Raw genomic sequence first — 57,671 nt, forward strand, 5'->3', positions numbered from 1 at the left:
AACTCTTTACCTATACTGAGTCCAAGACCTGTGCCTTCTTTTTTAGAGCCAGGAATTCTAAAATACCGCTCGAAAATTTTATCATGGTATTGCTCTTCTATGCCTTTCCCGAAGTCTTCAACAGAGAATTTAACCCCTCCATCTTCATGATTTACCCTTAAAAGCACTGCACTATTCTCATAAGAATATCGAATAGCATTAGACAAAAGATTATTAAGCACCCAAATTGTTTTATTACTATCTGCCAATATAATAGAATCTCCTACCTCATCTATTACTTTAATTTGAATATGTTTTTGTTCAGCTGAAGATTTGTTAGCATCTACTGCGTTTTCTACAATATTTTTCACCGAAGAAGGCTTTATGCTAAGGTGCATATTTCCGCTTTCTAATTGTGTAATATTAAGCAGTTCTCCTGTAATATTGAGCAATCTATTAGCATCTTCCCTTATGCCAGTTACCAAATGTTTTTGTTCGTCGTTTAAAGCACCAATTTGAGTATTTTCTAACAATTGTAATCCCATTTGGATGGAAGCAATAGGCGTTTTGAATTCGTGAGAAACTGTACCCATAAAATTGGTTTTTGCCATATCGAGTTCTTTGAAAGGAGTAATATTTTTTAAAATAATAACCTTACCAATAAATTGTGGAGTTCTTTCGCCCGTAGGAACAATATTAATATCTACAATTTCTTTTTCAAAATAAGATTCTTTGCCGTCTGCATAAATTTTCATCGGTTCGGCATTGGTATTTTTGAATTCGGGCTGAATCATTTCTTTAATCATTTCTCTCACCAAATCGTTTACTACCGCTACATCTTGTATTAGCTTCCCAATCAAATAATCTTTTTTGAGACCGATAATTTTAATGGCTTCATCATTAACAAAAAGGATTTTATTTTCTTCATCAATTCCAATTACAGGATTGTTCATTTTATCAATTAAAGTTTCAATCCTTTTTTTTCCTTGTAAGATTTTATCAATTTTACTTTCAGAATATTCTTGCAGTTTCTCTGCCATAACATTAAAAGATTTCGCCAAGTCTCCAAATTCACTATGACTTTCGAAATGCACCCTTTCTTTGTAGTTTTGATTGGCAATTTGCCTTATACTTTCTGTTAAAATCTTAATAGGGTCTGCAATGTTAGAAGGCAAATTCACCAGTAAAATAAAAGCAATAAGAAAACACAACATTCCCGTTGCCGAAATCACTACAATAGCATTGTTTGCTGTGGCATCTGCAATTTCGCTTTTTCGTTCAATAGCGCTCATATTCAGTTCCATCAAACCAGTGATGTCTTTTCTAATTTTAGACTGAATTGTAAAATCTGAAGGATTTGTTTTCAACATTTCGAAATGAGCTGATATACTGTCTGTCATTTCTTTTTCGCCAGCCTCTGTAACGTTGTTTTGCTGTTTGGTAAGATGCTTCTGGAAAATTAAAAAAGATTGAGTATCTGTAGGAGCATTCTCTAATGCCAAAAGCATATTTCGAGAGTATTCTAATGTGTTATAATTGGCAACCAAAATGTTATTGGTATCTCTTTTTAGCTTGTTGATGTACCAACCGCCCAATACTGCCAAAAGCATAATCATTAAAAAGAGCAATCCTACTCCGGCGTTAAGTTTCGTTTTTATTTTCATTTCTATATATGGTTGATGGTTGATGATTGATGGTTTTGGTATTGCAAATATATTTCAAGGATTTGAAGTATTGATTCTAAATTGAACAAAAAACGCTTCGACTCCGCTCAGCGTTACTTCACACGACCTTTCCTAGTTCAATATACAATAAGTCGTTCAACTCAATATTACCAAATCTATATTTTCTATGGTTAATCTGTTGAGCAAAGAATTGAAAGTATCTGTAGCCAAGATAATTTTCCAAAGGTTGAGATGAGGTTTCCCAATGCAAACGGTGGTAATTTTCCGTTCTTCACATTGCTCTATAATAGCTTTGGTAACGTTGTCGCTTTCAATTTTAATGATTTCTGCACCTAATTCTGTTGCCAACTTAAAATTATTGATGAGATGTCTCTGTTTATCTAGCGGAATTTTATCCGCACTTTCTTTAGGAATCTGCACATACAACAAACTCCATTGGCTGTTGTAATAATTTGCCAAACGAGCTGTTTTTCTAATCACTTTTCTGGCTACTTTCTCATTAGAGCTTATACAAGCCAAAAAGCGTTCTTTTCGAATGTTTTTCAACTGAGAAACTTCGGTTTCCACCTTCCTCTTCACCTGCGAAGCCACCTCCTTAAGTGCCAACTCCCTCAACTGAAGAATATTTTCGTTTTTAAAAAAATTATTGAGGGCTGCATTTATTTTGGTAGCATCATAGATTTTACCGTCTTTAAGTCTCTTAATCAATTCTTCCGCCGTAAGGTCTATATTTACCACCTCATCAGCTTGCGCCAACACACTATCAGGAATGCGTTCTTTTACTTCTACATTGGTAATGTCTTTTACTTCTTCGTTTAAACTTTCGATATGCTGAATGTTTACAGCACTTATCACGTTAATGCCTGCATCTAAAACATCTAAAACATCTTGCCAACGTTTTTGGTTTTTGCTGCCTTCAATATTGGTGTGTGCCAATTCGTCTATAATAACCACTTCCGGACGAAGGTTAATAACTGCCTGTACATCTAGCTCTTCTAATTCTTTGCCTTTGTAAAAAAGTTTTCTTCTGGGGATGAGAGGCAGCCCATCCATTAGAGCATGCGTTTCTTTTCTGTTGTGGGTTTCTACATAGCCAATTTTCACGTCTATTCCACTTTCTAAAAGCGAATGCGCTTCTTGCAACATTCTGTACGTTTTGCCTACACCAGCACTCATTCCGATGTATATTTTGAATTTTCCTCGTCTTGATTTTTTTATTAAATCTAAAAAGTCTTGGCTGGTTTGCATTGTTGAATTGTTGAATTTGTGAAATCGTTAAATTGTAAAATTGTGAAATTGTTAAATCGTTAAATTGTGAAAAGTGAATTTTTCTGTTTTTCACTTCTAACTTCTGACTTCTGACTTATAACTTTCGACTTCTAAAAACTTACGGCAATTGAAGTAAGCACTGAAACATCATTTTTTTGAAGTTCTAAATCTCTATTGATAAAAATATTGTCTTTGCTGCTCAAATTTTTAATTTCTGTTCGCCAAACCAAGTTCGGTAAAATCTGATAATCTGCATTGAAAGAATATCCAAAAGTTTGAAATCCATTAGGTGTTCCCGTAGCAATAATTACTCCTTTTTTATCTTGATAATACTCTCCTCTTGCTGCAAAACTCAATTTTTCTGTAGGACTGTATTTTACAACAACTACCGGAGAATACCAAACATTGTATTGTTCGCTGCTTTTTTCTTTTTGCTCTGCCCCTATATCAAAACCCGCTACCAAAGCCCATTTGTTATTCACCTGAAAAATTCCGTACAAATTATGAAAATATCTCATCTGTTTTTGCGCATCTGGCTTATCATTTCCTATAAAAGAACTGCTATTCAACGTTATTTTATCATTGGGTTTATACGTCAATTGATGCCCGAAAGCAATGGTAGAATTGCCATCTACTCTCTGAATTCTTTGCCAACCATTCAGAATCAAACCGCTCACCAACCATTTTCCATTGTCTGTGGTGTAAGAAACTTTGGCTCCTGCTTCATAATAGGGAGAATTTTCTGCGAGCATACTTCTGGTAAGTGTAAAACAATCTTTACTTATGGCACTTTCAAAACCTATGTGCGAAGGCAAAATCCCAGCATCTATCCAAAGATTTTTACTTTTTGAAATTTTAATTCCCACATTAGCTTCATAAATATTTTTTAGAACGCCCTGTTCTGCGGCATAATTGGCGTTCATATACGTACCTGCAGCCAAAGCCAAATTGGCTCTGAACTGTTCGGTTTCGTAATTGGCTTTTATCAATCCTAAGTTAAGATTCACCTCGTTGTTTCGGTTATGACTGTATATAAAAGATGGTCTGGTGTTGTTTATAGGATTTTGGAAGTCGTATTGATAGTACACTTCTGCATAACCAGAGATTTTCAAAGGTTTTCTATCTGTTTCTTGTGCAAAAAACAGCGGAGACGTTCCCAAGATTAATAAAGCTAATAAAGATTTGTTTTTATTGATTTTCATTGATTTTGAATATTTGTATTGATAATTGATTTGATTATTTTAATTGATTAAGTGCCAAATTGAGCTTCAGAACATTAATTTTTTCAGTTCCTAGAAAGCCAAAAAGAGGTTTTTCTGTATTTGAAGCAATTAAACTTTCAATTTTAGACATTTCTATTTTTCTGATTTTAGCAATTCTTCTCACCTGAACTTTTGCTGCTTGCACCGAAATATTAGGGTCTAAACCACTTCCACTCGCCGTAACCAAATCTGATGGAATTTCAGATTTTTTAACTTTAGGATTGTGTTTCAAAAAATAAGTTATTCTTTCTTGTACAGTTTTAAGGTAATCTGGGTTTGAAGGACCTTTGTTGCTACCCGCAGCGCCAGCAGCATTGTAATCTACGGCAGAAGGTCTAGACCAGAAATATTGATCTTGGTCGAATTTCTGACCAATGTTTTCATAATAGTAAGAAGTTTTTGATGTGAAGTCAGACTTCTGGTTTTTCACATTTTGCTTTTCATTTATAATAATTTCTCCTTTACCATTGTTGGGAGCAAATTGTGCAATCCCAAAAATAAGAAGGGTATAAAACCCTGAAAAAACGAGCAAACAAACCGCTGTGAGTCTTATTGCAGGTAAAATATTTTGTTTCATAATTTTAAATGTTGGGGGTTAGGTGTTAGGGATTAGGGATTAGATGTTAGATGTTAGATGTTAGATGTTGGGTGTTGGGTGTTAGATGTTGGATGATGGGTGATGGATGATGGGTGATGGGTGATGGATGATGGATGATGGGTGTTAGATGTTGGATGATTGATGTTGGGTGATGGAAGTTAGAAGTAAAAGACAGAAAAAAATTCACTTTTTCACAGTTTTACAATTTCACTTTTCACTTTTCACTTTTCAGGATTTAACGATTTTACAGTTTAACAATTTCACTTTTAACTTTTAACTACATAAAAGCTGCTACGATTAAATCTATAATTTTAATACCGATAAATGGAATTAATACTCCTCCTAATCCGTAAATTAAAAGATTTCTTCTAAGTAGCGCACTTGCACCAATTGGCTTGTATGCTACCCCTTTTAATGCTAAAGGAATCAACATCGGAATGATAATGGCATTGAAAATAACAGCCGAAAGAATGGCGGTTTCTGGCGAATGCAATTTCATAATATTCAAACCTTGTAAAGCAGGAATAGAAGTAATGAACAACGCTGGAACAATGGCAAAATATTTGGCTACATCATTGGCAATACTAAAAGTAGTAAGCGTTCCTCTGGTCATTAGCAATTGTTTGCCTATTTCTACTACTTCTATTAATTTGGTAGGGTCGTTATCCAAATCTACCATATTACCCGCTTCTTTTGCGGCTTGTGTTCCGCTGTTCATTGCCACGCCTACATCTGCTTGAGCTAGAGCTGGCGCATCATTGGTACCATCTCCCATCATCGCCACTAATCTGCCTTCGGATTGTTCTTTTTTGATGTAGTTCATTTTATCTTCTGGTTTCGCTTCTGCAATAAAATCATCCACACCCGCTTTTTCGGCAATATATTTAGCAGTAAGTGGATTGTCGCCAGTTACCATTACCGTTTTAATACCCATTTTTCTTAAACGTTCAAAACGCTCCTGAATACCGGGTTTTATGATGTCTTGTAATTCTACCACTCCTAAAACTTTTTCGTTTTCTGAAACCACCAAAGGTGTACCTCCGTTACTCGAAATGGCTTTTACAATTTCATAAGTTTCTTTTGGTAAATGATTACCTGCTTTTTCTACAATTTTTCTAATCGCATCCGAAGCGCCTTTTCTAATTCTAGTATTTTCTATATCAATTCCAGAGCATCTTGTTTCTGCTGTAAAAGTGATGTAAGTTGGTGAGAAGTGAGAAGTGAGAAGTGAAATTTCATTTTTAACTTCACTTTTTTCATCTATTTTTTCGCTAAGTTCAATAATAGATTTTCCTTCTGGAGTTTCATCTGCCATAGAACTCAATACTACAGATTTAATAAAATGCTTTTCTTCTACCCCATTTGCCAAGTGAAAATGAGTAGCTTTTCGGTTTCCGATGGTAATGGTTCCTGTTTTATCTAATAACAAAACATCTACATCGCCCGCAGTTTCTACCGCTTTACCGCTTTTGGTAATCACATTGGCACGCAAAGCTCTGTCCATACCCGCAATTCCTATTGCAGATAACAAACCACCAATAGTAGTAGGAATTAAGCATACAAAAAGAGAAATAAATGCCGCAATGGTAATAGGAGTATTGGCATAATCTCCAAAAGGTTTCAAAGTGATGGTTACAATAATGAAAACCAAAGTAAAACCCGCTAAAAGAATAGTAAGAGCAATCTCGTTAGGTGTTTTTTGTCTGGAAGCACCTTCTACCAAGGCAATCATCTTATCTAAGAAACTCTCACCAGGCTCTGTAGTCACTTTTACTTTTATGAAATCAGACAGTACTTTTGTACCTCCCGTCACACTGCTTTTGTCGCCACCCGCTTCTCTAATAACAGGAGCACTTTCTCCCGTAATGGCACTTTCGTCTATGGTAGCCAAACCTTCAATAATTTCTCCATCAGTAGGAATAATATCGCCAGGTTCACAAATAAATATATCTCCTTTTTTTAATTGACTAGAAGAAATAAGCGTTACTTCATCTATTTTTAATTCTCCCAAATGATTCACCCATTTAGCAGGAGTTTCTTCTCTGGTTTTTCTTAAAGAATCTGCTTGCGCTTTTCCTCGGGCTTCGGCAATAGCTTCGGCAAAATTGGCAAACAATAAGGTAAGAAAGAGAACAAACGTAACGATAAGGTTGTAAACCAAGCTTCCCTGATTGTTCTCGCCCAGTGCTATCCAAACACAAACTCCCGTCATTACCAAAGTACCTACCCAAACCATAAACATTACTGGATTGAGAATCATCTTGGCAGGATTTAATTTGATAAAAGATTGTTTCAATGCTTCATTCATTAATTCTGGCTGAAACAGATTATTATTTTTTTTCATGATAAAAATTCTTATTTTAAAGTAAAATATTCTGCAATAGGACCTAAAGCTAATGCCGGAAAGAAAGAAAGCGCTGCCACGATTGCGATTACAGCAAAAACCATCAATCCGAAAGTAGGAGTATCTGTTTTTAAAGTTCCTGCACTCTCAGGGATATATTTTTTAGCGGCAAGACTTCCTGCAATAGCAACCGGACCGATAATTGGAAGATACCTTGCCATCAACATTATTATTCCACAAGCGATATTCCAAAACGGAGTATTATCTCCTAAGCCTTCAAAGCCACTTCCGTTATTGGCACTAGATGAGGTAAATTCGTATAACATTTCACTAAAACCATGAAAACCTGGATTGTTGAGCCAAGAGGCGTAGGTTTCAGAATGGTGAGCATAGGTATAACTGGCGATTGCTGTTCCTGCCAAAATTAAAAGAGGATGCAACAATGCTATCATCATGGCGATTTTCATTTCTTTAGCTTCTATTTTTTTGCCTAAGAATTCTGGAGTTCTTCCTACCATCAAACCGCTGATGAAAACAGCAAGAATAATGAAAATATAAAAATTAAGAAATCCTACACCAACACCACCGTAGAAAGCATTTACCATCATTCCAAGCATTTGATTCATTCCACTTAAAGGCATAAAACTATCGTGCATTGAATTGACACTTCCTGTAGAAATAACTGTGGTAGCAATGCTCCAATACGCAGAAGCCGCAGAACCAAAACGAACTTCTTTTCCTTCCATATTTCCCATATTTTGAGAAATTCCCATGTGAGAAATAGCAGGATTACCGTGTACTTCTGAGATTACTGTAGGTATTGTTAACATTAGAAAGCCAATCGTCATTACTCCAAAAACCGTCCAAGCCAATTTTCTTCTTTTAATAATGTATCCCATTGCAAAAATCATTGCCAAAGGAATAAGCATTTGAGTTACTATTTCAATAAAATTGGTCATGAAATTTGGATTTTCAAAAGGATGAGCGGAATTGGGACCAAAGAAACCTCCACCATTAGTTCCAAGATGTTTTATAGCTACAAAAGCCGCTACAGGACCTCTGCTCACTTCTAAATGGTCGCCTTGTAAATTGGTGACTTTATCTTTGCCTTCAAAAGTCATAGGCATCCCATTAAAAGCCAATAAAGAAGCTACTACAATTGCAATTGGCAATAGAATTCTGGTACAACTTCTCACAAAATAAAAGTAAAAATTACCTAATTTATCCTTAGTTCTTTCTTTCATCGCCATAAAAACCACTGCCGCAATAGCAATACCACAACCCGCAGAGATAAACTGCCAAAGCATTAAAGTAAGTTGACCAAAATACGACATCCCTGTTTCGCCAGAATAATGCTGAAGATTGGTATTGGTAATAAAACTAACGGCTGTATTAAAGGCTAAATCTCCACTCATTGAAGGATTATTGTCTGGATTGAGTGGCAACCAACTCATATTGGTAAGTACAAACATTGCAATTAAAAACCATACCAAATTGATGGTTAACAATGCTACTAAATGTTGCTTCCAAGACATTTCTTTTTCAGGATTGATGCCTGAAAGTTTATAAAAAAACTGGTCTAACGGATTTAAAAATTTATCTAACAAAGTTTTCTCTTTGCTAAATATTTTACCGATGTATCTGCCTAAAGGTATCGCAAGAGATACGGTAACGACAAACATCAAGTTGATTCCTAAAATTTCTGTATTCATATTTTTTTTTAGTTAAAAGCGTTTTTCTTGGTTAAAAGAGCACTGTAAAAAGTATCAAGAATTGACTTCTTCTTTTAAGTTCTCTTCTTAAAATTTCTCTGGTTTTACCAACACATAGCCCATGTAAACAAATGCGGCAATGGCAACGACGAATAAAAAAATCATAGCTTTTCGAAGAATTTGATGGTTAGAAAAAAGATTACAAACACTACAATTCCTGATAGGGTGAGGATAGCTGTCATGAGATAGAATTAAAACTTTTAATAATTAAACTCGCAGTGATTAAAATGCCAAAGTAAGCAGCTAATAAATGCCAAGGCTTACCGAGTTTCCATAGATTTTTTTGAAGGTTTTTCATTGTTTTTATTTTTGATATGCCAAAACATTGTCAATTCTAATTCCAATAATCAAAAAATACATTTAAAGTACTGTAAATCAAATCAATAAAATAAATTATTCATTTTAAAGCAAAAGAAAACCCTTTCAAAATGAAAGGGTTTATACTATCGAAATGAAAGGGTTTTTATTTTATCTTATACTCTTCTAACTTTCTATAGAGCGTCGTAAGGGCAATATTGAGTAATTTTGCCGTTTCTGTTTTGTTGCCGTTGGTATAATTCATTACTTTTTGAATGTGAATTTTTTCGGCACTTGCCAATTCAAAGGCAGACAAAGGTTTTGCAGATTGTTGTGAGTTGGATGTAGGCTGTTGAAATTCATTTGGGAGACTATCCACCGTTAGTTCTTCGCCATCTACTAAAATAATACTTCTTTCAATCACATTTCTCAATTCACGAATGTTTCCTTTCCAAGAGTGAAGCTTTAAAGCTTCTAAATAATCGGCAGAGATTCTTTTTATCTTTTTGTTGGTTTTGGTAGCAAAAACCGTTAAAAAGTAGTTTGCCAACTCTTCTATATCTACCGTTCTTTCTCTAAGAGCAGGCAATGTAATGTTGAAAATATTAATTCTGTAATACAAATCTTCTCTAAAATTACCAGATTGTATTTCCTTTTGCAAATCTCTATTGGTGGCAGCAATAATCCTTACATCCGTTTTAATAGGCTTGTTGTCTCCAACTTTCAAAAATTCTCCAGATTCTAAAACCCTCAATAGTTTGGCTTGTAAATCTAGAGGCATCTCTCCTATTTCGTCTAAAAAAACTGTTCCGTTGTTGGCTTCTTCAAAAATACCTTTTGCATCTTTAGTAGCTCCAGTAAAAGCACCCGCTTTATGCCCAAACAATTCGTTTTCTAATAATTCTTTACTGAAAGCTGAACAGTTAACGGCTATAAAATTGTTTTTACTTCTTTTGCTCGCCTGATGTATGGCTTGTGCAAAAACCTCTTTACCAGTACCCGTTTCTCCTGTTAACAAGACGGTAGCGTCTGTATTTGCTACTTTTTTTGCGGATTCTACAGCTTGTTTTATGAGTTTAGATTTCCCTATAATTTTCTCGAAAGATAGTCTTTGGTCTAACTGTTTTTCTAATTGAATAACCCTTTTGTTGAGTTTAACTTTTTCTGAGGCTTTATAAAGCAAAGGGATAATTTTATTATTATCGTCTCCTTTGGTAATATAATCGAAAGCTCCATTTTTAATGGCTTGTACCCCATCTGGAATATTTCCAAAAGCCGTAAGAAGGATTATCTCAATGGCAGGAAATTTTTCTTTTACCAATTTAGAGAATTCTACACCATTGCCGTCTGGCAATTTCACGTCACAGAGAAGTACATCTACCTCATTGAGTTCTAATTTTCTCCATCCCGTTTTAAGGTCTGGAGCTTGAATTATATCAAAACCTTCTAAAGAGATAATCCTAGAAAGAAGGGTTCTTATCTTTTCTTCGTCATCAATAATGAGAATTCGGTGCATATCGAAATATTTGGTGCAAATATACAGCAGAACTTGGTTTGTTGCGCTGATAAAATTAAAACAGGTTCTAATTCTTTGGATGCATATTATTCTGCTACTTGAAGATTTATAGGGGGGAATTGGAGAGGAATTTTGGCTTTGGCTTCGACTCCGTTCAGCCACCGCTTCGGGAACGTCGTTCGCAGACTATCGTCTGTGCTCAACCACCGCACGTGTACTCAGCCACCGCTTCGGGAACTTCGTTCGCAGAATTTTTGTTGGGTGAGGGATGTTGGATGATGGATGTTGGATGTTGGATGTTGGATGCTGGGTGTTGGGTCTTAGATGCTGGAAGTACGAGTAGATGGTGATTTTTAGTTAATTTTAGACACCCTGCCCTTCGGGCACCCCTTCTGAGAGAGGGGAATTTTGGCTTTGCAATCATTATAAAGCTGCTCTGTAATTTGTAAAAGTTCATACCCCATCAATAATAAAGCTGCCAAAATTTGACAGCTTAGTAATGGATAAAATTATTTCTTTTTCTGATTAGGGTTCATCTGTTTCCCTTTGTTTCCTTGATTTTGAGCGTATTATCAATGCAGGCACTTGAAATGTAATTGATTTTCCTCCACCCGTTGGGAAAACTGCCAAAATTGATTTATTAGCCAATGCTGCTTTTTCTTGTAATGCTTCACCTCCGTAGCTTCTGTAAGAGTCAAAACCAAAAAATTTTTTCAGCCCTTTGTGAGCATCTAAAAAATTATCACAGTATTCGCATCCACTTATGCAAGGTTTGTTCCTTAATAAAAACATTAACTGTTCTACTTCGGGATAGTTTTTTAATACCCATGGTGGGGTAATAGAATGTATTTTTTTATATTGAATACCCGTTGTGCATTATGAATAAAAAGAATAAAGTTGTTCATTCGATTTAAAATCAGTAAATTGTTTTTACCACAAAACATTTACAATGAACAACTTGCAAGCAAATTACGAAAGAAACCTAACGAAGTGGTTCGACGGAGTCAATTTTGGAAGTTTTAAGAAAAATATCCAGTGAAAATCTTCTATCTTATCAAAGACGAGTGCCAAAACTAAAAGATTTGGAATTGATTAGTCTCGTTCTAACTGCTGAATTTATGGGAATTGATAGTGAAAACCATCTTTTTCGCCATATCCCCGATACACTTGGGCAAAAAATAGATCGAAGTGTCTATAATCGACGGAAACGCAGATTAGCCAGTAAGATTAATGAAATAAGAATGAAACTGGCAAGAAGTTTTAACGAACATGAGAAGTTCTTTATCATTGATAGTATGCCTGTAGAAGTTTGCAAACTTTCCAGAAGTCACACCTCAAAAATTTGTAAAGATGCTTAATATTGTTATCCAAACAGAGGTTTTTGTGCCTCCCAACAAATGCATTTTTATGGTTACAAACTTCATGCGGTTTGTTCTATAAGTGGAATTTTCCAAAGTATCGATTTAAGTCCAGCCTCTGTTCACGACATTCACTATTTAAAAGATATTAAAGAACAATTGTCGGATTGTACATTACTTGGGGATAAAGGATATTTGTCATCTGAAATTCAAATTGATTTATTCAATTATGCAAATATAGAATTAGCAACGCCCAAAAGAGTGAATCAGAAAGATTACAGACCTCAATTTTATTTGTTCAAAAAACAGAGAAAGAGAATTGAGACACTGTTTTCGCAATTATGTGACCAATTTATGATTAGACGTAATTATGCAAAGAGTTTTGAGGGATTTAAAACCAGAATATTAGCTAAAATAACAGCTTTAACCGTTGTGCAATTCATCAATAAAGTCTATTTCAAGCGAAATATCAATAATTTAAAAGTCAATATTATCTAAAATGCACAACGGGTGTTATTTAATTATATAAAAGGCAGGCTATTCGCCTGCCTATAAAAATTAAATAAAATCATAGCAATGTACATTTGCGAGATTATACTCTGGATATTCTTCATTATATAATAATGGAAGCTTATATACCACTATTATTTTTCTAGACCATTTTTCTAATAATTATCGTGATGAACTAATTATTTCTTATCTAGAATTCATTTGTCTAATTCTGTCATGAGATAAAATATTGAACTCGCCTGCTCTGGTCTTTAGATTACTATCATTTCAGAATATCCATTTATTAATATAGTAGTAATTGTGTCAGAGGAAGTATAACTCTTATTATTACACTCACAAATTACCACTTATCAATACAATTTAAAAGCCTTCAGAGACTTATGATGAACGCTGCTCTTTTCTAAAAAACACATATTTTTCGATGTATTATACATGATGAAAAACTATAAATACTCTGAAGGCTATATCATTTAAAGCTGATAATTATTACTGTTAATGAAATTGGTTTTAATTCACTATGTTTCTAAATCTTCATCACAATATGCCAATAAAGTAATCTTTTACATAATCTTCTTCCAGAAACAAATAAAGCTTGACAGAAAATAATCCAAATAAATATCTTCTGATTACATATACCCGAGAATATGAACTAATATAGCAGGCTTTTTCAGTAATTAATTTTTCTATCTCATGTATTGGCTCTCTAAATATTCTGCTTTCATTTTCTTTTATAATTGAGATGATATTATTTCTTTTCATTTCTGGTGGCTATTAATTAGTTATTGTAGCTGATACTAATTTTTATTTTTCTTTAGTTTTTATCATTTTTCAGATTCTATTTTAGCAGACATATAATTTCTATTACAAACAATAAAGTTCTTTTTGAGATAAGTAAAAACAGAGATCCGATTATGCAAATACATTAAAAAAGACTGAATCCTAAGACTCATAAGACTATGATAAAAAATTACTAATTAAATTACATAATCTTCACTCTGTTTCATACTACATCTTTATTATTAGTGGTCAATTATTTATTTGCTCGTACACTATACTGATGGTTAGTATTGCGTTATACTAACGTCTAGTATCGGGTGATACTAACATTTAGTAAAAAACTAATCTACTGTAAGCTGCTTCTCAAACGCAGCAGTACTGGGTTCTTTCAGAGATATTTTACCTCCTGCATACTGTGTTACCACTTCTACTGTATAAGTGCCGGCAGTTAATGCAGGAATCACAATAATTAGTTCAGATGGATTGTTGGTAACTATATCACTTACTTCTACCGCTATTCTTGTTTGGGTAGTAGTCTCCACAAAGAATACTCCGTTGGCGACATCTTCTCCTGCAATTTTTATTTTGTTACCACTGATTTTGAGGTTTCTGTTTGGAGTAAGCAAATCGTTTACCGAGCCGCTCTTTACATCCGTTACCTGAAGAATGGCAGAAGAGGCGTCTGCGACACCTAAAATATTGACTTCAATAGTAGGGGTTTCTGCTCTGAGTTTCTCTCCCTGATTGAATTGAAAAAGAATAGTGTGCTTAGCAGAGTTGAAAGTTTCTGTTGGGCTATCGAATACTCCTCTTATTAGAGTAGAAGCAGTGAAATAGCCTGTGTTAACGGAATATCCATCGCAAAGCTGGTATGCCATTTCTTTTAAGAAAAGTTCTGTGGCGTGTTGCATAGATGCTGCCGAAACATCTGAACCACAACGATTAACAGCTGCTTCACATATTTGTTTCACATTAAAACTTCTTTCGCTTACAGTGCGTGCAATATAGTCGTTTTTGGTAAGAGCATTGTCGTAGAGATACGCCTTAATTTTGTGTAAAATTGCCATAATGTTGTAGGTTAATGGTTATTTTATTTAACTGCCGATTATTAGAACCAGCAATATAACCAGACTTAGCTTTTTTGATTCTTTTTCTAATTATCCAACTTGCGCCAGCTAGAACCGTTCCAGCCATAGAAACCAGTACCATCAAAAATAATAGTTCCGGCACCTCCATCAGGAACAGGTGTTGTAGCACCATGGGCAATGCCTGTATAAGTAGAACGATTACCAATTTTTATAGCACCATTTATATCTAATTTTTCTTGAGGCGTTTCTTTTCCTATCCCAATCATATCTTTTTCGGTAGATTCTGAAGCTGAACGACTCTTTAAAAATAATAATGCTCTTGATTCATCAGTACCATCAGTTGAAAAAACAGAATGACTAGTAAATTTTAAACTTTTATCAAATTCAAGCCCTACTTCTCTGTTATTAGTTATAGTTGCATCTGAATTATAAAAAGTAGTGTTTGATATTTTCCTCCACACAGGGGAAAGTGATGAAAGGTTTGGTGTACTATCTGGAGGGTTTGGAAACGGATATTTGGTTGCAACTATTAAATCTGTTGAATGTGCATTTATGTATGGATTATTTCCAGCGTTACTGTCCATCAGAAAACCATTCCCAATTACATTATAAAATACTCTATTCGATGTATTATTTATTATGGTATAGATTCTTCCTAGGCAAGTCGAAGGATTTGGCAATCTAACTTTAGCAGTACCAGAACTTTCATAGATTACAATTGTATGATCATTTTCATCTACTATAATTGGTGTATCTGTTGTTACATAACGTATGATATTGGACACGCTTCCATTTATGTCTAAAGATGAATTAGGTATTACAGTTCTAACACCTACTCTTCCAGCAGAGCTTACGAAAAAGTCATTTTTTTGCTGTAACGAATCCGGATCTCCGGTTGTAGGATTGTCTTTCCCTCCGTCAATATGAAAAGTTCCACGAGGGTTTTCAGTGTTAATACCTACCTGTCCATAAGTTGAAATAGCACAAAAAGCTACTATTATTGTAAATATATATTTTTTCATTTGTGTTTTATTTTCATTTGTTTGTTAATCTGATTTGTATATAACTTTTATTTAGACAAAAGCAGGAGGAGGTCTAACAATGAAGGAAATTGGGCAATTTATATAACAATCAGTTTTGTGGGGAGAAATACAACCAATCTGTCTGGCTGCAATTATTTTTTCAATTTTTAACACGGTTTCTGGTAAAGCTTTGCTACACTGCTGATACGAGGGTACTGCAAATACAAAACGAACCAATTCGGATACAAAAAGATTGTTTTCCGAGTCCAAATTTTCTACAACAAATGATAGCTCTGATGTTTTCAAGTGCTTAGTTGTTGAAATTTTTGGAAGAAATTTTTCAACAGCTCTGTTAATATAAATGTTTTTTTGACTCGAAGATTTTTTCTTTTTTATATGAATAATATCAGCGTTTGCAAGTTGATGTACACCAAAATTTTTAACATATGTTCCCTCAATAACGTAAATTTTTGCTTTTTGAATCTCAGAAAGAACCCCAGAAATATAGGTGCCTTCTTTAATGCTGACTACCGTACTATCGGTTAAATAAATGAATCTTTGTGCCTGAATAAATAATGATAAACAAAATAAAAAAGCGATGCAAACCTTCTTTATAAGAAGGCCTTCCGCTTTTCCATCTATATAGACATTTGTGTTTACCATTAATCATAATAAAAAAAATCGATGAAGTATCAGATTTTCTGTTCTGGCAAAGATTACAGAATAATGATTATTGGCAAAAAAAACACCTATTGCATAGATATTGCATTTCAACAAAACATTGAATTACAATACATTAAATTAAAATTCAGATAAAGAAAAAACAATTATAATACATTTACATATAAAAAAACTATTCATAAAATGCTATTTTAGTCTATAAAAAATAGCATTTTTATGAATAGCATTATCAAAATATTTTGAAAACAGATATATCTGTACGAATTACTCCAATGAAAATACGCTAAAAGCAATAGTTATTTAATTATTTGTCTCCCAGTTCTCTCATCCAAACATTGAAATCTTCGTCAGAAGGAATATTGTATTTTTTGCGAAACCTGTTCTTTCTGCTGTGGACAGTAGCAATGGCAACAAAAGTATACTCGGCGATATCTTTCGTAGTAAAGTTCAGATAAGCCAACGCACAGAAAGCGAGTTCACTGTTCCGAATTCTCGGGTTTAGCTCCTTCAGCCTAAAAATCAGATTGGGATACAGCTCATTGAAAAGAACCAGAAATTCAGGATTATTATTTTTTGCAAAATCAATAAGCTCTTGAAATTTCTTTTCTTCAACTTCTTTGGCCAAGTGTTCGTTTTTCCTATTCAAATGAATATTCTGAATTTCAGTTTCTGTAATTTTCTTTTGACTTTCTTCAATAAGAGCTTCTTTGTAATTAATTCGGCGTTTATATTTTCTCCTCTTGTATATAAATATGAAAATTGCTGTCAGAATCAGAGCTGTACATAAAATAATAATAATACTGGTTTTTCTTTTCTGATCTTCTTGTTTAGAAATTATCAGCTCTTCAATAAGTTTATCCCTTGCTTTTTTTTTACTTTCAGATAGAGAATTATCCAGAGTATTTGCTAAAGTAAAAAACTTCAGACTCCTTTCCTTATCTTTGTCATTATAAAATTTAGCTAATTTTATTGCATAATATTTTGTCAAATCAATAAACCCAAATTCATACGAATTTATAAATGCTTTTTCATAATAATTCCCTGCCTCCCTATAATCTCCTTTCTGATTATTAATTATAGCATAATTTTCATATATATCAAACTTGGGCATATTTTCTCTATTAGCAATATCTTCAGCTCTTTTATTATATATAAGAGCGTTTTTAAGATCAGATTTATCTAAATTAAGATTGGCTATTTTAGTATAGGCGGCAACGCTGCAAAAAGCTTTGTTTCCTTTCCCTAAACCACTTAGACTTTCTTCCATTTTATGGGCATACTTCCATACAGAATCTTTTTGCTTAAGCCATTCAAACGATTGTAGCATATTCTGATAGGAATAAAATATCCCCAACCCTCTCTTTTTATTGCTGCCTATTTTTTTTGAATAATATAATTGTAAACGAAAATCCTCTACAGCATAGTTATAAAGCTCTAAATTAGCTCTTACTCTTCCTCTGATTCTATAAAATTCTGCTACAACGTAATAATCCTTCATAAAATCAGCCTGTTTCTTTGCTATTGCAAGGTATTTAAGCGTTTCATCATATTTTCCTTGCTCGACTAAAATTGCGGATTTCAAAACATTTAATCTGGCTAATCCTAATGAATAATTAATTTCTCTAGACATTTTTTCAGCCTTGTTTATTACATCTAAGGCCTCATCAAGTTTAATTGCATTAATCAGATCTTTAGAATCATTTACCAGAGTATCTACCTGGGTGCTGGTTTGCCCCTTCAATAAACCGTTTAAAAGAAGTAAAATAATAAATAGTCTCATCATAAGTGTTTTTGTGTTATAATTTAACTATGTTAAATCCGTAGTTTATTATAAAAAAGTTGTCTGTAGTACTAAAAATTTGCACATTGTATTGAATGGCAATTCAATTATGAACAACCTTGAAGCAAGTTACAATAAAATTTTGAGAACAATGAATAATATTGTGGAAGAAGAAAGTTGAAAGCAAAAACTTAAAGAAGTTGTATCCTTAGTTTTGGTAGTAGAACATTTAGGAATTGATAAGCGAATACGAACTCTTTCGTAAATAGCCCTTATCTTTGTCTTCATTGATAGAAAAGTGGTTAAAGCCGTAGGAAAAGGAAGTTGTTCCATTTTCTTTGATTTTAATTGTTATGAAATTTTTTATTGTAGTTCTAGATAATGAACATTCATTGATTTTAACAGAAACTATTTTGTCTTTTTGTTCTTCGGTTACAACTAAACGCAGTATCCTGTCACAGTCGTCAAGGTCAAAATTCCAATTGCCATTTAAGCAAATCTTGTCGAAATGAGGCTTTAGCTGTTTTGCCATTTTTCTAAGTTTTAAAGACGTATATCATTTTGAAAAATGGTTTTTGATTTTAGTTTCCCATTCTTCAATAACTTCCGAAGTTGCTCTATCTGCCTTGTCTAAAAAGAAATGCGTATTAATTTCAAGCCCGCAATACAAAAAAATACCTTTGTCAGATGTTAGAGATAGTGCTTTGTCCATTCCGATACTTTCGTATTCCGCTTTCGATTTTCCGTGTGTATTTATGATGGTTGCTTGTTTGCCTACGAGCAATCCTTTTTGAACGCCTTGGTCATACCGGTAAGCGAAGCTATAGCTAAAAACACGGTCAATAAATCCTTTCATTATAGCAGGCATACCTGTCCACCAAATAGGGTAAATGAAAATAATATGCTCTGCCCACGAAATAAAATCTTGTTCTTGTTTTACATCGTCCGCAACATTTCCCATTCGTTGCCCTTTCATATCATCAAATGAAAGAGTAGGGCTGAAATTGATTTGATATAAATCTCTAATTTCGATTTCGTGATTTTTGCTTTGCAAACTCTCTACAACAGTTTGTAGAAGATGATGGTTTAAGCTCCCGTTATTGGGGTGAGCATAAATAATTAAATGTTTCATTGTTTCTATTATTTAATTTAACAGGACAAAAGTAAAACAGCTGTATCGGCTAAAATTGTAAGAAAACGAAATTGGAATTATTTAGGCTTTGCAACGCAAATATCTTGTTGGAACTTCAGATATTTTGTTGGACTGATGTTGATATAATGTTTAAAATCGTGAATGAGTTGGCTTTGGTCGTAATAGCCACATTCGTTGATTATATGAAACCAATCAATCTTAGTTGCAGTGGATATGGTGTTTTGAATGAGTTCAAGGGCTTTCAAAAAGCGTAGGTAACGGTTGATTTCTTTGGCAGAATATCCAAACTGCTTTTTATGTAGTATTTGTATGTTGCGTTCAGTCTGTTTCTGTTCGCTGGCTATATGTTTAATTGGATTTTGGTAATCATTATTAAAAATTGCAAACTTCTTAGCAATTGCATTTTGTTCTCTTAAATAAGGCTTGCAAAATGCAAGGATGTAATTTACTTGATGTTTCACGTCTTCGATTTGATTTAGTTCCGTCCACAAAGTAGTAAAACAGTTTTCAGGTAATAAATCGTCGGGGTTGATGGGTAAATGTTCGGCTATTAAAGCATTGCCAAAGAAACGGTAAAAAGCATCGTTCTTAAAATTAGCAACCAAAATTTAGAATATGGAGGTAATGAATAAACAATAGTTTGTTTTATAGGGCCAATAACGAGGCATTTGTCAACCTCTATCTCTATATTGTTTTTTGAATAGAGCAAAGCTTTAGACCCAAAGTTGAAAATTAGAATAGTTTGAAACGAAGGCAACAGCGTTTTGGTTACACTTTCTGTCGACTTGTTTTCGGCAAAGTAAAAATGAGAAAACACTTTTTCAAAGTCTGAAGGAACAGCTAATTTGGAAGTTATATATTTACTTTCGTTGTTTGTCATTCTTGGGATAGTTGTTGGATAGGGTTGCTAAATACGTTTTTGGGCTTGGCGTCATTGGCGGAAATTGAAGTAAAAAGTTTCAATTTTGTGACACGGTAAGCAAAAGCCAATTAATTGAATAAATTTAAGAAAAAAGTCAATTAGCTTTTTGCAGAATAGAAAGCCAAAACTTTGTTTTAAGACTTAACTCGCCATTTCGCCAATACAGTGTACTTGTTGCGCATCTCAAATATAGGTAAAAACTCTTATTTATAATATGAAATTTTCGTAAATTTAAATATGCAAGGACGAAAACACTTCACACCACAACTGTTTTATGAACTCAGTCTGGATATGCTAGTTCCCGAGGATAATTATTATAGAAAATTGTTAACGGAACTGGATTTACATTTTATATATAAATCCACTCAAAAATATTACGGTAAAGAAGTGCAAAAATTGCTTTTCTTTTTTCACTCACAAAAAAACGAGTATCTTCTAAAGGAGTTTTAGGAGATTACGATGGAGATGGTAAAAAAGAATATGCTTATTCTAAAGTTTTAGATTGCTCCGAAGATTGTTCGGGTAAATGCGAAACAACAGTTTATTTTAGTGATAAAAAACTGAAACCTTTTACCATTAAAAACTCTAAAAACGGAGATTTATACAATCTGAAAGATTTAAACAATGACGGCAAAGACGAAATTGGGTTTTATCCTAATTGGTGTACAAGTTGTTGGCAATCTTTTTATGTTTTTACATTAAGAAAAGATGGCTTTAAATACTTGGTAAAACCAATTCTTACACATTGCATTCAATGGAATGATGATAAGAAACTGCCGATAGAAAAAGTGAAGAATAAAAAAGGTTTCGTGAAAATTACAAGCAGCATAACCGAAAAAGAAGAAATAAAAACCGTTTCTAAAATTGTGAAAATAAAATAAGGCTGCCCTACTTTTAAGACAGCCTTATTTTGATTGATATAAATAAATGGATTCTAATTTTTTATAAATTTCTTAGAAATATTTTCTGTATTGTTTTTAATTTGTAGAAAATATACTCCTTTTGGAAGTTTTTCTACAGATATTTTTTGAGATGATTTTGTTATTTTTCCTGTTAGTAATATTTTTCCGTTAGAATCGAAGATACTGTATTCGCTGTCTAAATTCGTAATAGTTTTATCTAGATCTACTGTAATTGTATTTTTTGCAGGGATAGGATAAATACTAAGTTTTTTAGCTGTATTGTTTTCAGTAGTACTTAAAAAAGAGTCGGCTATTTTATAAGCAACTGTAGTATTAAAATTCCAATTAGATGTATTGTAAATATTTGCTAAATCGGTTGTTTTGTTTCCTGTTAACACAACAGAAGATTTTAAAACACCATTTCCGCCAACTTGTCCCCATAGAAAAGAATTACCAGAAGCAGATAAAGCAGAAGGTTGTACACATGCCGTTGGATCTTGTAGACAATTTGTTAATGTTGGGCTCCAAGAGCTATTTAATCTAATTGCAGAAATTAATGTAGGACTAGCTAATGTGCCTTGAAAAGCTATTACAGATTCTCCAGATATGGTAATATTAACATAATAACTTGAAGAATTATAAGTGGCAGCAGTTCCTGTTAGGGTGCCTTTGTTTACAGAAAGTGTTGATTTTACGTTCATGTGTATTATTGTACCATAAGGAAGAGCTGTGTTAGCTGTCCATGTTACAACACCATCAGTCAATGCTCCTGTATTAGCTCCACAAGGATTAGCAGATTGAAAAGCAGGGCTATCTGAACGCCAACCAAAATCTGTAAAAGAAATTTGTGTTCCGCTACTAATGTTTTTTAATAATACAAATGAAACATTGTCGTCATTACTCGCTGAGTTTAATGAGTTGTCGGTTGCATTAACCATTACAAATGCTATGTCTCCTGCCGCTAAAGTAGTTTGAGCGTTAAACGTATTGAAAGCCAGAGTACATAATGCAAAAAAAGATAATTTTTTAATCATAGTTATAGTATTTAAATTAGTTTTTATTAATAAATGAATTTTTATTAAAAATAATGAAATTTTTATCGGTTTTATTAATTAGTATGTTAAATTATTAATAAGTTACACCCGTTGTGCATTATTAATTAAATGAGATAAAAGTTGTTCATTTGATTGAAAATCAGTAAATTGAATTAACCACAAAACATTTAAAATGAACAACTTAGACGCAAGTAACAAAAGAAACCTAACGAAATGGTGACGGAGTCAATTTTGGAAGTATTACGAAAAATATCAAATGAAAATTTATTTTCTTATCAAAGACGAGCGCCAAAATTAAAAGATTTGGAGTTAATAAGTCTTGCCTTAACAGCTGAATTTATGGGCATTGATAGTGAAAACCATCTTTTTAGGCAAATTCTCAAAACAATATAATGCAAGATAGAACGAAGTATTTATAATCGTCGTAAACGTAGATTGGCAAATTCAATCAATGATTTACGTATGAAAATTGCTAAAAGTTTTAATGAATTTTGAGAAGTATTTCATTATTGACAGTATGCCTGTAGAAGTTTGTAACTTCAGAGCATATTAATTAAAAAATCAACTTTAGCAGAGTTTCAGTATCAATGTTTTGGTTAAATACAAAGGAACATTTTTTTATTACTAATTTAGAACAATATCATCCTAAAATCTACTCTATAGCTAAAGCATATCTACTGTATGGCTAGAGTATGAAATCTTATCAATACCAGATGCCATATTTCATGACAAATTTTGGTACTATTGCAATTAACAAGTGACTGTAAAAACATCACAATCTTACAAACAAATATAGCATTTTATTTGAGCTATAGCGAGATAAATCATATTTTATGTATGTGATATATTTAAAGGATTTCTCGCCATCAACTACAGTTGAGTAGTTTAAAAGATAACACTTATAATCCTGTTCTGTTTTATTGATACCTCAGATTTATCCAAAAAAGAGAACCTTGTCGAAGAATAAAAAAAATCGTGTATTTTGTTTTTCATCCGGAAGAAAGAGTTAGCCTAGCTACCTGCTGGCTCTATTATAGTATCACAATTAGTGATGTCGCAGAGATAATAATCCATAATAGAATTCCTTGTAACATTGGTTTTATTCCGACAGATTTTAATGTTTCTTTAGAAAGACTACTACCAATTAAAAATAAAGTTAACGTCAATCCAATTTTAGAAATATGTACAATTGAATTACTGAAATTATGAACAAAAGGGATATAAGTATTCACAATAATTGCAATGACAAATAAGCCAATAAAATACGGAATTTTGATTTTTGTATCTTTTGAATGATACACAAAAGCACTTAAAAAAGTTACTGGGATTATCCATAACGCTCTTGCTAATTTTACGGTGGTAGCTATTTGTAAGGCTTCATTTCCGTATTTGCTAGCAGCTCCCACAACGGAACTTGTATCGTGAATGGCAATAGCACACCATAAGCCAAATTGAGCTTGTGAAAGATTTAACTGTGTTCCAATAAAAGGAAAAACAAAAAGTGCAATGGAATTTAGAATGAAAACAGTTCCCAATGCAATACTGATTTCTTTTTCTTCGGCTTTAATTACAGGCGAAACAGCTGCAATAGCACTTCCTCCGCAGATTGCCGTTCCTGCTGAAATAAGGAAAGATATTTTATTGTTTATTTTTAAGTATTTACCTAAAAAATACCCTAAAGTAAGCGTTCCAAAGATGGAAAAAACCGTAAATAATAAGCCCTCTTTTCCTGCTTTTAAAGCCTCATTTATATTCATTCCAAATCCCAAACCGACTACGGAAATTTGTAGTAATAAATGCGTTGCTTTTTGAGTATAAGCAAAAAAAGGATTCCTAAAAAAATTTACGGTCAAAATACCTAAAAGTAAAGCGATTGGTGGCGTTACAAATGGAAATAGGCAAATTGCTAAAGCTATAATAAAAATGATTTTGTTTTTCATTTTGCATTAAAAATTATTTCAATGCAAAATTCCCAAACTTTAAAATGAAAGAGAAATGACTATTTGTAATCTTCTATAATTTAAAGTTATTACTCGATATAAATCTCAAAAACAATTCAGATAGAGGGTGATTATTACCTTGTTGGATAATAAAATAAAAATACCGTTGAATGTCCAAGCCTTTTATATCAATGATTTTCATTTCGTTATTCTTCATTTCTTTTAATACGGAATGAATAGACAAAAAAGCAAAACTATCTGAATGAAGCAAGTAAGATTTTATACTTTCACTATTATCCAAAACCATTTCAATAGCTAATTGCGAAAGTTTTACATTCACTTTTTTCAACGCTGCAACAACAACTTCCAATGAGCCAGAGCCTTGTTCTCGAATAATCATTGGCAGTTTTGGTAAATCGGTTAATGTTAGTGTAGATTTTTTTATTGAATGGTTTGTAATGCTGGCACACAACACTATTTCATCTTTTAAAAATGGCGTATATTTTATATATTGTCGTTTGGATTGACCTTCTATTAATCCTAAATCAATTTTGTTTTCTACTAATAAATTTTCAATATATTCTGTATTTCCGTTAGTTAATTCAATTTTAATGTCAGGAAATTTTTGTTTAAATAATGCAAGATATTTTGGTAAGACATATTGGGCAATAGTGGTGCTTGCTCCTAACATTAGCGTGCCTTTTGCATTTTCGTTTAATACAGACAATTCAAATTCTAAATCTCGATAGACTTCAAAAAGTATTTCAGTATATTTTAATAAGGATAAGCCTGCTGTTGTTAATTTTATTTTTGTTCCATTCCTTTCAAATAATTTGCATTTGTAAAATACTTCTATTTCTTGAATATGTTTTGTTACGGCAGGTTGGGTAATAAAAAGTTCTTCCGCAGCTCTTGTGAAGTTGAGTCTTTTCGCAACTGTGTTAAATACTTTTAATCTGAAGTCAAACATTAAATAAAATATAATCGAGTGCTTTGGTTTTAGGGTAGCCGGTAACGACTTGGCAATTTTGCAAAAACTTCACTAGAGAAATAGTTTCCTTGGGAAAATTTCACAAAAGTGCATGTGTTGGTTGCACAACTCAAATATACATAAAAACTCTCATTTAGGTGATAGATTTTCTGTAAATTTAAAAATACACAGACGGAAAAACTTCACTGTCCGAAATGTCAAAATTCCGAACTTTTCAAAAGGAAAGTTTGGGTTTCTCACTAATCTGCACAATACCTCCTTCATATTGTTGAGTCAAGAGTTTCAAAATTTTAAGACGACACTCACCAAAAATTAAAAACCTCTCTTAAACACCGATTTTCAGTTTATCGAAGAATAAAAGAGGTTGTTTATTTTTAATTGTTCTTGAAAATAAAAGTTGTGTAACAACCACCATAATTAGCTATTGTCCTTTTTGTTATAAGTTCACAACCACTTTTCCTACAACACGATTCGTTTCTACTTCTAAATGTGCATTTGCTATTTCATCAAATGGAAAAGTTTTGTGAATATGTGGCTTTAATGCTCCGTTTTTCAATAGTTGGGCAATAGCATTAATGGTTTCGTTTTTAGATGAAACCATTAAAAACTCAATATTTACGTATTTTTTAATGGCTTTTTCTTTTATTTCATGCGGAATTTCGGGTGTGGGAAGAGTTACGATAATTCCTCCCTTACGAACTAAATCAACCGAATTAAGTAAAGTTTCTCCCTGAATGGTATCCAAAACGATATCGACATCCTGAATTTTTTCGGCAAAATATTCACTTGTATAATCAATGTGCTCATCAGCACCTAAAGACAAAACAAAATTCTTGTTTTTGGCAGAAGAGGTTCCAATAACATAAGCACCCAAATATTTGGCTATCTGAACAGCCGAATGTCCTACACCTCCCGAAGCTCCGTGAACCAAAACTTTGTCACCTTTTTTGATTTTGGCAACGTCCACCAAAGCCTGATAAGCGGTAGAAGCTACCATTGCACTTGCAGCGGCTTGTTGGTGCGTTACATTTTCAGGTTTTAAAGCCAAATGATTTACTGATGATGTTACATATTCTGCGTAGGCTTTTCCGTTTCCGAAAAAATTGACCATTCCGAATACTTGGTCTCCAATTTTAAACTCTGTTACGTTATTGCCTGTTTCCACGACTACTCCCGAAATATCCCATCCTAAAATCACAGGTCGTTCTTCTCCGAAAATCCAACCTAATACTCCGTCATAAGCTCTTGCTTTTACATCAACAGGATTGATGCTGACAGACACGACTTTTACCAAAACTTCATCACTTTTTACGGTTGGCTTTTCGATTTCTGCAAATTGAAAATTCTCTACACTACCTGCTTCTTTTAAAATAACTGTTTTCATTTTTCTAATGTTTAAAATTATGAAGCGAAGATAATTTAATAGTATATTTGTCGCAAGTATGCACTTTTTTGTACTCTACAAACTAAAAATATACTATTGTTGATTATCAATTATTTATAAAATATTAAAAATGAAAAAATATAGTTCTGAACCTGCTTGTTCGGTTGATTATGCTTTTAGACGAATTGGTGGAAAGTATAAAGGTAGAATTTTATGGTATCTGCATTTGAGAACGATTATGCGTTATGGTGAATTGCGAAAAACACTATATGACATTACTCCTAAAATGCTTACTCAAACCTTACGTGAATTAGAAGATGACGGATTAGTTAGTCGAAAAGTTTATCACGAAGTTCCTCCAAAAGTCGAATATTCTCTAACCGAAGTTGGTTCGGAATTAATTCCTTTTATCAGCCATTTGAAAGATTGGGGCGATAAACAAGTTGCGAAAATTAAAAGTTAGTTTCTTACGGTGCATTCTGGAAGGGTTAAAGCATTGGCGTATTTGCGCAAAAAAACATCAATGCTTATATCCCGAATTTTGGTCAATACAAATCCGAGAGAGCAGGATTTAGCTTTAATAAAGAAGAAAAACTATCAACCAATAAAGAAAACAAAGCAAAACTGCTTTTTAGGTTAGCAAAGGTTACAACAAGCACATATACTCGAAACAGCGAAACAGATTACAAAACTGTCGCAATATTGAAGTCAATGGCTTTTGGAGGACATTCGTCCAAATTACCACAGCATTAAGACAATCCCAAGTTCGGTTTCTAATTCGCCCACAATATATCTGTCAGACATTTACCCTAATCGGCACGGTCTTTACCTTCTTACTATTCTTCAAAGATACGTTAATATGCCAATACATAAATGTACCCTAATGGTCAACCGCTATAATCGCCCTTTCTTTAGATTGAACAATAATAGATTTTATGTCTGATATTATAGATAGATAAGCTAGCATTGTTTTATAAAATTTTAAGCCGAGCAATTTACTTTTGATGAGGTACATCAAATTTGAGACACTACAAAATACATTTAAGCTCGGAGATTGTTTTATAGAAGAAAATTGAGTTTTCACCATATAGACAAATGCTTATTAACCCCTTACAAATATAATAAAATCAGTCAATTACAATATATATCACTTTTTTTATCAAAAATTGTAATAAATTAGAATGCCAAGTTAAAGTTAAATTAAAAAAAAACTATATAATTCACATTCTTTTTAGACTACATATTAATAAAACAAATACAATTAATCCAAAATAAAAGGTTATCTCAAAAGTGAGACAGCCACATTAAGTTTCTCATTTTATTATTCTTAAAGTTAGCTTTGGAACGATATTATCTAAAAATCTACTCTATAGCTAAAGCATATCTACTGTATGGCTAAAGTATGGTTAAAGTATGAGCGCTTTCCTTTAGGAAACCACTATCTTTTGGTAAGTCTTTTTGTGATAACTTTGCAAAATGCTAATGTAAATTCAGCAGATAAGCAATAAAATTAAAAAAAATTACCTCAACTAAAAATGACAAATAAAATAACATACTCAATATTAGAACTTGCCATCGTTTCTCAAGGAAAAACTTTTAAAGAAACTTTAAATAATTCGTTGGCTTTGGCTAAAGTAGCAGAAGAAAACAATTATAAAAGATTTTGGTTTGCAGAACATCATAATTCTGATGCTGTAGCAAGTTCTGCCACCTCAATTCTTATTGGTTATGTAGCCGAAAATACAAAACATATCAGAGTTGGCTCTGGTGGTATAATGCTACCTAATCATTCACCTTTAATTATCGCTGAACAATTTGGCACTTTAGAACATCTTTATCCTAGCCGTATTGATTTAGGATTGGGCAGAGCGCCAGGAACAGACACCGCAACAGCACAGGCAATACGTTCAAATTTTATGCAAGCAGCACACTCCTTCCCTAATGAAATCAATAAAATTCAAAATTATTTTGATGGAGAAAATAAAATATCTAATGTAAGGGTTCCTATTGCAGAAGAAACAAATGTACCATTGTATATTTTAGGTTCTAGTACAGACAGTGCCCATTTAGCTGCAGAAAAAGGGCTTCCTTATGCTTTTGCCAGTCATTTTGCTTCTACACACCTATATAATGCATTAACGATTTATAACCAAGAATTTCAACCTTCTAAATTCCTTAGCCATCCTTATACAATAACAGGCATCAATGTGATTATGGCAGATACTGATGAAGAAGCAGAACGACTATTTACTTCATTAATAAGAATGTTTTACGGTATGTTAACGGGAAATAGACAGCAATTGTACCCTCCAACCGAAATGACTGATGAATGGAGAAATATTTTGAACCATCCTAGTGTATATCAGATGTTAAAATTCTCCTTTGTAGGAAACAAAGAAAAGGTAAAAAAACAAATAAAATCTTTTTTGGAAGACACCAAAGTAGATGAATTGATTATAGCCTCTACCATTTTCGATATTGAAGACCGAAAAAAATCCACTGTTCTTTTTGCAGAAGTGATGAAAGAAATCAACGAAGAATTGGTACACCCGAAATAATAAAAAATTATGACATCCAAAAATACGTACTGTGACTGTATTGACACAATAAAACCTGTTCGTGATACACTTGATGTCATCAACGGGAAATGGAAACTCCCCATCATTATTTCTATAAAAGTAGGAAACGAACGTTTACAGATATTCAAGAAAGCATCCCTGGAATTACACCTAAGGTACATGCAAAAGAGTTGAAAGATTTAGAACAACATAAACTGATTAAAAGAACTATTATTGATGAATATCCTATCAAAATTTCTTATACAATAGAACCATTTATGCACTTAAAGACTGGGGATTTAACCATAGAAAGGTAGTAACAGAAAGAACCTGAAAATACTCATAACAATTTTAAGAAAGTATTTTAAATAATCATGGAAAAATTTTACAGGCAGACATAATTTGTCTGCCCGTAAAATGTAAACAATCTTCGCGATGTACACTAGCGAAGTTTTTTTGGATATTCTTCAAATTAAACTAATGGAGCTTATATACCATCATTTCCCTCAGACCAATACATTAATAAATACCACATTGAACTGATTACTTTTTATCTAGAATACACACGTTTAATAGTATCGTAGGATATTTAATTAAACTCGCCTTCTCTAGTCTTATTGGGCATTATTTACTGAACATATCCGTTATTAATATCGTAGTAAATGTGTCAGAGGAAGTATAACTCTTATTATTACACTCACAAATACTACTTATCAATCAAATAAAATTTAAGCAGACACTTAAAAATAGAGCCTTCAGAGAATAAAAAACAATGTCTATTTATAAATAAAACATTTTTACAAAACACTACTGATGCCGAAACACTATGAAAACTATAATTACTCTGAAGGCATCTTTATCATCAAATCATATTACTTCTCTATTCAATTTGTATTGACTAGCGACTTGGCAAATATTCTTCTCGATAGATGTTAACATCAAAAAAATAAATGCTGTATAAAAAATCATATACTTTACCATCTTCATAGTCTATAAAAAGGATTAATTCTTTGTGCAAAAACCAATTTTTATATAAATCATAGAAAAAAATATCTGTATATTCTTCATTTTCTATACCTATAAGTTCTCTTACCTCCTTTTTTGTTAGTCCAATACATTCAATATCAGCTTTTAAAAGATATTGTTTTTTAAGTTCTTCTTTTAAATTCTTAAACTTTAAAATTTTTCCAATTATCCACTGTATCATCTTCAATATAAACCCAAAAAGTAATACTAAATATTTTTCTTAAAAATTTAATCATCATTTACTAATAGTTATTAAATTGATTTTTTTTATATTTTCTTCTTTACTTCAACTTTAGTTACTACATCATCTTCAAAATATAGAAACAAAATTTTCTTTCTTCTTAGCAAATCATTTCCTAAAATATAAGTCCATTGTTTGGCGTGATAATAGTTAAACTGTTGTCCAATTTTCTCAATAATTTCTTTCTTATTTTTTCCAATAAAGTCATCATATTTCATATAACAACGTTTTTTATTTTAAACCAAAGATTTATTCAGGTATCAAAAGAAAAGACTACGAAAACATAAACAACAACTTAATTTATCTAGTTTTCATAGTCTTGTTCAATTATTTAAGGTTTCCAATACGTCCAGCCCTCTCCATTAAAAACAGCCAACCTCTTTGCTCCTGTTTTATTAATAAAAACCATCATTCCAGGAGCAGGATCTAGTACATTGTCTGTACTTTCAACCATTGGAAGCACCATTGCTTTAGTATTAGACTCTAAAACCAATACACCTTGTGCTGAAGTAGTTTCTGCACCAATTATAGCTTTTGCGCCTTCATCTTCTACCACAGCATTAGCACCTGTTGAAAGAGGTTGCTCTGATAAGAAAGTGCTTACATTAGCACCATGACCGCTACTTAAATCTACCCAACCTGTTTTTCCATCAGTAGTAACACCATTATAATACAATACTTTTGCACTAGAACTAGTGGAAGCATCTAAAATAATTGTTCCTTCTACCAAACCTGCTCCTGTTGGAATAGTTCTTACATATGGGAGTATAATCCCTTTATTTTGTCCATTTGCAAACTCCAATAGTACCGAAGTCTTGTTTGAAGCTGTTCCTACATTGTCTCCAATAATAACTTGTGAATTTCCCATCCCAAAGATTAGAATCCCAAGAATTAAAAATACTTTTTTCATTTTTTTATTTTTTTTATTCTTCAATTTTCAAGAAAATGAAGAGATTTTAATTACCTATATTTAATCAAAATTTATTAAATATTATGGGCATGCTGGAGAACTGAAACATTTCCACACACCGTCAGAATAAATTTTAAGACATTTTACATCTGTATCATACACCATCATCCCGTCCTGTGGATTAGTAATTTTTGGAGCTATAACACTAGGTGTCGTTTGACCTTCAATATCAATTGTTGACATTCTTGTTATTACAAATCCTTTGGAATTAGATTCTAAAGCTATATGCCCCGATTTTCTTATCATTGGCCAATTATTAGATGAATCTGCACCAGCTCTTTTTAACAAAGTAATCCCCACTTTTGTATCTGCTCCTGTACCTGGAGTAGCTGCTGCATTGTAACAAGCACAAGGTACAATCTTTAGCCCATGCCCATTACCAATCATATTGGTATTTCCTACTACAGTTTGCCCAACAATAATTGTATTAGAACCTGAGTTGTTCCATGTAATAGTATTTACTTGATTTCCGTTAAATAATTCTAATTCTTCTAAAACTGCATTTGCATCATTATTTCTTTTTCCCCAAAATGTAACATCTCCAGTAAAGCTTATTTTAACTCTAACTATTGGAAGTTCTTCGTCTCCAGTTAAACTCCATATTGAAGAGACTCCACCATTTTCCCATAGTGCACCATCAGATTTGAATCGAATATTTTGAGTTTGACTTGATTGGAATTGAATTTCTTGAGTAGTAAGAGAAACTCCATTAACTTTCATATTAAAAGAATTGTCTAATCTGTAAATGTTCAATTCAAAACCATAATCAGATGCTGGTTGCATAAAAGTTTGTTCTACTTGTGAAGCATCAGCAGCTGCACCATTATTATAAACTGTTCCATTATAAGTAGTGGAAGAATTATAAGACCATCCAAAAGCGTTTCCATCTATTGGCTCTGTACATATTTCTGGGCAACTTCCGTATCCTGAATCTCCAGCTTGAAAATAAGAAACAATAACTATAGACCCTACCAATCTACATTTACCCGAAGCTACTGAGAAGAAAGCATAATAAGTACCTGGATTTAAGTTGGTGACATCAGTCATTATTGGGCTACTTGCATCATTAGTTGCGTGCCACTCCACTTCGCTAGAGTTGATCTCAAGATTAGCATTATTTAAATTAGCTTTAGTTCCTTCACAAATTTTTAATTCTTGTACTTTTGGCCCTAAATCTGTACCACAAACAATTAAAATACTAGTAGAATAACTAAAAGTATTGGGGTTTCCAGTACCTGATGTACCATCACCCATACTTCCAGATATTTTATGTCCTACATAACCAAAATTCTGAGAACACTTTTTTACATTAATGGTAGTATGCCCACCTGTTTCTACTGCAATAACTTCATCTGTTAGTGCAAGACCGTTTGCATCAGTACTATTCCCAGGCATAAATATTGGGTTATAATAATCTCCACTAGTGGCAGCTCCAATCATATTACCACTATTAGCCCCCCATGCCCATTGTTTATTATCATTTGTTAAAACATTGACAGCCGCTGAATTTGCGTAGTCTGAATGCTCATTAGGAGATATCCAAACAATATTATTATTCAGATTATAAGTAGTAGAATTTATTGTATTAGACGCTATAACTTGAGTCCAATTATTTCTATTTGTTGCAGTGCCATCTCCTATTTGCCTATTAGAATTATCTCCCATTGCATACAATCTCCCATCAGTGGACAAAAGATAATATGTTTGAGATGTTCCGTTTTGAGTCATCCCAATCATTTTTGTTGTAACTCCAGAAGGAGCGGAAAGTTCTGTAGCATAAACTCTAGCCGAACTAGAAACACCATTATTAATATAAGTTCCTGTACCCCATGTATAAAGCTTACCTGTAGAAGTAAGAGCAAATAAGGCATTAGGTGTACCTCTTAATGCAACTACATTACTAAGATTTGGGTTACCAGTGTCTGAAGTCTTTACGCGATGCCAAATAACATTATTAGTAGTATTTTGAGTTGTGCCATCTCCGTTTTTAGAACCATTCGCAGACAATACCCAAGCTTCTCCAGTACAAGTTACAATAGTTAAAGTAAGGTAAGAACCAAACATCATTTTTACATCTGAAGGATTAACACCAGTTGGCAAGCCATCGGATTTTCCATTTACAGAAATTTTTGCAAATGCTGTTGTATTTTTAATTGAACTACTAATTAATACATTTGTAGCACCCCAAATATACAAACCATCCGTAGTTAATAATGCGAATTGATGAGATGTGGTACTACTTCCTGCAGCTACCTTCAAAGGTGTTCCTGTGTAATTAAAATTAGCAGTTCCAGTTCCTGGAGCAATAACAGTAGGAGCTAACAAATTTGATGTACCATCACTACCACTACCTTGCCCCCAAACTTTAAATGTTCCATCTTTTTCTTTCCCAAAAGAAGCATGAAAAACCGAAATTAGGTTATCATATTCTATGGTATTAGGATCTACACTATTAACGTAGGTATTAGAGTTACAACCCGTTACACAATATTGTGCTTTGATTTGAAAACTTACTCCAAAAAGTAAAAATAAAAAAATAGTTTTTAATAATATTTGTATGTTTTTTTTCATTTATAATAATTTTTACTAAACCATAAGATAAATAAGCTCTTAATAATTATAATCTCTATATTAATATCTCAAGACATTTAGCTTTGAAAAAGAACTACTTCAACATTATATATTCTAAAAATTAATAATTAAGAAGAATAGCTCTATATTCCATTATCTTTAATCTAGTTATTAGATATAGTTTAAAAATTTCTGATACTATACCAGAAATCTAATTCTCAATTTTGAAATCAAACAAATGGTGGAGGCCTACTACTGAAAGAATACTTAAATAATGAATAGGCACTTTGAAAATTTCTAGAAACTATTTTCTCTAAAAGTGAGGAAAAAAATAAAATATTAGCCTTAGACTCAAAAGGAAAAATAGCAGAGTCTTTATTAAAAGAATATAAACTTCTCGTGGAAATAATAAGTTTTGCTTCGAGCCAGAAATATAGGTTTGTATCATCTATAAATGAAAATCTGTAACGATTAACATTTTGAGTAATTTTCTTAATTTCATTAGCCTTATTATCTTTTTTACTTCTCTGAGTTAGTGTTTTTTTTGAATAACATTGTTTAGCTGCTGAAAATTTAGTAGAAATTTCTTCATTTATATCAACATTACTAGATGTGTAAACAATTGCTTCATCTGAAACAAAAACCTTAGAAACAGATGATGTTTTAAATTGATTATTATCTATCTCAGAATCGCTTGAAATAATAAGATAAGCACCTTCTGTAATCGTAAGAATTGAGTCACTTTTTACATATATCTGAGCCTTTGAAAATGAAAACAAAAAAATACTTAACAAAAAAATACTCCGCAAAAATCTCCTCTTAGTGAGGAAATATGCAGAGTCTTTTTTTCTCATCGTTTGTTTTTTATTGGCTATCAAGTGATATTTTTATTGCATAAATAGCAATACTATCCCCTGTATGCAATGTATTAACAAGCCATATTCCCGAAAACGAACCTTTAAAAATTATAAAAAAAAGATTAACATTGAAATGCTTAAAAGAGAAAATATCAATGCTTAAGAATTCATATTGACAAAAAATAGAAACTATTCCTCGAGGTGTTTAATAAAAAGAGAAGGAGAAACGTCTGTTACCTTTTTAAAAGCAACGGCAAACTTACTAGAAGAAGAAAAACCAGATTTCTCTGCCAATGTTGCAATTTTATATTTTTTATAAATTGGTTCTTCATTTAATAACTTTAGAATATAATAAATCCTCAAATCATTAATATAACTATTGAAGTTTTTCTCTTTGTGCTTATTGATAATATGAGATAGATATTTAGTATTTGTTTCACAAAAAGCAGCAACATAAGGCAAAGATATATTACTTCTTGTAAAAAGAGTTTGGTTTTCAAATTTAGCTAATTTATCAAGAATCTTTTTTTCCGTAATTGGTACCATCATTGAATTAGCACTATCTAAATCCTCATCATTATTGCTAAATTCATTATCTTCGATAAGCTCACCAAACTTAACATCCTCATTTTGAACACTTTTCCATTCTTCAACAATATGTTTTACTTTAAGATAATCTTTCTTTTGTTTGCGTCTGTAAAGAAAAAACAATAATAATAAGATTAGTAAAACTAAAGCGAATAGAAAAATAACCGTAGTCTTAATCTCTGATTTATCAACTACTTTTTGTTTTTCATTCTCAAGATTAGATATAGAACTGTCTATAAACTTTCTTTCTTTACTTACAATTTCATCAGATAAAGAATCTTGTTTAGAACGTAATTGAGTTGACTTTTTCAAGTCATTGATAGCGATATAATAATCTTGTGAAGTTTTATAAATTTCACTTTTCAAATTCAGATAAGAAGATTGTTTTGCAATTTTTTCAGCTTTATCTAAGTAATCTTTTGATTCTTCAAGACTATTCTTTTTAACATAAACAGCTGCTAAACCATTATAAACTAATCCTTTGAGATAATTATCTGGCTCATTTTCTAGTTTGGAAAGTGCATTTTCATAAAAAGTGATTGACTTATCATAATTCTCAAGTTTATAATAATTTAAACCCAGTAATTGTTGACATTCTGCAATTATAAAATGATTATCTTGAGTTTTATTTTGGTTAAAATGCAGTTTTGCTTTTTCTAATAAATAAATTGATTGTTTATAATTCTTTTTATCTAATGCATAGTAAGCTTTTTCTTGCAAAATCTGCCCACTTATTATATCTGTTTTAGCAGAATCATTTATTTCATTTATTATTCCTTCTGTTTTTACCACATATTTCTTAGAATTCTCATAAAGTCCTAAAATTCTGTATTGAGTAGAAAGAAAACCAGATATTTTTGCTTTCCAAATCAAATTGTCAGAATCTTTTAAAATTTCATCAGACTTTAAAGCATACTCAACAGATTTCTTAAAATCTCCGGATTGTTGATACAAAGTTGCAGACAACATCAAGCTTTTTGCTTTAAAATATGGAGTTTCAGAAATAGAATATAGGGAATCAGCAACTTTTATAGCTTTGGGAAAATCAGATTGTGAAGTTTCCAAATAAGTTTTAACATATAATGCATTATACTTTTCTGGAGATTGAGCTTTAGATAGAAAGCAAACAAAAAATGTAAAAACCAATAATATTTTAAAAAAAGGAATATTAGTTTTATTTGTAATTTTATTCATAATTTAACTCAAAAAAAAGAAATAACCGAATTAAATCAAAAACTAAATAGAGCTAAATTCGGTAAAATGACTCAACAAAAATATTAATTAAAAATTTAATTTTCAATAATTTACATAATTAATAAATTGAAAACTAATTTATCTCCATTAAAATTAAATATCTTTAAAAAATACTCTAAATCTAAAGAGGCGCTTATAAAAAAATCACTATTTTTATAAGCAACAAAACCCATTAAAAAATATCTTATTTTTTATGGTCAAAAACACTGAAAAATTGATTAATGTCATTTTATAAAACAAACTAATTTAATGAATCATATCGCAAATTATTTATCACTATTTCTGTTAATATTAATCTATACAAATCTTAAATCTCAGTCATTCTCTCCTGTTGACCAAGTAAACACTTTAATGGGAACCGACTCTGAATATAAACTTTCAACGGGTAATACCTATCCTGCCATTGCTTTACCTTGGGGAATGAACTTCTGGACTCCACAAACCAATAAAATGGGCAACGGCTGGGTATATGGCTATAGAGCATACAAAATACAAGGTTTTAAACAAACACATCAGCCAAGTCCATGGATTAATGATTATGGTCAATTTTCTCTTTTTCCCGAAACTGGTGATTTGAAACTTGATGGAGAAGATAGAGCAAGCTGGTTCTCTCACAAAGCCGAAATAGCAAAACCTCATTATTACAGTGTTTATCTTGCTGATTATGACATTACTACCGAAATTACTCCTACAGAACGTGCCGCAATCCTTAGATTTACTTTTCCACAAAACGATAAATCGTGGGTTGTAGTTGACGCATTTGACAAAGGGTCATATATCAAAGTAATTCCATCCGAAAATAAAGTGATAGGCTACACCACACGAAACAGCGGCGGAGTACCTCAAAACTTTAAAAATTATTTTGTAATTCAATTCGATAAAGCTTTTACAGAAAGTAACGTTTGGAGTGGCAAAGAAATAGTTTCTGGAAAATCTGAATTAAAAGATGACCATGTAGGAGCTGCAATCCGTTTTAGTACCAAACGTGGCGAAAAAGTGAATGCGCGAGTAGCATCTTCCTTTATCAGTTTTGAACAAGCTGAACTAAACATGAAAGAATTAGGAAATGACTCCTTTGAAGAAGTTTGCCAAAAAGGAAAAGAAATCTGGAATAAAGATCTTTCTCGAATTTTAGTTGAAGGCGGAACATCAGACCAAATTAAAACTTTTTACTCGTGTTTATATCGCGCTATGTTGTTTCCTCGCAAATTTTTTGAATTTGACAAAAATGGTCAAATTGTACATTATAGTCCATACAATGGCAAAGTTTTACCAGGAGCGATGTTTACCGATAATGGCTTCTGGGATACCTTTCGTGCGGCATTCCCATTCTTTAATCTAATGCATCCAAGTCTTAATGAGCAAATTCAGGAGGGATTGGTAAATACTTATAAAGAAAGTGGATTTTTACCTGAATGGGCAAGTCCAGGACACAGAGATTGTATGATTGGTTCTAACTCAGCAACCATTATTGCCGATGCATATTTGAAAGGATGCCGCGGTTATGACATTAATACGCTTTATGAAGCTGTAATTAAAAATACAAAAAATGAAGGACCTATGAGCTCTGTTGGAAGAAAAGGGTACGAGTATTATAACCGTTTGGGGTATGTTCCATATGATGTTAAAATATCTGAAAATACAGCAAGAACTCTAGAATATGCTTTTGCTGACTGGACTATCTGGAAACTTGCGAAAGAGCTAAATCGCCCTCAAGAAGAAATTGACGTATTTGCTAAACGAGCAATGAATTACCACAATGTTTTTGATAAAGAATCTAATATGATGCGTGGACGAAATGAAGACGGAACTTTCCAAAAACCATTCAATCCGTATAAATGGGGAGATGCCTTTACCGAAGGAAATGCTTGGCATTACACTTGGTCTGTATTTCATGATACAGAAGGATTAGTTAAGCTAATGGGAGGCAAGAAAGAATTTGTAAAAATGCTTGATTCCGTTTTTGTAGTTCCTCCAATTTTCGACGATTCTTATTATGGTGGTGTTATTCACGAAATTAGAGAAATGCAAATTATGAATATGGGAAACTATGCACACGGAAACCAACCTATTCAGCACATGATTTATCTTTATAACTATGCAGGTGAACCATGGAAAACGCAAAAATGGGTGCGAGAAGTAATGAATAAACTCTATACACCAACTCCTGATGGATATTGTGGCGACGAAGACAATGGACAAACCTCAGCATGGTATGTATTTTCTGCAATGGGCTTCTACCCTGTTACACCCGGTAGTGGACAATATGTTATTGGAGCTCCTTTATTTAAAAAAGTAACTATCACTCTTGAAAGTGGAAAACAGATTATTATTAATGCGCCTGAAAATAGCGAAATAAACAAATATATTCAATCTGCTAAATTCAACGAAAAAAACTATACAAAAAATTGGTTGAGTCATGAGGAATTAATGAAAGGAGCTAAAATTAACTTTAAAATGGGGCCAAAACCAAATGAAGAACGAGGAATCAACGATAGTGATTTTCCTTATTCATTTTCGAATGAACTGAATAAATAACAGATAAAATCTATAAAATGGAACAGATAAAGCACAATTTAAAATTTGGTTTACCTATTAATTACTAGTAGTAACCTATAAATTTTCTTTTCAAAACATGAGAATAGCAATTACTGGAGCTCATCTAGTTGGAAAAACTACTTTAGCTGAAAAACTACAAGAATCTCTTCTTCATTATGAATTATATGCAGAACCCTATCATGAATTAGGAGAAATGGGATATATTTTTTCTGAATCTCCAACTTCTGATGAATATATAATACAACTAGAACATTCTATAAAACAAATTGAAAATAGTGAGAATGATGCTATTTTCGATAGATGCCCTCTAGATTTTTTAGCATATGCTCAAGCTGTAGATTACACATACAATTCCCAATCTATATTTAATAAGGTTCAAAAAACCATGAGTAAGATTGATCTTCTTGTTTTTGTTCCTATTGAAATCGACCAGTTTATGATTAGACGTAATTACGCTAAAACTTTTGAAGGCTTCAAAACTAGATTATTATCTAAAATAATGGCTTTAACAGTTGTACAATTTATAAACAAAGAATATTTCAATCGAAATATCAACAACTTAAAAGTAAGTATTGTTTAAAATGCACAACGGATATAATTCACATTCTTTTTAGACTACATATTAATAAAACAAATACAATTAATCCAAAATAAAAGGTTATCTCAAAAGTGAGACAGCCACATTAAGTTTCTCATTTTATTATTCTTAAAGTTAGCTTTAGAACGATATCATATAAAAAACTACTCTATAGCTAAAGCATATCTACTGTATGGATAAAGTATTAAATCTCAACAATGCCAGATGCCAGATTTCATAAAAAAAACAATTAATTACTAAAAACTAGTTTCTAGTTGTACCAAATCGAGTTCATTCTTTTATGATTTAAGACATTGGGCCTTGTTCAACAGTTACGGTACGTTGTTTTTCACTCTCAATTATTTATAAATGATAGAACATATTCTTGAATTTCCTTTCGTTGTTCATTATTAGCTTTGTCGTCCATTTCATTATGGATTGTATTTTCCAATTTTAGAATTTTCATTTTATACTTTTTGACTTCATCTTCTGTTGGTAAAACACCTTCGTCTGCAGGTTGGTCGCTTGAACGTAACGAGTAAACTTTTACGTTTTTTGTTTTCGGCAACTGCATTCTTCTATTGTCCAATGTTATTATTCTTTTAACTGTATTCGGGTATTTTTGAGGAAAAAGAGCAGTCATATCTCCACCGTTAGAATGCCCAATAAGTGTAATGTGTTTGAAGTCTAAATGAGGATTTGTTTTTTTGAGTTCGTTAATAACGAATAAGATATTGTCTGCACCACGTTCCCAAAATAGTCTTCTTACAATTTGCAGATTTCCAGTCAATGGTAATAAACTGTCAGTTGCAAGTTCGTGTTGAATGCTTACAACGAAAAATCCTTTCGTTGCTAAAAATTCTGTCAGATATGAATACACTAAATAATCACCACCTTTATTTTGTCCATAGCCATGACTAAAAATAACAAGTCTTTGTTTTCCAGAAACTTTTGAGGTTGGTTTATAAATTGCAATTGGAATTTCTCTCTGTCTGCTTTGATCATACAATTTCAATGTGTCTAAACTAAACTCAAAATGAGATTTATCTTGATCGATTTTTCCAAATATTGAACAACTTGTTAAAAGTCCAATTATGAAAATGTAAAGTATTTTAATCATTTAATTTCTATTTTAGTGTAATGCTTTATAGTGCTTTGCAAACGACAAAGTGTCATTACCAAGTATCCTAATAAAGCTTATACATCTTCAAACTAATTTAGACACTTTGGTATTTTTCAGTTCCAAATTCCGTTTGATTCAGTTAGAATTAACGGTTTTCCATCAGTTACTACAATTGTATGTTCATGTTGAGCCATAAAACCACCTTTGTTACCAACCATCGTCCAGCCGTCATTAAGTTCTGTTGCATAGGTTGAAATCGTTGATATAAAAGTTTCAATCGCGACTACAGAATTTTTCTTAAAACGCCTTTGGTCAAATCGGTTTTTATAATTCATAATTTCATCAGGTTGTTCGTGTAAACTTCTTCCAATTCCGTGTCCTCCAAGATTTTTTACAACTTTGAAACCTCTTTTTTTAGCTTCGGTTTCCATTATGTAGCCAATGTCTGAAATTTTTACACCTCCTTTGATATTATTGATTGCTTTTTGTAAAATCTCTTTTGATGCATCAACTAGTTTTTGATGTTGATTTAAGTCTTTTCCTAAAACAAATGAAGCTCCGTTATCAGCCCAAAATCCGTCAAGTTCTGCCGATACATCAATATTGATTAAATCACCTTCTTTTAGAATTCTTTTTTCAGAAGGAATTCCATGACAAAATTCGTTGTCAACGCTTATACAACTCCACCCTGGAAATCCATAGGTTAAATGTGGTGCAGATTTCGCTCCAAAATCTGATAAAATTTTCGCTCCGTACTCGTCAATCTCTTTGGTACTCATCCCAGGTTGAGCATAATTTATCATTTCTTTCAAGGTATATGCAACAGCGTTACTCGCTTTTTTCATACCTAATAATTCTGATTCATTTGTAATTGACATATTTTTCTATTTTCGTGTGATAAAAGTTTTAATCAATCTACTATCTTAAATGTAGATTTGGAAACTTTTCAAATTTATTTGCTTATTTTCAATCAAAAATACAAAAAGCAAATGATTTTCACTAAACAAACCAAACTTAAGTGAGGGTAATTTTTTGATTATTTTAAAAATTGGAAGTTATACCATGAGATTCTAGTTATAATAAACAATACCTAAAGCTTTGGCTTCATTAGAACGAGTAATGGCGCATCCATTGATATCGCTAATTACAACAACTGGTTTATATACCACGAAGATTGTTTATATTTTAAAGGCAGACAAATTATGTCTGCCCATAAAATATAATGAAATTTTGAAGTTTTATTTTCTTGAAGTTTTAAAGAGCACCTACCCTTGTCACAAGTTCTTATTCTTTGATTAGTTTCTTGTTTATTTTATTACCTGTTTTTGTGGTTGCAGTAATGAAGTAAACACCATTTTTCAAATTTTCAACATTTACTGATTTTGTAGGAACTGGGATTTGTTTTACAGTTCTTCCAGAGATGTCTGTAATTCTAATATTGGAAACTTCTTCAGAGAAATTAACAATAGATTTTGCAGGATTTGGATAAAGTGAAATTGTTTTATTGGAAGAATCTAAATCTGTAATACCCAATGTTGTTGCGGTTCCCGTAGGGAATAAAACAACATGCATATTGGAACCACCCAAAGCCGAAAAGCTTGTATAATCATTTATACCACACATAGCTCCTGTTTTTAAGTAAGCCGGAGTTGTTTGCCCGTTTGAGTTACCACCAATGTAAAATCCTGTTGACGTTGGTACACCATTGGGAACAGACACTGCGATGAGCATTTCGGGCGATGAAACAGATACCGGAGTAGCAAGTGGAACTTCTACCACTGTTCCTTCCATAGCAGGTGTTATATTAACTGTAGCCGTACCTTCTAAAGTAAGATTATTGGTGACTGCCCCACCGGTACTGGAATAAACTTCTACGTTAACAGGATAGTTAGCTAATCCCTGTATAAATCGTTGAACAACAAAACTTACCTTGGTCACTTGGAAACTGCTATAACCTAACGCTCTAAGATTATACAAACGGGCATAAGAGCTTGCCTCAGTATAACCCGTTGTACCGCCAGTTGAACAGGCGAAAACTAAATTTGGGACTATCGCGTTATTTGTCGTTTGCAACAGATCTATCTGTGCAAATGAGAAAAATGGTAATAGTATTAAAGTAGCTAATGCTGTTTTTGTTTTTCTGAAATAGATTTTTATCATAATCATAGATTTTTTCGCCTACTCTAGGTTCGCATTTTCGGCTTACTGCGTTAATGTATCACAAATATGAAAACTGATTTTTAGGTTTTGAAATTTCTGGGATAGAATGGCGATTTTTGGGATAAAAAAATAAATAGTAATTGATTGTTAGTGAAAATATTTAAAAAATAAAACGTTCTGATTTCAATATCAGAACGCTTTGTTTTTGTTGTGAAAATAGATTATAAAACCGTTTTATCTATCTAAGAGTTTGTGATTTGATATTAAAGCGATCAATGGCTTGTAAAAGCAAACATTTATTATTGAAAATCCCTTGTTGCGATTTGCGCCCAACCATTTCCGCATAATGCAGTTGTACCTGCTGTTTGCCAAGCAAATCGAACAGGTTTACTAACATCCGTTACCTTGATAACCCAAGTTTGTTTAGGATTATTAGCGCCTATTTGACCAACGAGCTTCCCCGATTGTAAAGTACCATTTGTAATTTTTAAGTTTGCAGGAGCAAAGGTTGCTCCACCTGTTTTTCCTCCCCAATTTACTTCAAGATTAAGTAAGCCTTTCCCGCCTTTTTTGATGTCTATAAAGTTAACTTTTCCAACTTCTGGATTTGCATTTACACACTTCAATTTACCAATATAATCTGAATTTTGAGCAGATATAAAATTAGTAGATAATAAAGCTATTGAAAGTGCTAAAATAATTTTTTTCATAATTATTGATTTTCTTGCCTACTCTGAAGTCGCATTTTCGGCCTCCTACGTTTTTTGTATCACAAATATGGAAACTGATTTTAGGGTTTTAAAATTTCTGGGATAGAATGACGATTTTTGGGATAGAAAGTAAATTATGATTGATTATTACTGAAAATAATTAAAAAATAAAACGTTCCAATATAGAAATTGAAACGCTTAGATATGAGTGTTTTATTAGATGAATTAGAATAACTGTTTTACCTTTTCCAAGTAATTTTCTGAGATAGGAATACTTGTATTTCCAATCATAAGAATTTTGTTGTTGAATTTTTCTATTTTATTTTTATTCACAACATACGCTCTGTGTGTTTGCACAAACTCTGATTCAGAAAGTTCATTTAGGATATTTTTGATAGTAGAACGTATTTTATAGATTTTTTCATCCGTATAGAAAAGCAGATAATTACCATCAGATTCTATATAATTGATTTTTTCCTGTTCCAGTTTTACATTATAATCACCGTCTTTTACATGGATGAAAGGTTTCTGTTTTGGAAAATGAGCAGATTGTCGGATTGCGATTTCTATTGCGGCAATCAAATCACTGTTTTTAAAAGGTTTTGTAAGGTAAGAATATGGCGAAGTTGAAATAGCTTTCCCTATAATTTCAGGATTTTCGTACGCAGTTAAATAGATGAAGGGAATAAAAAACTTGTTTTTGATTTCTTTACCAAGTGATATTCCATCTTGTTCATTTTCACCTAGATTAATGTCTAAAATTGCAAATGTGATAGATCCTTTTTTTAATATTTCCAAAGCTTCTTTTGTGTTTTTGGCTTCGAAAACGTTATAGTCATTTTCCATCAAGATTTTTTTTGAAAGCCTTCTGTTAAGAAAATCATCTTCTACCAATAATATAGTTTTCTTGGTCATAGTTTTTTAGTTGAAATAAATGGTTAGTTCGAAGCCATTTTCTGTTTTGGTTTCTATAGTTCCGTCCAATTGGTCAATCAGTCCTTTTGTAATTTCCAGACCCAACCCTTTTTCGTTAGTTTTATTAAAATCAAAGCCTTCGCCGTTGTCGGCATAGTACAATTGATTTGTTTTTGTGTTTTCGTTTCGGGTAATTTCGATATTGATGATTCCTATATTTCTTTTTTTGAAAGCGTGCTTCATACTGTTGCTTACCAATTCTACAATAATTAAACCAATTGGCAATGCTTTTTCTAAAGAGAGGGTTTCTATCTCACAATTAATATTCACACTAATTGTCTTTTTTTCATTATCATAGGATTCTTTCACCAGTTCAGAAAGCTCTGTAACATATCTTTTCAATCCTACTTCGTTGGCATTATCAGACAGATTTAGTTTTTTATGAAGAAGCGCCATTGAGTGGATTCTATTTTGATTTCCTCTAATTAATTCATCAATATTATTAAAGTCCACCGATTCTTTTTGGATCTCCAAAATGCTAATAACGTGTTGCAGGTTGTTCTTGACCCTGTGTTGCAATTCGGAAAGTAGAACTTGTTTTTGTTCCAGTATTTTTGTGAGCTCTCCAAGTTGTTTGCTGATGATTTTGTTTTGGGAATTGATTTTTCGGTTTCTTCGGAAGATTAATACAGTTGCAATGGTAATCACCGTAAGCAAAATAGCAATGAATAGTATCTGTTGATTTTTACTTTTAATGATCGTTTCTTTTTTCTCGTTTTGATATTTTTCTTCAAGATTTTTGGTGGTTGATAATTCTGCTTCATGATGTGATTTTTCTCTATCTTCATAAGCTAATTCCAAATAATGGTATGCAGAATCCATTACTCCCAGTTCTTTGTAGATTCTAGCTCTAAGCTTGCTTACTCGATATTTGTGATAAACAAACATATTTTTATAATAAGCCAAAGCCGAATCACCATACCTCAAAGCTTGTTTATATTGTTCCGCTTTTATGTAATTTGATGCCACATTATTATACATAATAGCAATCGTTTCAAAATTATTGGTCTTTTTCCAATATGGTATAGTTTTTAAATAGCAGGCAGAAGACTCTGATAATTTGTCTTTTCCAATTTTCGAATATAAGTGCCCCAATACAACATAGGCATCATTAGCATCAATTTCATTGTTATATTTTTTAGAAAATTCTATTGCCTTTCTGACATAATAAAAAGACGAATCTATGCTTGCATGCAAGCCTAGTTTTTCAAGACGTTTTCTTTCTTCAGATGGCTCAGATTTTTTTTCATACCCAAAATAACGGTGCATTTGTGCGTATCTAACATATAATCTACTATATTGATCAAAAAAATGATATTTTTGACACATCTTTCGAGCTTCTTCCAGATATTTGTAAGCTAAGTCAAGATTATTTGCTTTTTCATAGTTCACGGCAACACTAATTTTCGCACGACAAGCAATTTTATAAAAATTGTTTTCTTCTGCCTCTTTCATCACTTCTAAAAAGATTTGCAAAGCCTTATTTTGATTATAGAGTCTATTTTCTATCTCACCTTGTAGATAACGTACCATGAGTTTTTGTTCAAGGCATTGGTAGCGATGACATTCTTCTCCGATAAGTTTGTAAAAATTGTTGACCTTTTTTTTAGCGATATCAAATTCTTTTAAAGTAATCAAGCTATCAATTTTTTTTATCTCCTTATTGATAGAAACATCTTGGGCTAAGAAAATATTTTGCCCTACTAATAGGAAAACAAAAAAATTATACAACAATTTCATAAAATTCTTAATAATATCTCAAATTTAAACAATCTACTTATAAACAGATGGTTTCTGGGATAGAAAAACATATTTTGGGATAGAAACATGAAGGAAATAGAATTTATAGTATTAAAAATGATTAAATACAATTATTACCCTCTTAAATTCTGTATGAAGATTGAAGTATTATAATTTGTTCAGGTCTTTACAACTACAATCATTGCGAAACAATATTTTTTATAAGCACACCTGAATAATTCTATTTTTTTTAGAAAATATTTTAAACTAAATGTACCACATATAAAATTAAATTATTTTTCACCAATTATTTTCTCAATTTTTTCTATCATTTTCTCGGCATTCCCATTGGTTCCGCCAAAACTGATTGCTTTTTTATAACTTTCTAATGCCAAATCATATTGCCTATTTGTAAAATAGGCTTCACCTAAACTATCAAAGAGATTTGACTCTTTAGGAAACTCTCTTGTAGCCAACATAAATATGGCTATAGATTCATTTATTTTTCCTAGTCTTAATAATTCGTAGCCTAATTTATTAAGTTCTCCAGGATTCTCAAAACTATATTCATTTATATAACTTTTTTTAAGCAAAAAGTAATTCGCAATTGCCTTATTGACGTCATTGAGAGCGTTTTTTCTTATCGCTTGATAGATAGATTTTTTAGGAATTTCGTACTCTTTTCCTAACATTAGGTTCTGAATAATATGTCCTAAATCCCAAACTTTATTGAGGTTATTAGATACTAAAATTATTGTGATATCATTTCTAAAATCGTTTAAAAAAATAGATTCAAACTTATAAGAAACTCCATTGTGTCTTTGTAGGTCATCTTTTTCAAAGTATCTGCCTAGTGAACCACCTTCATCTTTGGCGTAAGGATTATTCAACAGCGTTTGAAAGGATTCTTTGGATATTAAACGATTATGATTCATCGCGTCAATCCATTTATATAAATCATTAATATCTAACCAAAGCCATCCACTAATAAAGTTCATTTCCGGACATCTCACTTTGTCCATATCATAACAAGATGTTCGACTTTTATAACCCAATTTTGGATCAAAAACTGAATTAGTCATTTTCAAAGGTTTAATGATATTTTTAATGACAAATTCTTCAAATGACATTCCGCTTACCTTTTCAATGATCCTTCTTTGTAAAAATACATTGCCATTATCATATTTGTAACCTGTTCCAGGTTCAAAAAGTAGACTATCATTACTTTTCAAAATTTTCCAAGCATCTGCATCAGTAACTGCATTTAATCCTGATTCTATTCTAGGAATTCCACTAGCATAATTAATCAAATGTCGAATAGTCACTTTTTCTTCCCATTTCGGTAACCCAAAATTAAATTTAGAAATAGAATCATCAAGATTAAGAAGACCACTTTCAACCAAAATCATGATGGAAACTGCATTAAATTCTTTTGCAATAGAACCAATATTGAATATCGATTTCTTGTTTAAAGGCGTTTGTTTCGTTTCATCAGTAAAACCAAAAGATTTTTGATAGATGATTTTACCTTTTTTTACCACCAAAACGTTTCCATTGAATAATCCTCTTTCATAAGATTTTGTCATCAAAACACCTATTTGATTGGCTTTTTCTTGATTTGAATTGAATACAATTTTTTGTGCAAAAATATTCAGTGATAGAAATAGGATGATTAGTAAATTTATCTTTTTCATTTTTCAGAATACTAATTGGTTGTTTGTTTTTCAATTTTCGAAAGCATTTCTTTGGCGTTATCATTATTAGGATTTAATTCCAAAGATTTTAAATAATGTTTCTTTGAGATGTCATATTTTCCAGTGATAAAATATCCTTCGCCTAAGCTATCATAAGCATTTGCTGAATTTGGATTTTCTTTTAAGTTGAGTTCAAAAACTTTTATTGCATCATTCAATCGGTCACTTTTCAGTAAAATATAACCAATTAAATTTAAGGTGTTTTCAAAATTCCATTGTGGATTTTTCTTTTTTATTGCGTTATATTTCTTTTCTGCATTTTGATTATCAGTTTTTAGAAATTCAGAAAGAATGAATTCATCAGAAAGTGAATGTTCATCGATAAAATTTTTGTCGACCAAACCAGCAACATGATTGATTATTTGATCTTGAACTGGAAGGAATTTATATCCATTTGATAAAACAATTATTGACATTTTACTATCCGGGAAATTTCTATAAGCACTTACATTTCCGCCGGAGAAGCCAAAAGAATTGTGATTATCCAACTTAATAATATCCCAGCCGTAACCAAAAAGCTTTTTTTTATTAGTAAAATTAAAAGGTTCCCACATTGATTTTTTGGTTTCCGGATTTATAAAAGCATTATTATCAAGGCGAATGCTCCAATCCAGAAAAGCTTGTAATGTGATAGCAACTCCATTGCCAGAATGCGCTCTGAATCCGTCATTTACAGACAATGTATTTTCATAGCGTTTATTTTTTAAATCATATACATTTCGCTGTACTCTATTTGGAATGTTTTCTGCAGAGTTTGATGAAAATAATATCTTTCCGTTTGCATCCGGAAATTGATTATTGAAAATATAATCTTCAAATGTTTCTCCTGATATTTTTTCAATAATCATTGTTAACAGACAATAATTTGTTTGATTATAACTAAATTGATTTCCAGCTTCAAACACTATTTTTTCTTTAGACAATCTTTCTATTTTTTCTCTATCAGTGGTATTCACCGAAATGTCATTAAATCTAATGATGTCTGGTAATCCAGAAGAATGTGTCAGAAGGTTTTTAATTTTTACTTGTTGCCACTCTTTTGGAAGGTTATCCAGATATTTTGAAATTTTGTCGTCTAATGATAGTTTCCCTTTTTCTACAAGCTGAAAAACACCAACAGTAGAAATTAATTTCGAAGTAGAATAGATTCTGAAAAGTGAGTTTTGATTGACCGGATTATTTCCTTCCAAATTCTCTTTTCCGTAATAGGCTTCAAAGATAATTTTGCCGTCTTTTACAACTCCAACTGCTAATCCTGGAATTTGATTTGTTTCGATAGCCTGCTTTAGATAACTATCTATTTTTTGTTTTGCTTCGATTTTGGGATTTTCTTTTTTTTGGCTAAAAGAGAGAACAGATATGAGCACAAAAAATACGAACAGAAAATTTCTCATAATGGATTTTGATTTTATAATTTGATGCAAAGATGCGCCAGAATGCTTGAATACACGACCGACTAAAAAAAGTCGAACGTATTTTTCAATAAAATCAATCTTTAGAATGCACTTTTTCTAAATTCAGTAGGCGTTTTGCCTGTGTATTTTTTGAATGAAGTACTGAACGACGATTTGGAATTGAATCCCACCTGATACAGAATCTCTAAAATTGTAAGCTCTTTTTGCGTGGGATCTTTCAAAATTTTCTTGGCTTTTTCGATTCGATATTCATTAATGAAATCAAAAAAATGTTTATCCATATACAGATTAATTAAAGCCGATAACTCTTTAACTGGCATTTTCACTTGCTCTGCCAAATCCTGAATTGTTAAAAAAGAATCCAAATAGGGTTCGTTCTTAATCATAAAATCTTTTAAAGATTCTATCTGTTTATTTTTTTCGTCATCAATTACTGGAGAAGATTTTGATTTAGAAACAATATCGATAATCGGTTTTAATTGAGAGTTAACTCCTCTGAAAAATTCAGGATTATTTAACGCTACAAATAGGTACCAACAAGTACAAAAGAAAAAAGCAAACCCATCCAAAGTTACAATCCACTGTCTAAGTTCTCCGAAACCAAAAATAAAAGTAACCAACCATCTTATTAATACTAAAAAATGTAAGACATAATATAGAATTGTTATTTTGTAAAGTGCATTTAATATAGAGATATTTGGATTTGTATAGTTCTCGAGATAGATCGTTTTAGATTTTCTTATAACCAAAAATGACGCAATAAAGTAAACTTGAAATAGAACTTCAAAAAGAATATGAAAAAACTGCATGATAGGTGATTCGCTCAACCCATTGATGAAACCTACTTTTGAAGCCCTATCTTCAAAATAAATCCCATACGCCATATACAAATTGAAAGCAATAAAAGGAATGATATGTAATAAATATTTCTGTTTTAGTCGAAATTTGGAGAAACAAATAGACAATACATAGAGATAAAAAGATGCTGGAACCAGATAATTTATACTCCAACGAAAAGCCTCAAGGTTAATGAAATTAACCGGGAATTCTCGCATCAAAAATTTGCAAGCATCTACTGCATTTGTGATAAGAAAAAAAGCAAGAAGAAAATTAGATATTCGGTACTTTGTTTTTACAATGAGTAAAAACAAAGCAAGAAAAAGTACCAAAAAAATCCCAATAGAAGAAACAAGATATAGAAAACTGTACCTATCCATAGTTAAATTTAAACAAAAGAAAAAATTACCATTTCTTAATTTTTATAAAAAAAATACATTTTAGAAAAAAAGATAAATATTATTGATTTTTACTAAATCATGTCAAAATTATCTAAGTCAGATAAAATTTAGCAAAGATTTAATTTACTCATACAAAAAGTTCAATTTTTAAAAAAATTGAACAAATATCTCTATTATAACTTTATCGCAGCATTTTATAAATACAATTACATCTTACATCGCACAAATATACAAAAACCTATGTAGGAGATATACTCTTTGAAATCTATCTGTACGAGAAAGAAAAGTTTCAAATTACAATTATTTATCAATATAATTAAATTAAAAACTCAACTTTAGCAGAGTAGCCAAATCTCGATATATTGCTTTAATACAAAAAACAGATTCCTTTAATCAATATAGTAACTTACATAACTATTTTAGAACATGAAATTTATATAATCTGTAAAAAAATTTAATTTGTAATTTATCACTACATAATTAGTTGTAATTCAAAAAAATTAGCTAATATTGTTTCACTATAAAAATAGTTATAAAAATAGTAATATGAAAAAATTATTTTTAATTATGGCAATCGCTTTTAATTGTATTGCTTTAGCTCAAGATTACAAAATCATTTACGAGTTTAAATGGAAGACTGAACCCCATGATAGTAATTATAATTATGAATTAACTACATTACTAAATAATGGAAAAGACTCATATTTTGAAGCACTTTCAAAATTTAAATATGATTCATTAAAAACGGATATGCGGAATAAAGGTTTTAGAAATTTACCTGGTCCAAAGGAAATTTGGAAATTTCAATCTTTAATAAAAAAAGATTTACAAAATCAAATAGTAAGGAGCGAAAATGAAATTTTTGATAAAGTTTACGTAACAAAATTTGAATCTCAACCAAAATGGAAGATTTTTGAAGATAAAAATAAAATTTTTGAATATAATGTACAGAAAGCTGAAACATTGTTTGGAGGAAGAAAGTGGGTTGCTTGGTTTACAAATGAAATTCCCATAAATGATGGTCCATACAAATTCTTTGGACTTCCTGGATTAATTCTAAAAATTACCGATTCTGATGAAAATTTCATTTTTGAAATTAAGGGATTAACCAAAGATAAAAGCGATATTTCAAAAAGAAACAGAAATTCTTCTATCATAAATTTAACGTCAAAACAGTGGAACGCTTTTTGGGAGAAATACCAAAATGATCCATCCAATATTTTTCAAAATTTAAATGAACCTGGTGCTTCTTATAGCTATGTATATAATGGGAAAAATGTAAATTCAAAAGAAGCAAAAGAGTCTTATAATAAGGCAGAAAAAGAAAAAATAAACCTATTTAAAAACCCTATCGAATTAAAACCTTCTGAATAATATTTATTGTAGTTGTATAGTTTTCATTAATAAACAATTTTGTAAAATTTTAAAAACAAACATTTTTCAGAATTTATTCTTTAAACACATCTTATTTATTTCATTATGTTTCTGTATAGCTAAAGCATATCGACTATATGACTGAAGTATGAAATCTTATCAATGCCCTAAGCCACAATTTATGAAAAAAAACTATTACTCTTTAAAAAACTCATCTAAAATTAGTTTATAAATTTCCAAATAATAATCGAAACAATCTTTATGATTAATAAAAATTTAGAAATTGTACAATAGATAAGTTAAGCTAGTGGCTTTTTTCTTATTTTTTATGATTTCTATTCTCCATTGTTTTATGTTTTATCCATTGTATTGAAACGTCAAAAGGTGTTGTAATATCAAGAGAGGAAGTATTATGTCCTAAAGCTGGAAACAAGGTATATTCAAAAGGTTTGCCTTGAGCTTTAAAAGTATTTAATTGCTCTATACACAATTTTACAGGGATTTGTATATCCTTCTCTCCAAAGAGCCAAAGTCCAGGAATTGAAATGGCATTCAAAGAAACTTTTGGGTCAGTTGCCACAAATTGATATTTATCGGGGTCATTTTTTGTATGTTCACGAGCATCTGCATCTGTATGGTTGTCCCAAAATTTATCATTTCCATTTGTATAAAATTGAAATCGAAGTTGCTCTAAAGTTGTAATTGTAGGGCAACTAAATAAAACCATAAATTGAATTTGAGGATTTTTACTTGCAGCAATTGGAATTATCCATCCTGCTTGACTGAAACCAACTAATCCAATTTGTGTTTTCTTGTCTTTCAAATAAGTTCGTAAAGTTTTCACCGCTTCGTTTGCGTCGCTAGATAATAAATTAAGGTTGGCAAAGTCTATATTATTAGTACCAACAGTTGGACCAACATATACGCCTCCTGATTCTCCTACTCCACGTTTGTCATACGTTAATACAGCGATGCCTTCTTTCGCTAATCGTTTTGCGAACTCCATTTCTCTTTTCACGGGGTCTGAACCATGAACAATTACAACTGCTGCAAATAGTTTTTCGGGTCTTAATATTGAACCCGCAAGAGTGACACCTTGACTGTTAAACTTTACCTCTTCGATGGTATAATCTGTTGATTGTGAAAATACATTTACTGGTAATATTATTAAAAATAACCAAAAAAATGAGTTCTGAATAAAGCTGATTTTCATTTAAAATAATTTGGATTTTTAATGAATTGTTCTGTTTCTCAAGTTACACTTTATTTGTTATTTTTTTAGAAAATCAAAAATTTTATTATTCAGAATTTTTGGTTGGTCGAAAGGAACATTATGTGAGCTTTTCTTAATGATTTCTAATTCTGAATTATCAATCATTTTTGCAATTTGTTCTGTATGTTCTAGTTTTATTTCATCATTATCTGCTGCAATAACTAAAACTGGGTTTTTTATTTTTTTTAAATCACCATCTGTGATATTTGGATATTTTAGCATTAAATTCAATCTCCTCTTTTCCTTTTCGTCATTTGTACTTTCATACCTATCTTTTATAGATGTCAATAATTCTTCTTTTACACCGTTAGGATTTGTATTTGCTCCAATTGTAACCAATTTATTTACAAGATTAGGATATTTGGAATTGAAGATTAAACCAGTGATTCCTCCATCACTCCAACCAACGATGTTTACTTTTTCCAGTTTGAGTTGTATTATTAATTGTAGTAAATCGTCTGCTAGTTTCTCATATCCATAATCTTTTTCTGCGAAGTCTAAACTTTTCCCTTGGGCTCTTGTATCCAAAGAAATAACACGATATTGTTTTGAAAAAAATGCAATTTGATTATAAAAATCTGAGATTAGCCCATTATTTCCTTCCAAGAAAATTAAAGGTTCGCCTTTACCATATTCTTCATAATAGATTTTGGCATCATTAAGATTAATATAATTTCCATTTGGATTGTTGCCATAAATTGTTTTCAAACCTTCTTCTCTTCCCTTATAAAAACTAATGAGTTTGTTTTCATTTTCTGTGATTTCTTCCTTACTTTTTTTGGTCTCGGAAACAATACTTCCTTTCTTATCATAACCAATATCAAGATTTGTAAGAAAAGTTCCATCACTTTCTTCCCATTGAGATTGACTTTGAAACCTAAATATTAAATTTTTTGAGAGAGATTTTTTTGCAGAAATTCCAAATACAAAATCTGTATCTTTCGATGGGATATATTCCACTAATTGCAGTGTGATGGCAATTTTATCTAAATTATTAAAAAGTAATTTATACTTAGATAAATCTATTTTTTGCCAACCTGTGGAAGAGGTTTTGTAAATAATATTATCATTTAATATTGATTGGTTGGGTATTGAATTTTTTACATTATAGATATTTAATTTCAAAGTTATCTGTTCATATTTTGAACTTGGAATTATATGAAAACTGAAAGACTTCAATTTTGTTTTTTTATAAATATCAAAAATATTTCCTTGTTCAATCGTTGGAACATTTTTGTCAAACATTTTTGAAAAGGTTAAAAAAGGTCGTTTTTTCTCTCCTAGAGTTTTCTCTTTTAATTTTTTAACAGTTAGTATAACTTCCTGAATATTTGAAGTTTTAATTTTTAAATATACATTTGGATTAATTTTCAAGTCAGAAAGTTCAATACTCTTTTCCAAATAACCTTCTGCTTTAAAAACAATTTTCTTATTTTTCAATTCATCAGGAATAGCAATTTTATAAAATCCTTTTTCATTAGTGATTGCTCCAATATTAGTATCCTTAATTCCTATTGCACAATATGACAAATTTCCGTCTTCTTCATTTTTTACAACACCTTGAATAATTGTTTGGGAACTTATAAAAATATTTGACAGTAAAAGGAAAAATATAAGTGATTTTAGATTCATATTTCTTTTTCAAAATAGTCGTAAAAATTGAGTGAAAGTTACTTTTGACAAATTGTGTTAAAAATATATAGAATATTGTAAGATTAGCCACATCCGTCATACTGAGCAATATTAGAACAATGTTCTCGAAGAACAAACTCATAACTTACATAGTCTTAAAAAGCACAGTCGAAGCCTCTCAAATTAACTAAAATATATAACATAAACATACAAATTCTTCATAACTATTATAGTATTCCTTTAATGGCTTGTAGAATTATTTTAGAACGATAAATACTAAGTTCAGGATTAAAAATTATATTTGTATAACTAAAAATACTTTTAAACTACGTCATTATTCGCACACCGTAAAGTATAAATGATTCTAAAAAAATATAAACAATTGAAAATGAAAGAAATAAACAAAATAACGTTATCAGAAAAATTTTCTCTTTTTTCAGAATATTGGTCTCCAAAAATTGTAGGCGAATTGAATGGACAAAATGTAAAACTAGCTAAATTCAAAGGAGAATTTGTATGGCATAAGCACGATAACGAAGATGAAATGTTTTTAGTTGTTGATGGTATATTGAAAATTGAATTTCGAGACAAAACTGTAACGCTTAACAAAAACGAATTTTTAATCGTTCCAAAAGGTGTAGAACACAAGCCTGTTGCCGAAAATGAAGTTTTAGTAATGCTTTTTGAACCTGCCTCTACATTAAATACAGGCGATACCGAAAATGAATTAACAAAACATCAATTAGATTGGATATAATCACAAAGTTTGTGAGATAGTGTAATTCACCCTCTAATTCCTAGTAATTGATAGAGTTCTTCTTTTTTATTAAGAGCAATAGAAATAGTTTTTCCGTTAACGAGTTCTACCATATTTCCGTTAATACTTCTGACAGATTCCAGATTAAGAATAAATGAACGTTGAACTCGGAAAAACTTAGGAAGTTTCAAAACGTCTTCCATAGACTTAAGAGTTGTATAAGTAGTATAAGAATCATTGGTCAATACAAATTTCAGGTAATCTCCTTGAGCTTCTACATAGAGAATTTCGTCTAACATAATCTTAATTAACTTACCATCAGATTTTATAAAAATTCTATCATTATTAATTTGATGAACAGATGTTGCTTGGTATTTAAGAGTTAGGAATTCTTTAGCTCTGTTTACAGCTTTCAAGAAACGATCAAACCGAACCGGTTTTACAAGATAATCTACAACTCCCGTGTCAAAACCATCTAATGCAAAATCACGATGCGCTGTGATAAAAACAACCATGGGAGAATGATGAAGAGAACGCACCAATTCCATACCATTAATATTAGGCATCTGAATATCACTAAAGATAATATCAACTTCATTTTCCTGAAGAAATTGCAGTGCTTCTAAAGGTTCATCAAAGGATTTTAGCATTTGTAGAAATGGTATTTTCCCAACAAAACCTTCTACAATTTCTCTTCCGATAGGTTCGTCATCAATAACAATACAAGTAATCAATTTTTCCATTATTAAAGGTCTATTTTCAGGGTTGCGGTAAAGATATTGTTTTCAGTTCCTATATTCATTTCATATTTTTCGGGATAGATTAATTGCAATCTTTTTTTTACATTCTCTAGTCCTATACCTCCATAAGCATTACTATTTTCCTTAAAAATAGCATCGTTTTCTATAATAAAGCTAAATGCTGTTTTCTCAATTTTAATTTGAATATTGATAAAAGGATGCTTGCTTTTCAATCCGTATTTAAAAGCATTTTCTATGAGGGTAAATGTAAGAAGAGGCGCAATTAATAAGCCCAACGCATTTTCTTCGCCTTCTATTTTCAGTTGAATATCTTTTTCTGTAGAATAACGCATTTTTTCGAGTTCTACATAATTGCGAATAAAATCCAATTCTTTTTCTAGAGAAACCTTTTCTGTATTAGATTCATACAGATTGTAACTCATTATTTCTGAAAGATTAAGAACAACCTCAGGTGCCAAATCAGATTTTTTCACTGTTAATCCGTATAGATTATTTAGGGTGTTAAACAGGAAATGGGGATTGAGTTGCGTTTTTAAAAAATCTTTTTCAATATTGATGTTTTTAACCTCAAGTTCCGATTTTTCTTTTTGAAATTTCAAGGCAGAGCTGTACGTTTTTGCAAGTTCCATTAAAGTTTTTAAGAAAAAAAACGGCACAAGGAAAAACAATACCCAAAGTATATTTTTAATATAATAATCTACCGAAAAAACCTCTATAAATTTTGGCGGATAAGTAGTGAGTTTACCAGGGTTTTGAATTTCGTGAATATCATATTGAAGATAGTAAGCAAGAATAAAAAAAGAATGACTTACCATAAGCCACAAAAAAGTTGAGATTATAAACAATATCACAAACTGAAAAATATTGCTAATTCTATTAAAAAAAACTGAAAATAAGTAGAAAGAAAAGAGTGTAGAAAAGGTATATCGAATGGTAAAAAAAAGTGCAATTCTCTCATTAAACATATAATAAAACTGCAAAAACAGAAAAATTGAAAAAATTATCCACACCAAAAAATGGTATAGAATTCTGTTTCTTTTGGTATAGAATTTATCAAAATCTAATTGCGTTAGTTTCTGTAATATCGGATTGGTAAATATTTTTGTCTTATTCATATCAGAAGTTGAAAACACAGCTTCAAAGATAAACTTTTGAAGCTGTAATTTTTAATTATAAGGTAAAAAGGTGAACATTAAAGTCTGCTTTTTTCTTCAGTGCTACTGCTTTCAATTTTTTTAGCTTTGAAATCCTCTCCAGTTTTGAAGGTATAAAT

The 57,671-nt window shown here is 31.4% G+C and carries 50 protein-coding genes and 3 pseudogenes (2 of these 53 cut by a window edge); 11 read left to right on the top strand and 42 right to left on the bottom strand.

Features of this window, described 5'->3' with window-relative positions; genetic code table 11:
- The 9 genes from QM746_RS11565 to QM746_RS11605 form a co-directional block, all read right to left on the bottom strand.
- Positions 1-1,643, bottom strand: the 5' portion of a protein-coding gene (locus tag QM746_RS11565; protein WP_414984366.1) for an ATP-binding protein. The gene continues 88 nt to the left of window position 1, outside the view; 1,643 of the gene's 1,731 nt are visible here — the first part of the coding sequence; it begins with the start codon at positions 1,641-1,643; its stop codon lies off the left edge, out of view.
- Positions 1,644-1,799: 156 nt separating this feature from the next.
- The gene (locus QM746_RS11570) at positions 1,800-2,912 is read right to left on the bottom strand and encodes a sensor protein KdpD (RefSeq protein WP_414984367.1); all 1,113 of its coding nucleotides are present in this window, start codon (positions 2,910-2,912) and stop codon (positions 1,800-1,802) included.
- A 131-nt stretch (positions 2,913-3,043) separates the two neighbouring features.
- The gene (locus QM746_RS11575; RefSeq protein WP_414984368.1) at positions 3,044-4,135 is read right to left on the bottom strand and encodes a porin; all 1,092 of its coding nucleotides are present in this window, start codon (positions 4,133-4,135) and stop codon (positions 3,044-3,046) included.
- 34 nt (positions 4,136-4,169) lie between these two features.
- On the bottom strand, positions 4,170-4,772 hold the full coding sequence (locus QM746_RS11580) for a K(+)-transporting ATPase subunit C (RefSeq protein ID WP_414984369.1): 603 nt from the start codon (positions 4,770-4,772) through the stop codon (positions 4,170-4,172).
- A 298-nt stretch (positions 4,773-5,070) separates the two neighbouring features.
- Complete coding sequence (gene kdpB / locus QM746_RS11585; protein WP_414984370.1) at positions 5,071-7,137, bottom strand: potassium-transporting ATPase subunit KdpB; 2,067 nt, start codon at positions 7,135-7,137, stop codon at positions 5,071-5,073.
- Positions 7,138-7,148: 11 nt separating this feature from the next.
- A complete protein-coding gene (kdpA, locus tag QM746_RS11590) occupies positions 7,149-8,849 on the bottom strand; it encodes a potassium-transporting ATPase subunit KdpA (RefSeq protein WP_414984371.1) in 1,701 nt (566 codons plus the stop codon).
- 87 nt (positions 8,850-8,936) lie between these two features.
- The gene (locus tag QM746_RS11595) at positions 8,937-9,014 is read right to left on the bottom strand and encodes a potassium-transporting ATPase subunit F (protein ID WP_414985149.1); all 78 of its coding nucleotides are present in this window, start codon (positions 9,012-9,014) and stop codon (positions 8,937-8,939) included.
- Between the two features lie 358 nt (positions 9,015-9,372).
- The gene (locus QM746_RS11600; RefSeq protein ID WP_414984372.1) at positions 9,373-10,722 is read right to left on the bottom strand and encodes a sigma-54-dependent transcriptional regulator; all 1,350 of its coding nucleotides are present in this window, start codon (positions 10,720-10,722) and stop codon (positions 9,373-9,375) included.
- 525 nt (positions 10,723-11,247) lie between these two features.
- Entirely contained in the window at positions 11,248-11,514 is a 267-nt protein-coding gene (locus tag QM746_RS11605) for a hypothetical protein (protein WP_414984373.1), read from the bottom strand.
- 236 nt (positions 11,515-11,750) lie between these two features.
- On the opposite strand from QM746_RS11605, the pseudogene QM746_RS11610 reads away from it, so the two are divergent.
- Positions 11,751-12,578: pseudogene (locus tag QM746_RS11610) on the top strand (IS982 family transposase).
- Positions 12,579-13,124: 546 nt separating this feature from the next.
- Here QM746_RS11610 and QM746_RS11615 read toward each other — a convergent pair.
- From QM746_RS11615 to QM746_RS11630, 4 genes are all read right to left on the bottom strand, one after another.
- Complete coding sequence (locus QM746_RS11615; protein ID WP_414984374.1) at positions 13,125-13,349, bottom strand: hypothetical protein; 225 nt, start codon at positions 13,347-13,349, stop codon at positions 13,125-13,127.
- A gap of 359 nt (positions 13,350-13,708) precedes the next feature.
- Positions 13,709-14,434 carry a DNA-binding domain-containing protein gene (locus tag QM746_RS11620; RefSeq protein ID WP_414984375.1) on the bottom strand — a complete coding sequence of 242 codons (726 nt, stop codon included), beginning with the start codon at positions 14,432-14,434 and terminating at the stop codon, positions 13,709-13,711.
- An 86-nt stretch (positions 14,435-14,520) separates the two neighbouring features.
- Positions 14,521-15,240, bottom strand: coding sequence for a hypothetical protein (locus QM746_RS11625; protein WP_414984376.1), 720 nt, complete (start codon positions 15,238-15,240; stop codon positions 14,521-14,523).
- 288 nt (positions 15,241-15,528) lie between these two features.
- Positions 15,529-16,140 carry a hypothetical protein gene (locus tag QM746_RS11630; protein WP_414984377.1) on the bottom strand — a complete coding sequence of 204 codons (612 nt, stop codon included), beginning with the start codon at positions 16,138-16,140 and terminating at the stop codon, positions 15,529-15,531.
- A 21-nt stretch (positions 16,141-16,161) separates the two neighbouring features.
- On the opposite strand from QM746_RS11630, the gene QM746_RS11635 reads away from it, so the two are divergent.
- Positions 16,162-16,293, top strand: a complete 132-nt coding sequence (locus QM746_RS11635) for a hypothetical protein (protein WP_414984378.1) — start codon at positions 16,162-16,164, stop codon at positions 16,291-16,293.
- 169 nt (positions 16,294-16,462) lie between these two features.
- Here the strand turns inward: QM746_RS11635 and QM746_RS11640 are convergent, their stop codons facing one another.
- The 5 genes from QM746_RS11640 to QM746_RS11660 form a co-directional block, all read right to left on the bottom strand.
- Positions 16,463-17,941 (bottom strand): helix-turn-helix transcriptional regulator, encoded by a 1,479-nt coding sequence (locus QM746_RS11640; RefSeq protein ID WP_414984379.1) that lies wholly within the window; start codon positions 17,939-17,941, stop codon positions 16,463-16,465.
- A gap of 226 nt (positions 17,942-18,167) precedes the next feature.
- Positions 18,168-18,470: a hypothetical protein gene (locus tag QM746_RS11645; protein WP_414984380.1), complete on the bottom strand. Its 303-nt coding sequence runs from the start codon at positions 18,468-18,470 to the stop codon at positions 18,168-18,170.
- 24 nt (positions 18,471-18,494) lie between these two features.
- Complete coding sequence (locus QM746_RS11650; protein WP_414984381.1) at positions 18,495-19,070, bottom strand: NAD(P)H-dependent oxidoreductase; 576 nt, start codon at positions 19,068-19,070, stop codon at positions 18,495-18,497.
- A 77-nt stretch (positions 19,071-19,147) separates the two neighbouring features.
- A complete protein-coding gene (locus QM746_RS11655) occupies positions 19,148-19,696 on the bottom strand; it encodes a hypothetical protein (protein WP_414984382.1) in 549 nt (182 codons plus the stop codon).
- Positions 19,642-19,971, bottom strand: a complete 330-nt coding sequence (locus QM746_RS11660) for a hypothetical protein (protein ID WP_414984383.1) — start codon at positions 19,969-19,971, stop codon at positions 19,642-19,644. The genes QM746_RS11655 and QM746_RS11660 overlap by 55 nt, the downstream gene beginning before the upstream one ends.
- A 764-nt stretch (positions 19,972-20,735) precedes the next feature.
- Between QM746_RS11660 and QM746_RS11665 the strand changes: the two genes are divergently transcribed.
- The gene (locus QM746_RS11665; RefSeq protein WP_414984384.1) at positions 20,736-20,894 is read left to right on the top strand and encodes a hypothetical protein; all 159 of its coding nucleotides are present in this window, start codon (positions 20,736-20,738) and stop codon (positions 20,892-20,894) included.
- Between the two features lie 53 nt (positions 20,895-20,947).
- Here the strand turns inward: QM746_RS11665 and QM746_RS11670 are convergent, their stop codons facing one another.
- The 4 genes from QM746_RS11670 to QM746_RS11685 form a co-directional block, all read right to left on the bottom strand.
- Positions 20,948-21,949 carry a T9SS type A sorting domain-containing protein gene (locus QM746_RS11670; protein ID WP_414984385.1) on the bottom strand — a complete coding sequence of 334 codons (1,002 nt, stop codon included), beginning with the start codon at positions 21,947-21,949 and terminating at the stop codon, positions 20,948-20,950.
- Between the two features lie 1,052 nt (positions 21,950-23,001).
- Positions 23,002-23,910 carry a YeiH family protein gene (locus QM746_RS11675; protein WP_414984386.1) on the bottom strand — a complete coding sequence of 303 codons (909 nt, stop codon included), beginning with the start codon at positions 23,908-23,910 and terminating at the stop codon, positions 23,002-23,004.
- Positions 23,911-23,983: 73 nt separating this feature from the next.
- A complete protein-coding gene (locus tag QM746_RS11680) occupies positions 23,984-24,880 on the bottom strand; it encodes a LysR substrate-binding domain-containing protein (RefSeq protein ID WP_414984387.1) in 897 nt (298 codons plus the stop codon).
- A gap of 457 nt (positions 24,881-25,337) precedes the next feature.
- A complete protein-coding gene (locus QM746_RS11685) occupies positions 25,338-26,285 on the bottom strand; it encodes an NADP-dependent oxidoreductase (RefSeq protein WP_414984388.1) in 948 nt (315 codons plus the stop codon).
- A gap of 130 nt (positions 26,286-26,415) precedes the next feature.
- Here QM746_RS11685 and QM746_RS11690 point away from each other — a divergent pair, with 130 nt between their 5' ends.
- The 3 genes from QM746_RS11690 (at position 26,416) to QM746_RS11700 (ending at position 29,160) form a co-directional block, all read left to right on the top strand.
- On the top strand, positions 26,416-26,748 hold the full coding sequence (locus QM746_RS11690) for a winged helix-turn-helix transcriptional regulator (protein ID WP_414984389.1): 333 nt from the start codon (positions 26,416-26,418) through the stop codon (positions 26,746-26,748).
- Positions 26,749-27,820: 1,072 nt separating this feature from the next.
- On the top strand, positions 27,821-28,843 hold the full coding sequence (locus QM746_RS11695) for an LLM class flavin-dependent oxidoreductase (RefSeq protein ID WP_414984390.1): 1,023 nt from the start codon (positions 27,821-27,823) through the stop codon (positions 28,841-28,843).
- 89 nt (positions 28,844-28,932) lie between these two features.
- A complete protein-coding gene (locus QM746_RS11700) occupies positions 28,933-29,160 on the top strand; it encodes a winged helix-turn-helix transcriptional regulator (protein ID WP_414984391.1) in 228 nt (75 codons plus the stop codon).
- Between the two features lie 581 nt (positions 29,161-29,741).
- Here QM746_RS11700 and QM746_RS11705 read toward each other — a convergent pair.
- The 6 genes from QM746_RS11705 to QM746_RS11730 all read right to left on the bottom strand — a co-directional run bounded on the left by QM746_RS11705 (position 29,742) and on the right by QM746_RS11730 (position 36,290).
- Positions 29,742-30,050, bottom strand: coding sequence for a hypothetical protein (locus tag QM746_RS11705; RefSeq protein WP_414984392.1), 309 nt, complete (start codon positions 30,048-30,050; stop codon positions 29,742-29,744).
- Between the two features lie 86 nt (positions 30,051-30,136).
- Complete coding sequence (locus tag QM746_RS11710; RefSeq protein WP_414984393.1) at positions 30,137-30,328, bottom strand: hypothetical protein; 192 nt, start codon at positions 30,326-30,328, stop codon at positions 30,137-30,139.
- A gap of 113 nt (positions 30,329-30,441) precedes the next feature.
- Complete coding sequence (locus QM746_RS11715) at positions 30,442-31,020, bottom strand: hypothetical protein (protein ID WP_414984394.1); 579 nt, start codon at positions 31,018-31,020, stop codon at positions 30,442-30,444.
- A gap of 81 nt (positions 31,021-31,101) precedes the next feature.
- The gene (locus tag QM746_RS11720) at positions 31,102-33,651 is read right to left on the bottom strand and encodes a hypothetical protein (protein WP_414984395.1); all 2,550 of its coding nucleotides are present in this window, start codon (positions 33,649-33,651) and stop codon (positions 31,102-31,104) included.
- Between the two features lie 230 nt (positions 33,652-33,881).
- Positions 33,882-34,505: a hypothetical protein gene (locus QM746_RS11725; RefSeq protein WP_414984396.1), complete on the bottom strand. Its 624-nt coding sequence runs from the start codon at positions 34,503-34,505 to the stop codon at positions 33,882-33,884.
- Positions 34,506-34,697: 192 nt separating this feature from the next.
- Positions 34,698-36,290, bottom strand: a complete 1,593-nt coding sequence (locus QM746_RS11730) for a tetratricopeptide repeat protein (RefSeq protein ID WP_414984397.1) — start codon at positions 36,288-36,290, stop codon at positions 34,698-34,700.
- A gap of 309 nt (positions 36,291-36,599) precedes the next feature.
- Between QM746_RS11730 and QM746_RS11735 the strand changes: the two genes are divergently transcribed.
- The 3 genes and pseudogenes from QM746_RS11735 to QM746_RS11745 form a co-directional block, all read left to right on the top strand.
- Positions 36,600-38,888: a GH92 family glycosyl hydrolase gene (locus QM746_RS11735; protein WP_414984398.1), complete on the top strand. Its 2,289-nt coding sequence runs from the start codon at positions 36,600-36,602 to the stop codon at positions 38,886-38,888.
- Positions 38,889-38,985: 97 nt separating this feature from the next.
- A pseudogene (locus QM746_RS11740) lies at positions 38,986-39,318 on the top strand (AAA family ATPase); the annotation flags it as partial.
- A gap of 18 nt (positions 39,319-39,336) precedes the next feature.
- A pseudogene (locus tag QM746_RS11745) lies at positions 39,337-39,489 on the top strand (IS982 family transposase); the annotation flags it as partial.
- Positions 39,490-39,841: 352 nt separating this feature from the next.
- Here the strand turns inward: QM746_RS11745 and QM746_RS11750 are convergent.
- The 9 genes from QM746_RS11750 to QM746_RS11790 all read right to left on the bottom strand — a co-directional run bounded on the left by QM746_RS11750 (position 39,842) and on the right by QM746_RS11790 (position 50,247).
- Entirely contained in the window at positions 39,842-40,606 is a 765-nt protein-coding gene (locus QM746_RS11750; RefSeq protein WP_414984399.1) for an alpha/beta hydrolase family protein, read from the bottom strand.
- Between the two features lie 116 nt (positions 40,607-40,722).
- Positions 40,723-41,487: a type I methionyl aminopeptidase gene (gene map, locus QM746_RS11755; protein ID WP_414984400.1), complete on the bottom strand. Its 765-nt coding sequence runs from the start codon at positions 41,485-41,487 to the stop codon at positions 40,723-40,725.
- Between the two features lie 406 nt (positions 41,488-41,893).
- Entirely contained in the window at positions 41,894-42,586 is a 693-nt protein-coding gene (locus tag QM746_RS11760) for a T9SS type A sorting domain-containing protein (RefSeq protein WP_414984401.1), read from the bottom strand.
- 482 nt (positions 42,587-43,068) lie between these two features.
- The gene (locus QM746_RS11765) at positions 43,069-43,479 is read right to left on the bottom strand and encodes a hypothetical protein (RefSeq protein WP_414984402.1); all 411 of its coding nucleotides are present in this window, start codon (positions 43,477-43,479) and stop codon (positions 43,069-43,071) included.
- Between the two features lie 225 nt (positions 43,480-43,704).
- Positions 43,705-44,394, bottom strand: coding sequence for a LytR/AlgR family response regulator transcription factor (locus QM746_RS11770; RefSeq protein ID WP_414984403.1), 690 nt, complete (start codon positions 44,392-44,394; stop codon positions 43,705-43,707).
- A 6-nt stretch (positions 44,395-44,400) separates the two neighbouring features.
- A complete protein-coding gene (locus QM746_RS11775) occupies positions 44,401-46,194 on the bottom strand; it encodes a sensor histidine kinase (protein WP_414984404.1) in 1,794 nt (597 codons plus the stop codon).
- 293 nt (positions 46,195-46,487) lie between these two features.
- Entirely contained in the window at positions 46,488-47,888 is a 1,401-nt protein-coding gene (locus QM746_RS11780) for a serine hydrolase (protein WP_414984405.1), read from the bottom strand.
- 11 nt (positions 47,889-47,899) lie between these two features.
- On the bottom strand, positions 47,900-49,342 hold the full coding sequence (locus tag QM746_RS11785; protein WP_414984406.1) for a serine hydrolase: 1,443 nt from the start codon (positions 49,340-49,342) through the stop codon (positions 47,900-47,902).
- A 101-nt stretch (positions 49,343-49,443) separates the two neighbouring features.
- Positions 49,444-50,247 carry a helix-turn-helix domain-containing protein gene (locus tag QM746_RS11790; RefSeq protein ID WP_414984407.1) on the bottom strand — a complete coding sequence of 268 codons (804 nt, stop codon included), beginning with the start codon at positions 50,245-50,247 and terminating at the stop codon, positions 49,444-49,446.
- A gap of 900 nt (positions 50,248-51,147) precedes the next feature.
- Between QM746_RS11790 and QM746_RS11795 the strand changes: the two genes are divergently transcribed.
- Positions 51,148-51,975: a GLPGLI family protein gene (locus QM746_RS11795; RefSeq protein ID WP_414984408.1), complete on the top strand. Its 828-nt coding sequence runs from the start codon at positions 51,148-51,150 to the stop codon at positions 51,973-51,975.
- 319 nt (positions 51,976-52,294) lie between these two features.
- Here the strand turns inward: QM746_RS11795 and QM746_RS11800 are convergent, their stop codons facing one another.
- Together QM746_RS11800 and QM746_RS11805 are read right to left on the bottom strand one after the other, a co-directional pair.
- The gene (locus QM746_RS11800; RefSeq protein WP_414984409.1) at positions 52,295-53,188 is read right to left on the bottom strand and encodes an alpha/beta hydrolase family protein; all 894 of its coding nucleotides are present in this window, start codon (positions 53,186-53,188) and stop codon (positions 52,295-52,297) included.
- A gap of 57 nt (positions 53,189-53,245) precedes the next feature.
- Positions 53,246-54,880: an alpha/beta fold hydrolase gene (locus QM746_RS11805; protein WP_414984410.1), complete on the bottom strand. Its 1,635-nt coding sequence runs from the start codon at positions 54,878-54,880 to the stop codon at positions 53,246-53,248.
- 388 nt (positions 54,881-55,268) lie between these two features.
- On the opposite strand from QM746_RS11805, the gene QM746_RS11810 reads away from it, so the two are divergent.
- On the top strand, positions 55,269-55,637 hold the full coding sequence (locus tag QM746_RS11810; RefSeq protein WP_414984411.1) for a cupin domain-containing protein: 369 nt from the start codon (positions 55,269-55,271) through the stop codon (positions 55,635-55,637).
- 26 nt (positions 55,638-55,663) lie between these two features.
- Here QM746_RS11810 and QM746_RS11815 read toward each other — a convergent pair whose 3' ends face one another.
- From QM746_RS11815 to QM746_RS11825, 3 genes are all read right to left on the bottom strand, one after another.
- Entirely contained in the window at positions 55,664-56,380 is a 717-nt protein-coding gene (locus QM746_RS11815) for a LytR/AlgR family response regulator transcription factor (protein ID WP_414984412.1), read from the bottom strand.
- A 2-nt stretch (positions 56,381-56,382) separates the two neighbouring features.
- A complete protein-coding gene (locus QM746_RS11820; protein ID WP_414984413.1) occupies positions 56,383-57,213 on the bottom strand; it encodes a sensor histidine kinase in 831 nt (276 codons plus the stop codon).
- 377 nt (positions 57,214-57,590) lie between these two features.
- Positions 57,591-57,671, bottom strand: the 3' end of a protein-coding gene (locus tag QM746_RS11825) for an outer membrane beta-barrel protein (RefSeq protein ID WP_414984414.1). The gene runs 2,310 nt beyond the window's last position; the window shows 81 of its 2,391 coding nt (coding positions 2,311-2,391); its start codon lies beyond the right edge, outside the window; the stop codon is at positions 57,591-57,593.

The organism is Cloacibacterium sp. (genome assembly GCF_047601505.1).
Taxonomy (GTDB): Bacteria; Bacteroidota; Bacteroidia; order Flavobacteriales; family Weeksellaceae; genus Cloacibacterium.

Excerpts from the sequence above, each read along its gene's own strand:
- QM746_RS11725 (WP_414984396.1), bottom strand. The coding sequence starts at position 34,505 with ATGAGAAAAAAAGACTCTGCATATTTCCTCACTAAGAGGAGATTTTTG.
- QM746_RS11720 (WP_414984395.1), bottom strand. The coding sequence starts at position 33,651 with ATGAAAAAAAACATACAAATATTATTAAAAACTATTTTTTTATTTTTA.
- QM746_RS11670 (WP_414984385.1), bottom strand. The coding sequence starts at position 21,949 with ATGATTAAAAAATTATCTTTTTTTGCATTATGTACTCTGGCTTTCAAT.
- QM746_RS11800 (WP_414984409.1), bottom strand. The coding sequence starts at position 53,188 with ATGAAAATCAGCTTTATTCAGAACTCATTTTTTTGGTTATTTTTAATA.
- QM746_RS11595 (WP_414985149.1), bottom strand. The coding sequence starts at position 9,014 with ATGATTTTTTTATTCGTCGTTGCCATTGCCGCATTTGTTTACATGGGC.
- QM746_RS11710 (WP_414984393.1), bottom strand. The coding sequence starts at position 30,328 with ATGAAATATGATGACTTTATTGGAAAAAATAAGAAAGAAATTATTGAG.
- QM746_RS11650 (WP_414984381.1), bottom strand. The coding sequence starts at position 19,070 with ATGAAACATTTAATTATTTATGCTCACCCCAATAACGGGAGCTTAAAC.
- QM746_RS11820 (WP_414984413.1), bottom strand. The coding sequence starts at position 57,213 with ATGGTAAGTCATTCTTTTTTTATTCTTGCTTACTATCTTCAATATGAT.
- QM746_RS11645 (WP_414984380.1), bottom strand. The coding sequence starts at position 18,470 with ATGGCAAAACAGCTAAAGCCTCATTTCGACAAGATTTGCTTAAATGGC.
- QM746_RS11750 (WP_414984399.1), bottom strand. The coding sequence starts at position 40,606 with ATGATTAAAATACTTTACATTTTCATAATTGGACTTTTAACAAGTTGT.
- QM746_RS11635 (WP_414984378.1), top strand. The coding sequence starts at position 16,162 with ATGAAGTATCAGATTTTCTGTTCTGGCAAAGATTACAGAATAATGATT.
- QM746_RS11770 (WP_414984403.1), bottom strand. The coding sequence starts at position 44,394 with ATGACCAAGAAAACTATATTATTGGTAGAAGATGATTTTCTTAACAGA.
- QM746_RS11775 (WP_414984404.1), bottom strand. The coding sequence starts at position 46,194 with ATGAAATTGTTGTATAATTTTTTTGTTTTCCTATTAGTAGGGCAAAAT.
- QM746_RS11680 (WP_414984387.1), bottom strand. The coding sequence starts at position 24,880 with ATGTTTGACTTCAGATTAAAAGTATTTAACACAGTTGCGAAAAGACTC.
- QM746_RS11575 (WP_414984368.1), bottom strand. The coding sequence starts at position 4,135 with ATGAAAATCAATAAAAACAAATCTTTATTAGCTTTATTAATCTTGGGA.
- QM746_RS11730 (WP_414984397.1), bottom strand. The coding sequence starts at position 36,290 with ATGAATAAAATTACAAATAAAACTAATATTCCTTTTTTTAAAATATTA.
- map (WP_414984400.1), bottom strand. The coding sequence starts at position 41,487 with ATGTCAATTACAAATGAATCAGAATTATTAGGTATGAAAAAAGCGAGT.
- QM746_RS11810 (WP_414984411.1), top strand. The coding sequence starts at position 55,269 with ATGAAAGAAATAAACAAAATAACGTTATCAGAAAAATTTTCTCTTTTT.
- QM746_RS11765 (WP_414984402.1), bottom strand. The coding sequence starts at position 43,479 with ATGAAAAAAATTATTTTAGCACTTTCAATAGCTTTATTATCTACTAAT.
- QM746_RS11735 (WP_414984398.1), top strand. The coding sequence starts at position 36,600 with ATGAATCATATCGCAAATTATTTATCACTATTTCTGTTAATATTAATC.
- QM746_RS11815 (WP_414984412.1), bottom strand. The coding sequence starts at position 56,380 with ATGGAAAAATTGATTACTTGTATTGTTATTGATGACGAACCTATCGGA.
- QM746_RS11580 (WP_414984369.1), bottom strand. The coding sequence starts at position 4,772 with ATGAAACAAAATATTTTACCTGCAATAAGACTCACAGCGGTTTGTTTG.
- QM746_RS11620 (WP_414984375.1), bottom strand. The coding sequence starts at position 14,434 with ATGGCAATTTTACACAAAATTAAGGCGTATCTCTACGACAATGCTCTT.
- QM746_RS11715 (WP_414984394.1), bottom strand. The coding sequence starts at position 31,020 with ATGAAAAAAGTATTTTTAATTCTTGGGATTCTAATCTTTGGGATGGGA.
- QM746_RS11630 (WP_414984377.1), bottom strand. The coding sequence starts at position 16,140 with ATGGTAAACACAAATGTCTATATAGATGGAAAAGCGGAAGGCCTTCTT.
- QM746_RS11700 (WP_414984391.1), top strand. The coding sequence starts at position 28,933 with ATGGAAACTCCCCATCATTATTTCTATAAAAGTAGGAAACGAACGTTT.
- QM746_RS11785 (WP_414984406.1), bottom strand. The coding sequence starts at position 49,342 with ATGAGAAATTTTCTGTTCGTATTTTTTGTGCTCATATCTGTTCTCTCT.
- QM746_RS11685 (WP_414984388.1), bottom strand. The coding sequence starts at position 26,285 with ATGAAAACAGTTATTTTAAAAGAAGCAGGTAGTGTAGAGAATTTTCAA.
- kdpB (WP_414984370.1), bottom strand. The coding sequence starts at position 7,137 with ATGAAAAAAAATAATAATCTGTTTCAGCCAGAATTAATGAATGAAGCA.
- QM746_RS11705 (WP_414984392.1), bottom strand. The coding sequence starts at position 30,050 with ATGATACAGTGGATAATTGGAAAAATTTTAAAGTTTAAGAATTTAAAA.
- QM746_RS11790 (WP_414984407.1), bottom strand. The coding sequence starts at position 50,247 with ATGGCGTATGGGATTTATTTTGAAGATAGGGCTTCAAAAGTAGGTTTC.
- QM746_RS11570 (WP_414984367.1), bottom strand. The coding sequence starts at position 2,912 with ATGCAAACCAGCCAAGACTTTTTAGATTTAATAAAAAAATCAAGACGA.
- QM746_RS11675 (WP_414984386.1), bottom strand. The coding sequence starts at position 23,910 with ATGAAAAACAAAATCATTTTTATTATAGCTTTAGCAATTTGCCTATTT.
- kdpA (WP_414984371.1), bottom strand. The coding sequence starts at position 8,849 with ATGAATACAGAAATTTTAGGAATCAACTTGATGTTTGTCGTTACCGTA.
- QM746_RS11805 (WP_414984410.1), bottom strand. The coding sequence starts at position 54,880 with ATGAATCTAAAATCACTTATATTTTTCCTTTTACTGTCAAATATTTTT.
- QM746_RS11695 (WP_414984390.1), top strand. The coding sequence starts at position 27,821 with ATGACAAATAAAATAACATACTCAATATTAGAACTTGCCATCGTTTCT.
- QM746_RS11640 (WP_414984379.1), bottom strand. The coding sequence starts at position 17,941 with ATGATGAGACTATTTATTATTTTACTTCTTTTAAACGGTTTATTGAAG.
- QM746_RS11615 (WP_414984374.1), bottom strand. The coding sequence starts at position 13,349 with ATGAAAAGAAATAATATCATCTCAATTATAAAAGAAAATGAAAGCAGA.
- QM746_RS11795 (WP_414984408.1), top strand. The coding sequence starts at position 51,148 with ATGAAAAAATTATTTTTAATTATGGCAATCGCTTTTAATTGTATTGCT.
- QM746_RS11690 (WP_414984389.1), top strand. The coding sequence starts at position 26,416 with ATGAAAAAATATAGTTCTGAACCTGCTTGTTCGGTTGATTATGCTTTT.
- QM746_RS11660 (WP_414984383.1), bottom strand. The coding sequence starts at position 19,971 with ATGACAAACAACGAAAGTAAATATATAACTTCCAAATTAGCTGTTCCT.
- QM746_RS11605 (WP_414984373.1), bottom strand. The coding sequence starts at position 11,514 with ATGTTTTTATTAAGGAACAAACCTTGCATAAGTGGATGCGAATACTGT.
- QM746_RS11600 (WP_414984372.1), bottom strand. The coding sequence starts at position 10,722 with ATGCACCGAATTCTCATTATTGATGACGAAGAAAAGATAAGAACCCTT.
- QM746_RS11780 (WP_414984405.1), bottom strand. The coding sequence starts at position 47,888 with ATGAAAAAGATAAATTTACTAATCATCCTATTTCTATCACTGAATATT.